The 56118-nt window shown below is 60.8% G+C and carries 53 protein-coding genes and 2 pseudogenes (2 of these 55 running past the window's edge); 30 read left to right on the forward strand and 25 right to left on the reverse strand.

Annotated features, from left to right (window positions below; genetic code table 11):
• Positions 1 to 126, reverse strand: the 5' portion of a protein-coding gene (locus tag QRN31_RS28510) for an aldehyde dehydrogenase family protein (RefSeq protein ID WP_285436035.1). 1365 nt of this gene lie to the left of the window's left edge; the window shows 126 of its 1491 coding nt (coding positions 1-126); its start codon is at positions 124 to 126; its stop codon lies off the left edge, out of view.
• Positions 127 to 176: 50 nt separating this feature from the next.
• Positions 177 to 566: a c-type cytochrome gene (locus QRN31_RS28515; protein ID WP_285436036.1), complete on the reverse strand. Its 390-nt coding sequence runs from the start codon at positions 564 to 566 to the stop codon at positions 177 to 179.
• A 241-nt stretch (positions 567 to 807) separates the two neighbouring features.
• Here QRN31_RS28515 and QRN31_RS28520 point away from each other — a divergent pair, with 241 nt between their 5' ends.
• The 3 genes and pseudogenes from QRN31_RS28520 to QRN31_RS31740 form a co-directional block, all read left to right on the forward strand.
• Positions 808 to 2130 (forward strand): alginate export family protein, encoded by a 1323-nt coding sequence (locus QRN31_RS28520; RefSeq protein ID WP_285436038.1) that lies wholly within the window; start codon positions 808 to 810, stop codon positions 2128 to 2130.
• A 273-nt stretch (positions 2131 to 2403) separates the two neighbouring features.
• Positions 2404 to 3453: pseudogene (locus tag QRN31_RS31735) on the forward strand (methyl-accepting chemotaxis protein); the annotation flags it as partial.
• 261 nt (positions 3454 to 3714) lie between these two features.
• A pseudogene (locus tag QRN31_RS31740) lies at positions 3715 to 4311 on the forward strand (methyl-accepting chemotaxis protein); the annotation flags it as partial.
• Between the two features lie 66 nt (positions 4312 to 4377).
• Here the strand turns inward: QRN31_RS31740 and QRN31_RS28530 are convergent.
• The 3 genes from QRN31_RS28530 to QRN31_RS28540 all read right to left on the reverse strand — a co-directional run bounded on the left by QRN31_RS28530 (position 4378) and on the right by QRN31_RS28540 (position 7769).
• Complete coding sequence (locus QRN31_RS28530) at positions 4378 to 5586, reverse strand: MFS transporter (RefSeq protein WP_285436041.1); 1209 nt, start codon at positions 5584 to 5586, stop codon at positions 4378 to 4380.
• 385 nt (positions 5587 to 5971) lie between these two features.
• Positions 5972 to 7123 (reverse strand): PheS-related mystery ligase SrmL, encoded by a 1152-nt coding sequence (gene srmL, locus QRN31_RS28535; RefSeq protein WP_285436042.1) that lies wholly within the window; start codon positions 7121 to 7123, stop codon positions 5972 to 5974.
• Positions 7124 to 7406: 283 nt separating this feature from the next.
• On the reverse strand, positions 7407 to 7769 hold the full coding sequence (locus tag QRN31_RS28540; RefSeq protein ID WP_285436044.1) for a DUF6124 family protein: 363 nt from the start codon (positions 7767 to 7769) through the stop codon (positions 7407 to 7409).
• 679 nt (positions 7770 to 8448) lie between these two features.
• Between QRN31_RS28540 and QRN31_RS28545 the strand changes: the two genes are divergently transcribed.
• Genes QRN31_RS28545 through QRN31_RS28555 form a run of 3 tightly spaced genes read left to right on the forward strand, consistent with a single transcriptional unit; the run spans position 8449 to position 12073 of the window.
• Positions 8449 to 9774, forward strand: coding sequence for an amino acid permease (locus tag QRN31_RS28545; RefSeq protein WP_285436046.1), 1326 nt, complete (start codon positions 8449 to 8451; stop codon positions 9772 to 9774).
• Positions 9767 to 11047, forward strand: a complete 1281-nt coding sequence (locus QRN31_RS28550; protein ID WP_285436048.1) for an aspartate aminotransferase family protein — start codon at positions 9767 to 9769, stop codon at positions 11045 to 11047. Before QRN31_RS28545 ends, QRN31_RS28550 begins: the two co-directional genes overlap by 8 nt.
• Before the next feature lie 9 nt (positions 11048 to 11056).
• On the forward strand, positions 11057 to 12073 hold the full coding sequence (locus tag QRN31_RS28555; protein ID WP_285436049.1) for a phosphotransferase enzyme family protein: 1017 nt from the start codon (positions 11057 to 11059) through the stop codon (positions 12071 to 12073).
• Between the two features lie 51 nt (positions 12074 to 12124).
• On the opposite strand, the gene hpaC is transcribed toward QRN31_RS28555, so the two are convergent.
• Positions 12125 to 12637 (reverse strand): 4-hydroxyphenylacetate 3-monooxygenase, reductase component, encoded by a 513-nt coding sequence (gene hpaC / locus QRN31_RS28560; protein WP_285436050.1) that lies wholly within the window; start codon positions 12635 to 12637, stop codon positions 12125 to 12127.
• A 260-nt stretch (positions 12638 to 12897) separates the two neighbouring features.
• Here hpaC and QRN31_RS28565 point away from each other — a divergent pair, with 260 nt between their 5' ends.
• Positions 12898 to 13527, forward strand: a complete 630-nt coding sequence (locus QRN31_RS28565) for a response regulator transcription factor (protein WP_285436051.1) — start codon at positions 12898 to 12900, stop codon at positions 13525 to 13527.
• A 2021-nt stretch (positions 13528 to 15548) separates the two neighbouring features.
• On the opposite strand, the gene feaR (QRN31_RS28570) is transcribed toward QRN31_RS28565, so the two are convergent.
• From feaR (QRN31_RS28570) to QRN31_RS28610, 9 genes are all read right to left on the reverse strand, one after another.
• Positions 15549 to 16466: a transcriptional regulator FeaR gene (gene feaR / locus QRN31_RS28570; RefSeq protein ID WP_285436053.1), complete on the reverse strand. Its 918-nt coding sequence runs from the start codon at positions 16464 to 16466 to the stop codon at positions 15549 to 15551.
• A 153-nt stretch (positions 16467 to 16619) separates the two neighbouring features.
• Positions 16620 to 17570 (reverse strand): PDR/VanB family oxidoreductase, encoded by a 951-nt coding sequence (locus QRN31_RS28575; protein ID WP_285436054.1) that lies wholly within the window; start codon positions 17568 to 17570, stop codon positions 16620 to 16622.
• Positions 17571 to 17628: 58 nt separating this feature from the next.
• Entirely contained in the window at positions 17629 to 18369 is a 741-nt protein-coding gene (locus QRN31_RS28580) for an SDR family NAD(P)-dependent oxidoreductase (protein ID WP_285436055.1), read from the reverse strand.
• Positions 18370 to 18380: 11 nt separating this feature from the next.
• Positions 18381 to 18881 carry an aromatic-ring-hydroxylating dioxygenase subunit beta gene (locus tag QRN31_RS28585; RefSeq protein ID WP_285436056.1) on the reverse strand — a complete coding sequence of 167 codons (501 nt, stop codon included), beginning with the start codon at positions 18879 to 18881 and terminating at the stop codon, positions 18381 to 18383.
• Complete coding sequence (locus QRN31_RS28590) at positions 18878 to 20161, reverse strand: aromatic ring-hydroxylating oxygenase subunit alpha (protein WP_285436058.1); 1284 nt, start codon at positions 20159 to 20161, stop codon at positions 18878 to 18880. The genes QRN31_RS28585 and QRN31_RS28590 overlap by 4 nt, the downstream gene beginning before the upstream one ends.
• Positions 20162 to 20182: 21 nt before the next feature.
• The gene (locus QRN31_RS28595; protein WP_285436059.1) at positions 20183 to 21331 is read right to left on the reverse strand and encodes an amidase; all 1149 of its coding nucleotides are present in this window, start codon (positions 21329 to 21331) and stop codon (positions 20183 to 20185) included.
• Positions 21328 to 21798, reverse strand: a complete 471-nt coding sequence (locus QRN31_RS28600; protein ID WP_285436060.1) for a nuclear transport factor 2 family protein — start codon at positions 21796 to 21798, stop codon at positions 21328 to 21330. The genes QRN31_RS28595 and QRN31_RS28600 overlap by 4 nt, the downstream gene beginning before the upstream one ends.
• Positions 21799 to 21801: 3 nt before the next feature.
• On the reverse strand, positions 21802 to 22173 hold the full coding sequence (locus tag QRN31_RS28605) for a hypothetical protein (protein ID WP_285436062.1): 372 nt from the start codon (positions 22171 to 22173) through the stop codon (positions 21802 to 21804).
• 25 nt (positions 22174 to 22198) lie between these two features.
• The gene (locus tag QRN31_RS28610; protein WP_285436063.1) at positions 22199 to 23362 is read right to left on the reverse strand and encodes an acyl-CoA dehydrogenase family protein; all 1164 of its coding nucleotides are present in this window, start codon (positions 23360 to 23362) and stop codon (positions 22199 to 22201) included.
• A gap of 226 nt (positions 23363 to 23588) precedes the next feature.
• Between QRN31_RS28610 and QRN31_RS28615 the strand changes: the two genes are divergently transcribed.
• The 6 genes from QRN31_RS28615 (at position 23589) to QRN31_RS28640 (ending at position 28901) form a co-directional block, all read left to right on the forward strand.
• Entirely contained in the window at positions 23589 to 25070 is a 1482-nt protein-coding gene (locus tag QRN31_RS28615) for a sensor histidine kinase (RefSeq protein ID WP_285436064.1), read from the forward strand.
• Positions 25071 to 25290: 220 nt separating this feature from the next.
• On the forward strand, positions 25291 to 26439 hold the full coding sequence (locus QRN31_RS28620; protein WP_285436065.1) for an amine dehydrogenase large subunit: 1149 nt from the start codon (positions 25291 to 25293) through the stop codon (positions 26437 to 26439).
• Between the two features lie 13 nt (positions 26440 to 26452).
• The gene (locus QRN31_RS28625; RefSeq protein ID WP_285436067.1) at positions 26453 to 26992 is read left to right on the forward strand and encodes a MauE/DoxX family redox-associated membrane protein; all 540 of its coding nucleotides are present in this window, start codon (positions 26453 to 26455) and stop codon (positions 26990 to 26992) included.
• A 3-nt stretch (positions 26993 to 26995) separates the two neighbouring features.
• Complete coding sequence (mauD, locus tag QRN31_RS28630; protein ID WP_285436068.1) at positions 26996 to 27616, forward strand: methylamine dehydrogenase accessory protein MauD; 621 nt, start codon at positions 26996 to 26998, stop codon at positions 27614 to 27616.
• A gap of 19 nt (positions 27617 to 27635) precedes the next feature.
• The gene (locus QRN31_RS28635; RefSeq protein WP_008079640.1) at positions 27636 to 28157 is read left to right on the forward strand and encodes a methylamine dehydrogenase light chain; all 522 of its coding nucleotides are present in this window, start codon (positions 27636 to 27638) and stop codon (positions 28155 to 28157) included.
• 222 nt (positions 28158 to 28379) lie between these two features.
• Positions 28380 to 28901 carry a cytochrome C gene (locus QRN31_RS28640; RefSeq protein ID WP_285436072.1) on the forward strand — a complete coding sequence of 174 codons (522 nt, stop codon included), beginning with the start codon at positions 28380 to 28382 and terminating at the stop codon, positions 28899 to 28901.
• Positions 28902 to 28917: 16 nt separating this feature from the next.
• Here the strand turns inward: QRN31_RS28640 and QRN31_RS28645 are convergent, their stop codons facing one another.
• A complete protein-coding gene (locus QRN31_RS28645) occupies positions 28918 to 29217 on the reverse strand; it encodes a hypothetical protein (protein ID WP_285436073.1) in 300 nt (99 codons plus the stop codon).
• Between the two features lie 91 nt (positions 29218 to 29308).
• Between QRN31_RS28645 and QRN31_RS28650 the strand changes: the two genes are divergently transcribed.
• Positions 29309 to 29869 (forward strand): hypothetical protein, encoded by a 561-nt coding sequence (locus QRN31_RS28650; RefSeq protein WP_285436074.1) that lies wholly within the window; start codon positions 29309 to 29311, stop codon positions 29867 to 29869.
• Between the two features lie 116 nt (positions 29870 to 29985).
• Positions 29986 to 32274: a primary-amine oxidase gene (tynA, locus tag QRN31_RS28655; RefSeq protein WP_285436076.1), complete on the forward strand. Its 2289-nt coding sequence runs from the start codon at positions 29986 to 29988 to the stop codon at positions 32272 to 32274.
• A gap of 56 nt (positions 32275 to 32330) precedes the next feature.
• Here the strand turns inward: tynA and QRN31_RS28660 are convergent, their stop codons facing one another.
• Both QRN31_RS28660 and QRN31_RS28665 read right to left on the reverse strand, forming a co-directional pair.
• The gene (locus tag QRN31_RS28660; protein WP_285436078.1) at positions 32331 to 32639 is read right to left on the reverse strand and encodes a cupredoxin domain-containing protein; all 309 of its coding nucleotides are present in this window, start codon (positions 32637 to 32639) and stop codon (positions 32331 to 32333) included.
• A gap of 14 nt (positions 32640 to 32653) precedes the next feature.
• The gene (locus QRN31_RS28665) at positions 32654 to 33622 is read right to left on the reverse strand and encodes a metallophosphoesterase family protein (RefSeq protein ID WP_285436080.1); all 969 of its coding nucleotides are present in this window, start codon (positions 33620 to 33622) and stop codon (positions 32654 to 32656) included.
• A gap of 153 nt (positions 33623 to 33775) precedes the next feature.
• Between QRN31_RS28665 and QRN31_RS28670 the strand changes: the two genes are divergently transcribed.
• The gene (locus QRN31_RS28670) at positions 33776 to 34288 is read left to right on the forward strand and encodes a sigma-70 family RNA polymerase sigma factor (RefSeq protein WP_285436081.1); all 513 of its coding nucleotides are present in this window, start codon (positions 33776 to 33778) and stop codon (positions 34286 to 34288) included.
• Positions 34281 to 35018, forward strand: coding sequence for an anti-sigma factor family protein (locus QRN31_RS28675; protein ID WP_285436082.1), 738 nt, complete (start codon positions 34281 to 34283; stop codon positions 35016 to 35018). The genes QRN31_RS28670 and QRN31_RS28675 overlap by 8 nt, the downstream gene beginning before the upstream one ends.
• 38 nt (positions 35019 to 35056) lie before the next feature.
• Here QRN31_RS28675 and feaR (QRN31_RS28680) read toward each other — a convergent pair whose 3' ends face one another.
• From feaR (QRN31_RS28680) to paaY, 3 genes are all read right to left on the reverse strand, one after another.
• Positions 35057 to 35971: a transcriptional regulator FeaR gene (gene feaR / locus QRN31_RS28680; RefSeq protein WP_285436083.1), complete on the reverse strand. Its 915-nt coding sequence runs from the start codon at positions 35969 to 35971 to the stop codon at positions 35057 to 35059.
• 85 nt (positions 35972 to 36056) lie between these two features.
• Positions 36057 to 36980: a phenylacetic acid degradation operon negative regulatory protein PaaX gene (gene paaX, locus QRN31_RS28685; protein ID WP_285436084.1), complete on the reverse strand. Its 924-nt coding sequence runs from the start codon at positions 36978 to 36980 to the stop codon at positions 36057 to 36059.
• A gap of 152 nt (positions 36981 to 37132) precedes the next feature.
• A complete protein-coding gene (gene paaY, locus QRN31_RS28690; RefSeq protein ID WP_285436085.1) occupies positions 37133 to 37729 on the reverse strand; it encodes a phenylacetic acid degradation protein PaaY in 597 nt (198 codons plus the stop codon).
• A gap of 361 nt (positions 37730 to 38090) precedes the next feature.
• Between paaY and paaF the strand changes: the two genes are divergently transcribed.
• The 6 genes from paaF to paaK all read left to right on the forward strand — a co-directional run bounded on the left by paaF (position 38091) and on the right by paaK (position 44297).
• Positions 38091 to 38864, forward strand: a complete 774-nt coding sequence (paaF, locus tag QRN31_RS28695; protein WP_285436086.1) for a 2,3-dehydroadipyl-CoA hydratase PaaF — start codon at positions 38091 to 38093, stop codon at positions 38862 to 38864.
• 51 nt (positions 38865 to 38915) lie between these two features.
• Positions 38916 to 39707 (forward strand): 2-(1,2-epoxy-1,2-dihydrophenyl)acetyl-CoA isomerase PaaG, encoded by a 792-nt coding sequence (gene paaG, locus QRN31_RS28700; protein ID WP_285436186.1) that lies wholly within the window; start codon positions 38916 to 38918, stop codon positions 39705 to 39707.
• A gap of 3 nt (positions 39708 to 39710) precedes the next feature.
• Entirely contained in the window at positions 39711 to 41228 is a 1518-nt protein-coding gene (gene paaH, locus QRN31_RS28705; protein ID WP_285436088.1) for a 3-hydroxyacyl-CoA dehydrogenase PaaH, read from the forward strand.
• Positions 41221 to 41670, forward strand: coding sequence for a hydroxyphenylacetyl-CoA thioesterase PaaI (gene paaI / locus QRN31_RS28710; RefSeq protein WP_285436090.1), 450 nt, complete (start codon positions 41221 to 41223; stop codon positions 41668 to 41670). The genes paaH and paaI overlap by 8 nt, the downstream gene beginning before the upstream one ends.
• On the forward strand, positions 41663 to 42874 hold the full coding sequence (gene pcaF, locus QRN31_RS28715; protein WP_285436091.1) for a 3-oxoadipyl-CoA thiolase: 1212 nt from the start codon (positions 41663 to 41665) through the stop codon (positions 42872 to 42874). The genes paaI and pcaF overlap by 8 nt, the downstream gene beginning before the upstream one ends.
• 97 nt (positions 42875 to 42971) lie before the next feature.
• Positions 42972 to 44297, forward strand: a complete 1326-nt coding sequence (gene paaK / locus QRN31_RS28720) for a phenylacetate--CoA ligase PaaK (protein ID WP_285436093.1) — start codon at positions 42972 to 42974, stop codon at positions 44295 to 44297.
• Positions 44298 to 44877: 580 nt separating this feature from the next.
• Here paaK and QRN31_RS28725 read toward each other — a convergent pair.
• A complete protein-coding gene (locus QRN31_RS28725; protein WP_285436095.1) occupies positions 44878 to 45612 on the reverse strand; it encodes a hypothetical protein in 735 nt (244 codons plus the stop codon).
• A gap of 633 nt (positions 45613 to 46245) precedes the next feature.
• Between QRN31_RS28725 and paaA the strand changes: the two genes are divergently transcribed.
• From paaA to paaZ, 6 genes are all read left to right on the forward strand, one after another.
• On the forward strand, positions 46246 to 47235 hold the full coding sequence (gene paaA / locus QRN31_RS28730; protein WP_266017490.1) for a 1,2-phenylacetyl-CoA epoxidase subunit PaaA: 990 nt from the start codon (positions 46246 to 46248) through the stop codon (positions 47233 to 47235).
• Between the two features lie 28 nt (positions 47236 to 47263).
• Complete coding sequence (gene paaB / locus QRN31_RS28735; protein WP_003208899.1) at positions 47264 to 47545, forward strand: 1,2-phenylacetyl-CoA epoxidase subunit PaaB; 282 nt, start codon at positions 47264 to 47266, stop codon at positions 47543 to 47545.
• Positions 47546 to 47553: 8 nt separating this feature from the next.
• Complete coding sequence (paaC, locus tag QRN31_RS28740; RefSeq protein WP_285436099.1) at positions 47554 to 48315, forward strand: 1,2-phenylacetyl-CoA epoxidase subunit PaaC; 762 nt, start codon at positions 47554 to 47556, stop codon at positions 48313 to 48315.
• Entirely contained in the window at positions 48302 to 48835 is a 534-nt protein-coding gene (paaD, locus tag QRN31_RS28745; RefSeq protein WP_285436101.1) for a 1,2-phenylacetyl-CoA epoxidase subunit PaaD, read from the forward strand. Before paaC ends, paaD begins: the two co-directional genes overlap by 14 nt.
• A 33-nt stretch (positions 48836 to 48868) precedes the next feature.
• Entirely contained in the window at positions 48869 to 49945 is a 1077-nt protein-coding gene (gene paaE / locus QRN31_RS28750; RefSeq protein WP_285436103.1) for a 1,2-phenylacetyl-CoA epoxidase subunit PaaE, read from the forward strand.
• 167 nt (positions 49946 to 50112) lie between these two features.
• On the forward strand, positions 50113 to 52164 hold the full coding sequence (gene paaZ / locus QRN31_RS28755; protein WP_285436105.1) for a phenylacetic acid degradation bifunctional protein PaaZ: 2052 nt from the start codon (positions 50113 to 50115) through the stop codon (positions 52162 to 52164).
• Positions 52165 to 52277: 113 nt separating this feature from the next.
• On the opposite strand, the gene QRN31_RS28760 is transcribed toward paaZ, so the two are convergent.
• The 3 genes from QRN31_RS28760 to QRN31_RS28770 are packed head-to-tail and all read right to left on the reverse strand — an operon-like array spanning position 52278 to position 55720.
• The gene (locus QRN31_RS28760) at positions 52278 to 53114 is read right to left on the reverse strand and encodes a helix-turn-helix transcriptional regulator (RefSeq protein WP_285436107.1); all 837 of its coding nucleotides are present in this window, start codon (positions 53112 to 53114) and stop codon (positions 52278 to 52280) included.
• A 53-nt stretch (positions 53115 to 53167) separates the two neighbouring features.
• Positions 53168 to 54586, reverse strand: a complete 1419-nt coding sequence (locus QRN31_RS28765; RefSeq protein WP_285436108.1) for an aminotransferase — start codon at positions 54584 to 54586, stop codon at positions 53168 to 53170.
• A gap of 30 nt (positions 54587 to 54616) precedes the next feature.
• Positions 54617 to 55720 carry a polyamine ABC transporter substrate-binding protein gene (locus QRN31_RS28770; RefSeq protein WP_285436110.1) on the reverse strand — a complete coding sequence of 368 codons (1104 nt, stop codon included), beginning with the start codon at positions 55718 to 55720 and terminating at the stop codon, positions 54617 to 54619.
• A gap of 229 nt (positions 55721 to 55949) precedes the next feature.
• On the opposite strand from QRN31_RS28770, the gene QRN31_RS28775 reads away from it, so the two are divergent.
• Positions 55950 to 56118 carry the 5' end (the start) of an enoyl-CoA hydratase gene (locus tag QRN31_RS28775; protein ID WP_285436112.1) on the forward strand. 614 nt of this gene lie beyond the right edge of the window, so 169 of the gene's 783 nt are visible here — the first part of the coding sequence; the start codon lies at positions 55950 to 55952; the stop codon falls past the right edge of the window.

Genomic DNA, 56118 nt, shown 5'->3' on the forward strand with positions numbered 1-56118 from the left:
CCCGGTGGCCGGGTTGACCACGGCAATGGTCGGGCCGTCGGCCAGTACCCATTGACCGTCAATGAAGCAGCCATGACGGCGGTCGAGGAAGGCAGCCACCTGCGGCAGAATTTCAACGTTGCTCATAATTCACCTGTCGTTCAAACGAGTGGTTCAGCCAGAAAAAATCCGGCTGATTAGCGTTGTTCTTTGAGGAAGCACACGACCGTCTGGCGATCATCTGCAGAAGCCAGCCCCATGTAGGGCATGTAAGTCCCGGGCACATAGGCCTGGGGTTGGGTGATCAGTTGGGTGATGGTTTCGGCCTGCCAGGTCACGTCTTTGCTGCGCATCGCCTGGGAGTAACTGAAGCCTTCCAGCGAGCCGGATTTGCGTCCAACCACGCCCGCCAGGTTCGGCCCCATCATGCCGGCCATGCCTTTGCTCACCGAGTGGCAAACCCCGCATTCATTGGCGAACACCTGGGCGCCGTGGCCCTGGTCCGGCGCGCAATCGGCGGCGACTACGGTTTGCGCCAGCACCAGCGACAGCAAACCGACGAGGGAGAATTTCTGCGAAGTGAACATAGGAAACGACCTTGAAAATCCGTAAGGGGAAGCATCAGCAGGGTTGATACCGATTGTCAGCGGTCAGTGCCACGCAGGTTTTGCCCTGCGTGCCAGTCGTATTGGCAAGGCTGCCAAACCACCCACTTTGGCAAGCACAGGCAACTCTTTGGCAACCACACAAAAGGGCAAAAAAGTTCCGGGCCGTAGTATCGAAAAAGACCTCAACCCTGTGGTCAAGAACAAGAATGGATGCCACACCATGCTCAAGTCCCCCTTGCTTCGTCTCTCGACGCTCGCGCTGATGATCGGCGCCACCCAGGCCAATGCCTACGAACTGTATGCCGATGGCGACAGTCACCTGAACGCCACGCTGGAAGCGGTATTCGGCATTTTCCACAGCCAGGAAAACTACGCGCTGTCCGGTCGCCTCAATGAAGGTTCTTCGTCGTGGCGCGAGGGCTACATCAAATACGGCCTGAGCTTCGACAAAGGCCTGGCCGGTGCCGGCACCGCGTATGGCGCGGCGAACATGCTCAGTTCCGGCACCTGGGGCGATGGCGATGCTGCCGGTTTCAGCGACGGTACGGAACGCACCACCAAGTTCGAAGACGCCTACCTTGGCTGGCGCTCGGGCAAGCTGTTCGAAGCGCTGGGGAACGACGGTGTCGACCTGTCCTTCGGACGCCAGAACATCGTGGTCGGCGACGGATTCCTGATCGACGGCGACGCCTTGAACATGGGCAAGGGCCTGGCCGACGGTGAGTTCAATCGCGGCGGCGCCTACTACCTCGCCGCCCGTAAAGCCTTCGACGAAACCGCCGTGCTGCGCCTCGGTGGCAAGCAAGGCTGGCGTGGCGACCTGATGTGGCTCAAATCGGATAACCGCGCCCAAGCGAAAACCGAAATGTACGTCGGCACCCTCGAACACGTGGCCGAAGAAGGCACCGTGGGCCTGACCTACATCGACACCACTGACGTCGACGAACAATTCGCCTCGCCATCGCAGCTGGAGCGCGACGGCATGAAGACCTACAGCCTGCGTGCGACGGGTAATGCCGGGGTGAAAAACCTGTTCCTGTCCGGCGAATACGCCAAGCAGGACAAACCACACGCCAGCAACGAAGACGCTTGGTATCTGGAAGCCGGCTGGACCTTTGCCGACGTGGCCTGGACGCCCTATGTCAGCTACCGCTACAGCCGTTTCTCGGAAGGTTACGACACGCTGTTCTACGGTTTCAGTCGCGGCTATGGCACCTGGTTCCAGGGCGAAGTCGCGGGCAACTATGCCGGCCCGTTCAACGCCAACTCACGCATCCAGAACGTCACGCTGAAGGTCTCGCCGCTGGAGAACCTCAACGTCGGCGCGATGTATTTCAACTTCGACACCATCGACCGCAACCTCGGCAACACCGATGGCCACGAAGTCGACCTGTATGCCGAATGGCACGTCAACGAACACCTGACCGTGATGCCATTGATCGGCCTCTACCAGCCGGACAAGAGCGCTGAACAGGGCGGCACGCAACTGGGCAACAACGACAAGAACCTCTACAGCCAAGTGGTGTTTGCTACCACGTTCTAAGTCAGACCGGGGCAGTGGCGCATCCGCTGCCCCCTATGGAAAAAGGCCTTTCCAATGCACTCAAGATTCCTGACGATCCAGAGCAAGATCGCCCTGCTCGCCGGCCTTTGCCTGTTGCTGGTGGTGGGTTTGCTGATGGGCTTGTCGCTGTATCAGACTCACCAAAGCAGCCAGCAAGTGGCACACGCCAGCAGTGAAATGCTCGCCAACGCCGCCAAGGAACACATGCAGGCGCTGGGCAATGTGCAGGCGATGCAGGTGCAACGCACCTTCATGCAGACCCACGAATATGGCCAAGGCTTGTCGCGCTATGTGTTGTACCTGCGGCAACTGCAGCAGCAGGGCAAATTGACCCGACCGCAATTACGCCAGGAACTGAGCGCCCAGCTGCACCAGGCCCTGATCGACAAGCCCGACCTGCTCGGGCTTTATGTCATTTTCGAACCCGATGCCCTCGACGGTGCCGACGCCGGTTTCATCGATCAGGCCGCCGTGGGCAGCAACGAAACCGGGCGCTTCTCCTTGTATTGGGTACAAAGCAAACCCGGCGAACTGCAAGCGGTGATCGGCGACGAAGCCCTGCTGGCCAACACCTCGCCCGGCCCCAGCGGCGCGCCGTACAACGCCTTCTATACCTGCGCCCGCGATACCCGTCAGGCCTGCGTGCTGGAGCCGTACTTCGACGAAGCCTCGGGCAGCCGCAAACTGGTGACCAGCATTGCGTTCCCGCTGATGGACAACGGCAAAGTCATCGCCGTGGTCGGCCTCGACATCAACCTCGCCGCCCTGCAACACAACAGCGAAGCCAGCGCCCATCAACTGTTCGATGGCCACGGGCAGATCAGCATCGTCAGCCCGCGCGGGGTAATCTCCGCCAACAGCCAGGACGTCAGCCGCCTCGGCCAGCCGCTGGACGATGTCCCGGTGATGGACGCCTTGCGTCAGGGCCAGGCGCAGGTGTTTGTCGACCAGCAGCAGATCAACGTCCTCGAACCGCTGGCGCCGATTGCCGGCGCTGCGCCGTGGGGCGTGTTGGTCGGTGTGCCGCAAGATGTGTTGCTGGCACCGGTGACCACGCTGCAAAACGAACTCGATGCCCAAGGTGTGCAAAGCACCGCGCTGGAATTGTTGTTGGGCGGCGGCTCGGCCCTGCTGGGTCTGGTCTTGATCTGGTATGCGGCGTTTCGCATCACCCGACCGCTGCAAGTGCTGACGCGGGTCATGGAAGACATTTCCCTCGGCGAGGGCGATTTGACCCGGCGCCTGGCGGTGCAATCACGGGATGAAATCGGCCAGTTGGCGACCGCGTTCAACCGCTTCGTCGAGCGCATCCATCACTCGATCCGTGAAGTGTCATCGGCGGCGCTCGGCGTCAACGAAGGCGCCAAGCGTGTGCTGCTGGCCTCGAACTCGTCGCTGAGCAACTTCGACGAACAATCGACCCGCACCAACAGCGTCGCCGCCGCGATCAACCAACTGGGCGCCGCCGCGCAGGAGATCGCGCATAACGCGTCCGATGCGTCGCAACAGGCTTCCGCCGCGCGGCAGCAAGCCGAAGATGGCCGCCAAGTGGTGGAGCGCACGATTCAGGTGATGAACGAACTGTCCGGCAAGATCAGCACTTCGTGCGTCAACATTGAAGTACTCAACACCAAAACCGTGAACATCGGACAGATCCTCGAAGTCATCAAAGGCATCTCGCAACAGACCAACTTGCTGGCGCTGAACGCCGCCATCGAAGCCGCCCGCGCGGGTGAAGCGGGCCGTGGTTTTGCGGTGGTCGCCGACGAAGTGCGCAGCCTCGCTGGGCGCACGCAAACCTCGGCAGCGGAGATCCAGCAGATGATTGAAGAGTTGCAAATCGGCGCACGCGAATCGGTCGTGACCATGACCGAGAGCCAGCAACACAGCGAAGAAAGCGTCAGCATCGCCAACCTGGCCGGCAAACGCTTGAGCAGCGTGACCCAGCGGATTGGCGAGATCGACAACGTCAACCAGTCGGTGGCGGCAGCAACTGAAGAACAGACATCGGTGGTTGAGGCGCTGAATGTCGACATTACCGAGATCAACACGCTGAACCAGCAAGGGGTGGAGAATTTGCAGTCGACGTTGCGGGCGTGTACGGAGCTGGAAAGGCAGGCGGATCGGTTGAATCAGCTTGTGGGTAGTTTCCGGATCTGAAGGGTGTGACCGTTTTTGTGGTGAGGGAGTTTTCTCCCCCGCCACAGGGTTTCAGTAGCTACCCAATTACTGGAAGGTTGGCTCGGCGCAAGTCGCTGATGTAGCACGAAGTGTACGCAGCCCCAAAAGAACGACCACCACCATTACAAGCCCCGCGCCAATGGCTACGCCGAACCCTGCCCGCGCACCATAAACATCGATAATCAAACCCGAAAGCACTCCACCGAGTGCTACGCCGATGCTGATGCCAGTCGTCATCCACGTCAGTCCTTCGGTGATCCTCGACGGTGGAACAATGATCGCACCGAGATTCATGACGATGACCATAGTCGGCGCGAATGACATTCCTGCCACAAAGAGCATTCCGGAAAGGATGTAGACGTCCGGTGAAAATATAGGCAGCACCGCTGTTACTGCTGTTACCAGTACCCCAATAAAGAACTGCTTTTCAATTGGCAAGGCAACCCTTAGCGCACCGAAAGTGAGGCCAGCGATCATGGAGCCGAGCGCATAGGCTGCCAGGATAAAGCTGGCGGATGTTGGCCAGCCTTGAGCGTTGGCGAAGGCAACAACCGCCACATCGATCGAACCGCCAATCACACCCATCGCTAGAAGCGCCAGAACAATGGTGCGAACACCGGGGATGAGCAAGGTCGAGCTTGCGTTCCGCCGGCTGCCCACAACCACTTTCGGCTCAGTCTGCCGCTGAAGAAGAAAAGCCGTTACGCCGATGACCAGAAGCACGACGGCAACAAGAGGCCCAGCTTCGGCGAAGTAGCTGGTGCTCAGACCAATGGCGAGTGGGGGGCCAATAATAAAGGCGAGTTCAGTCAGAACAGTGTCCAGGGAGAAGGCCGTGTGTAATTGCGGCTTGCCACGGAAAAGCTGCGTCCAGCGTGCTCTTATCATGGCGGGCATGCTCGGCATCGTGCCCGCCAGTGCCGCCAGAATAAAAAGCAGTAAGGTCGGAGCCCTCACGTAGACAGCCATTATCAGCGCCAGCAACATACCAATGCTGAACGCTGTAACAAAGGGCAGAACCCGACTCTGACCCCGTTGATCAACGAGTTTCGATATCTGCGGACCGATCAGCGCATTCGCTAATGTAAATGTGCCTGCGACCGAGCCAGCCAACCAATAAAGACCGGTCTGCTGCACCAACATGGTAATGATGCCGATGCCGATCATTGCCTGTGGAAGACGGGCGATGGAGCTCGCGATGACTAACCCCATGACGCCAGGGGTTGTCAGTAATTCGCGATAGGGATTAGCCATCATTTCTCCAGATTGTAATTTGCGCTGATGAGTAGCCCGCTGCACGCGTTCACCAGTCAGATTCCGACAACGCTTCAGCGAGAAGCTCAGGTACGGCATCCGGGGCAGTCGATTCTTTCTCTCGACAATAGGTCCTTGCTGACAAGGTACACGGCCGTTGGGTTTAAAGCCCTGGAGCGGAAAAATTCAGAAGGGGCTGACAGCAAGGTCTTACAGATAGGTTTGGTTCACTTTTGACCGAGGTGATGCCATCGCGGGCAAGCCCGGCTCCTACAGGTTTTGAGGTGTTCACAAAATGACTGAACACTGCAAAACCTGTGGGAGCCGGGCTTGCCCGCGATGAACGATGACGCGGAGTTTCAGTGGTTACCGGGGCAGCTCAATTTCAAACCTTAGGAAGATCCATCCTATAACCCGCCCCCGGCGCCCCTTCATGCATCGCCGCTTGAATGTCTGCATACAAAGCATTCGCCTCAGCGGTAGTGATCGATCGCGAACAATCACGCAGCACCACACGCAAAAGCACATTCTCCTGGCCCGGCAGCATCCCGAGTCGCTCAATGGCTTGCGAGGGTAAATCCAAGAAATCCCAACGACACTTGATCTGCATCTCTTCGATCCAGTCAGAACTGTCACCCGCAGCCAGCAACATCCTCTCGGTCAACACTTCTTCGCTTAACCCCGGTGTTACAGCCAACGAAATGTCGCGAGCAATCGACGGCAAACGAGATACCGCAGTCCATGGATTCAGATCATGCATCTGCGCCTGCACTCGCGTGTTCTGATCGCGTAACAAGCGAATATCCGGGATGCCTTTGCGCAACATGGTCAGGCGATCCAGTCCCATCCCGAGCGCCAGCCCTCCGTGACGCAAAGGGTCGATCTTCAAGCGTTCCAGCAAAGACTTCGCGATACGGCCGCACTCCAGCACCTCGACCGGCGTGTTGTCATTCAACACATTCACTTCAATTCCGCCCTCGGTGTAGTGATGCGGACTGTCGCTGTAGACCCAGGATTTTCCAGGAACGGCAGACTTGAGGATGTCGCCGACCAGACGCAACAGATGCTCATGCGTAGACAACTCCGGATCGCCCAGCACCCAGATATCCATCTGATGCGGCTCCGCGCAATGCCAGCGATCCCGACTATCACGACGGAAAGTAATACCCGGCGCCGCCAGCAAGATCGTTTGCACCGGTTGCCGCACCAGAGCCGCTTGCTGGAGCGCTGCCGGAATCTGGCTGGTGGTTTGTGTACGTAATAGTGAGCATTCGTCGACCCAGCGGGTGTGTTCACTCCCGAGCGTGACTTCTGCCGGGTCATAGCCGAGTAAACCGTAGTTTTCTTCGGCGGACACAATCCGCGGCCCTGTCTGCAATTGAGCTTGAGGCCAGCCTTTTTCCGCGAGCCCTTGGAGGATTTCAGTTAGCAGAAGCCGGAGGGCGTGATCGGGATTGTTTGATTCGGTTAGATCAACCAGTAACAGCGCCTGTTTAAGTACCGCGCCCGTAACGGTTTTCCTTGAAGTTGTGTCCATGCTGTTTCTCTCGACAATGGGTCCTTGCCGAAAAGGTACACAGCTATTGGTGCGTACAGCCGAAGAGCAGGAAAAATCAGATGGTGCTGACAGCACGGTCCTACTTTTTTTTTGGGGGGGGTTAACACGTGAAGGGGTTGATGCGTGGGAATGGGTTCAATGATGACCGAGGCGATGCCATCGCGAGCAGGCTCACTCCCACATTGGATCGCGTCCGACTGGAGAACGCGGTCAAATGTGGGAGTGAGCCTGCTCGCGATGAACGATGACGCGGTATCAGTGATTACTTGGGCAGTTCGATGTTATCCAGCATCCGATTCACCGCCAGCTCCGCCTGCATGATGATCTGCTGAATCCCCAGTGCCGTATGCCGGTGCGGGCCTTCGAGGTACGCGGCGAAGTCGGCCGTCATGACGCTGGCCGAGGCCAGGGATTCGCAGGTGTGTGCCAGCAGGTCTTCGTCCCGGATGTCCGGCGCGATCATGAACATGGTGCTGGGTTTGCGCACGAGCGGGGGCTTGAGGGCGGCGGGGTTGAGGTAGTGATCGAGGGCGCGGTCGGCGGCTTCGTGGAATTTCTTTGAATCGACTGATTCGTAGGGGGATGCCGGATCTGTGTCTGGCGGGTTTGGAGTTACCTTGAACATATTCATTCGTTCCTTACTGGGCAGCCACGCCTCGCTACTAATACGAGGGGTGGCGGCTGTACGCAGGTTAGTAGACCGGGGAACGAAGGCAAAGCCGGCGCGTCCGAGGACGCCCTGCGCACAACCACCATCAAATACAGGCATCGAAATACCTGTCTGACAGACGCTTGTGCAGCCTTCACATCCTCGGGCTACTAAACCCGATCACTGGGAATCAGTGACGGGGATCAAGTTACCGAGGGCGTCCAAAGCGCACAAGCCGGCCGATTCTGGCGTAGTCGTAGGCAATGGAGCAAGGCGTTGTAGCTTTCAGGAAGTAACCTTAAACACCCTTAAACAAGCACTCCGAATTGAGGCCGCCATCGCGGGCAAGCCCGCTCCCACAGTTGACCGAGTTGTCCAGACGAACGCGATCTAATGTGGGAGCAACTGTCTTGATGACTTTATTTTGAAGGTTTATCAAAAGACAGCTGAACGATCAAAATGTTGGCGATTGAGATGGCGCCGATGAACGACAACGCGATCCACCTGCGCTCCAAAAACCTGAATCTGGCACCCACAAACAACCACTTGGCATCCCCGCAAACAAGCCCCGCCGCCCGCCGCGCGTAGTATCAAAACCGATCCCCTTCTCTACCCCAAAAACAACAATTCGACCCTCGGGTCGCGGGAGACTTCTGTGCTTAAGAAAAGTGCGTTGGGCTGGCCAAAGATTGCCGGCCTTGGAATTGCGTTGGTGGTGGCCGGGCAGTTTTCCGGCTGGAATTTCGGGCTGATGGCCGGCGGCTGGATGAACATGCTGATCGCCACGGTGCTGATGGCGTTGCTGTGCGGTGGCCTGGCGTTGTGCGTGGCCGAGTTGTCGACCGCGCTGCCGAGTGCCGGTGGCGTATTCGTTTATGCGCAAAGCGCCTTCGGGCCGTTCGTGGGTTATCTGGTCGGTGTCGCCTGTGCGTTGGCGCTGACCATCGGCACCGGTGCGGCGGCGACGTTCATTTGCGCCTACACCGAATCGATGTTCGGGCTCGGTGGCTGGCCGGTGAAAATCGCCCTGTTCGCGGTGATCATTGGCATCCACATCCGGGGCGTCGGTGAGGCCATGGGCCTGACCATGGTCGCGGGCGCCATCGCGGTCGTTGCGCTGCTGATCTTTGGCGTGGCGATGGCGCCGCATGTCGAACTGGCGAACCTGTTGAAAATGCCGGCGGCCATTGGTGGTCCGTCCGTCAGCCTCGGCGGGATTTTCGCCTGTGTGCCGTTCGCCATCTGGCTGTTCATCACCGTCGAGCAAACCGGCTCGGCCGCTGAAGAAGCGCACAACCCCGGGCGCAGCATGCCGCGTGGCATCCTCGCCGCCATCGGCACGTTGCTGGTGACCGCGCTGGTGGTGTTGGTCTGCGCGCCGGGTGCCGGAGGTGTCGAGTTGGTGGGGTCGGCGGGCGATCCGCTGTATGCCGCGATGACCAGCACCAACGTCTACGGCGATGCGTCGTGGCTGGCCAAAGTGATTGGCTGCGGCGCGGTGTTCGGTCTGATCGCCACGTTCTTCTCGCTGATCTACGCCGCCTCGCGGCAATTGTTCGCCATGGCCCGCGACGGTTTGTTCCCGCAATGGCTGGGCAAAACCGGCAAGCGCGGCACGCCGTTCCCGGCCCTGCTGCTGATCGGCGCGATCGGCCTGCCGTTGTCCGCCATCGACCCGGCCACGGTGATGCTCGCAGTCGTGCTGCTGCTCAACGTTTGCTACCTGTTCATTTTCGGCGCCTACCTAAGAATCAAAAGCAGCCAGCCTGATTTGCCGCGTCCGTTCCGTCTGGCCGGCGGCACTGTGGTTGCCTGGCTGGGCCTGGCCTTGACGCTGGTGGTGATCGCCGCCTGCTTCCAACTCGACATGCTGATGCTGATCGCCCTCGCGGCGACCTTCGTCCTGTGCACGTTCAACTTCCTGCTGCGCGCCCACCTGCAAGGCCGCACCACTGCCATCGAGGTTCCCGACCATGCCTGAAGACACCCTCCTGCAACGCCGCCATCGCGTCCTCGGCAGCGCTTCACCGTTGTTCTACGACAACCCCCTGCACCTGGTGCGCGGCGAAGGCGTCTGGCTGTTTGACGTCGACGGCCGCCGTTATCTGGACGTCTACAACAACGTACCCTGCGTCGGCCATTGCAACCCGCACGTGGTGGAGGCGATGCACCGTCAGGCGATGACGCTGAATATTCACACTCGCTATCTGGACGAAAACGTCGTGCGTTACGCCGAGCGCCTGACCGCCACGTTCGCCGAACCGCTCGACACCGCAATGTTCACCTGCACCGGCAGCGAAGCGAATGAACTGGCGCTGCGCCTGGCGCGGTTTGCCAGCGGCGGCACCGGCATCATCGTCAGCGACTACAACTACCACGGCAACTCGTCGTCGCTGGCCGAAGTCACCACCGCGCTGCCTTCGCCCGAGCCATTCGCCGCACACGCTCGCGCGGTGCCGATCCCGTGTCTGTACCACACGCCGGCAGGCACCAGCGAGGCTGAGTTGACCGAGCAATATGCCGCCAACATCAAAGCCGCCATCGCCTCGATGCAGGCGCAAGGGATTCGCCCTGCCGCGCTGCTGATCGACACGCTGTTCGCCAACGAAGGTTTGCCACGGGTACCGGCCGGGTTTGTCGCCAAGGCCGCCGAACTGATTCGCGCGGCGGGCGGTTTGTTCATCGCCGATGAAGTGCAATCCGGGTTCGGCCGCACCGGCGATCATCTGTGGGGCCATCAGGCGCACGCCGTGGTCCCCGACATCGTTACCTTGGGGAAACCGATGGGCAACGGTTATCCGCTGGCCGGGCTGATCACCCGAAAATCGCTGGTCGAGGCGTTCGGGCGCAGCGCTATGTATTTCAACACCTTCGGCGGCTCGCCGGTCGCCGCAGCGGTGGGCATGGCGGTGCTTGATGTCATCGAAGACCAACAGTTGCTGAGTAACGCGCAATCCGTCGGCGCCTATGTGCAGCAACGTCTGCAATTGTTGGCCAGCAAGCATTCGATCATTGGCGATGTGCGCGGCAAAGGGTTGTTCTTCGCCATGGAACTGGTGCGCGACCACGCCAGCAAGGAGCCTGCCGGCCTCGAGGCGCGCAAGGTGGTGAATGACATGCGCGAGAACGGCGTGCTGATCAGCAAGATCGGCGCCGGCGACAACATTCTCAAACTACGGCCGCCGTTGGTGTTCAACCGCGATCACGCCGACCTCTTCGTTGACACACTGGACAGCGCCCTGAGCGCAATCTGAGGCCTTGCCATGACTGATTTCCACACCCTGACCCACGACCAGCAAGTCGCCAAACTGCACAACCTTGCCCGCCATGCCCTGCAACAGTGGGACGGCGTGTTTGGTGAGATCGAACTGGTGAAATTCCGCGAAAACGCGGTGTTCTCAGCGCGGCGCGAGGACGGCCAGCGCGTCGCCCTGCGCATCCATCGCAACGGCTATCATTGCGAGGCGGCGCTGCGTTCCGAGCTGCAATGGATGGAAGCGCTGGCCACGGCTGGCATCACCGTGCCGCAGATCATTCGGGCGCGGGACGAGCGGCACTTGGTCGAAGTCGTCCACGCCGACATCGGCGAACCGCGGCATGTCGACATGCTCGCCTGGCTGCCCGGCGCGACGGCGGGCACCTCCGAAGCCGGGGTACAGGCTGACACTGAAATTGATTTTCTGTTTGCCGAGGCCGGCGCAATTGCCGCGCGGATTCACTTGCACGCGGCGGATTGGCAGCAGCCGGACGAGTTTGTGCGCCATGCGTGGGATGAGGATGGATTGATCGGCGCCAATCCGTTCTGGGGACGGTTTTGGGAGCTGGAACAGCTCAGCAATGATCAACGGGCGCTGTTGCAGGAAGCCCGCCGCCGCGCACGCAGCGACCTGCGTCGATACGGCCGGCACCTGAAGAACTTCGGCATGATTCACGCCGATCTGGTGCCGGAGAACCTGCTGATCGAAGGGCCGCAACTGCGCCTGATCGACTTCGATGATGCGGGGTTTGGCTGGCACATGTTCGAACTGGCGACCGCGCTGTATTTCTGTTTGGATGATCCGCGTTATGAGCAGATCAAAGCATCACTGCTTGCGGGCTATGACGCGGTCAAACCGCTGACCGAGGCGGATCGCAGCACATTGGCGCTGTTTCTGATGCTGCGCGGCACAACGTATCTGGGCTGGATTCATACCCGCAAAGGCACGCCGACGGCGATTGAAATGGCGCCGATGTTGATCGAACGGGCGTGTCAGTTGGCTCGGGAATATCTGCAAGAGTAATCACCACAGATCGTTCCCAAGCTCTGCGTGGGAACGATCTAACGCGGTGTTTCAGCAAGTCGCCGCAGCATGCTCAACCCGATGAAACAACCGGTTGAAGTACACCAGGCTATCCCCTTCCCCGCGCACGCCCACCTTCGACAATTCCACAAACATCACAGAGTGCGACCCCACCTCCTTGCACTCGGTAATCCGCCCTTCCAGTTGCACCAGGGCATCGCGCAGCACCGGCACATCGGCCGCGCCGTCGTCCCACAGGTCCCAAGCGAATCGTTCGGCCATCGACACTTGGGTCATGCCGGCGAAGTGTCGGGCCAGTTCTTCCTGTTCGCTGCACAGCACGTTGACGCACAAGTGGCCGTTGGTGCGGAACACGTCGTGGGTGGCGCTGTTGCGGTTGACGCAGACCAGCACGGTCGGTGGCGAGTCGGTGACCGAGCACACCGCGCTGGCGGTGATCCCGCAGCGGCCGCCGGGGCCGTTGGTGGTGATGATGTTCACCGCAGCAGGCAGCTGCGCCATGGCGTTGCGAAAGTCGATTTGCTGCTGGCTCAGGTCGGCCATGTCGATGCCCCTTCCTTCAGGAGGACCGTCGTTGCGCGGCCCCAAGTGATGGAACAAGACTAAGGCCCGGCGTCGCCCGCAACCATTGCAACGATCCCCATGGCGAGGTGGGCTTTCCGCTAGTCGACTAGGTGGTTTCTTTATCGTCAGGGCCCGTCACAGTGAGTATTCTGCAGGGAGGCGCCAACATAGGCGTCGACGTCCGCCGCAGCGTGCTCGCGTGCGAAAACAATAATTAGAAATTCTCGTGGCAGTCCCTGATGGAAACCCGCAAACCGATTGTTTATATCGTCGATGACGACAAAGACCTGCGAACCTCGCTCGCCTGGTTGCTGGAGTCGGTCAGCGTGCAAGCGCAATGCTTTGCCGGCGCTGAAGAGTTCCTGAGCCAGTACGACCCCAAGCAACCGGCGTGCCTGGTGCTGGACGTACGCATGCCGGAAACCAGTGGTTTTCAGTTGCAGGAAATCCTCAACCAGCGGGGCAGCACCTTGCCGACGATTTTCGTCTCGGCCCATGGCGACATTCCGATGTCGGTCACGGCAATGAAAAACGGCGCACTGGATTTCGTCGAAAAGCCCTACAACCCGCAACAGATGATCGACCGCATACAAGCGGCGCTGAAGACCGCCGTGCACGCCCAGGCCGAGCAGCAGCAACGCCAGCACCTGCAAGGCAAGCTCGCGCTGCTGACCAGTCGGGAACGGGAAGTGTTGATGCTGGTGATCGATGGCAAGGCCAGCAAGGTCATCGCCCGAGAGCTGAACATCAGCGTGAAAACCGTTGATGTTCACCGCACCAAGATCAAGGAAAAGATGGGCGTGAGCAGCATTGCCATGCTAGTGCGTGAGGTGCTGCATTTGCCGGTGGATGAGCCTGCGCGGCATTGAGCCTGAATTTTCGGCGATCTTCGAACCGCCATCGCGAGCAGGCTCGCTCCCACAGTTGACCGAGTTGTCCGCAAGGGTGCAGTCCAATGTGGGAGTGAGCCTGCCCGCGATGAGGCCGGCACATTCAACATTGCGGCGTCTGACACTCCGCCATCGCGGGCAAGCTCGCTCCCACAGTTGATCGAGTAGCCCGCAAGGATGCAGTCCAATGTGGGAGTGAGCCTGCTCGCGATCGGGCCGGCACATTCAAGATTGCGGCGTCTGACACTCCGCCATCGCGAGCAAGCCCGCTCCCACAGTTGATCGAGTAGTCCGCAAGGATGCAGTCCAATGTGGGAGTGAGCTTGCTCGCGATGAGGCCGGCACATTCAAGATTGCGGCGTCTGACACTCCGCCATCGCGGGCAAGCCCGCTCCCACAGTTGATCGAGTTGTCCGGACGAATGCAGTCCAATGTGGGAGTGAGCCTGCTCGCGATGGGGCCGGCACATTCAATATTGCGGTGCCTGACACTCCGCCATCGCGAGCAAGCTCGCTCCCACAGTTGACCGAGTTGTCCGGACGGACGCAGTCCAATGTGGGAGTGAGCCTGCTCGCGATGGGGCCAGTACATTCAAGATTGCAGCGTCTGACACTCCGCCATCGCGAGCAGGCTCGCTCCCACAGTTGACCGAGTTGTCCGCAAGGATGCAGTCCAATGTGGGAGTGAGCCTGCTCGCAATGAGGCCGGCACATTCAAGATTGCGGCGTCTGACACTCCGCTATCGCGAGCAGGCTCGCTCCCACAGTTGACCGAGTGGTCCGGACGAATGCAGTCCAATGTGGGAGTGAGCCTGCTCGCGATGGGGACAGTAAATTCAAGATTGCGGCGCCTGACACTCCGCCATCGCGAGCAAGCTCGCTCCCACAGTTGATCGAGTTGTCCGCAAGGATGCAGTCCAATGTGGGAGTGAGCCTGCTCGCGATGGGGCCGGCACATTCAAGATTGCGGCGTCTGACACTCCGCTATCGCGAGCAGGCTCGCTCCCACAGTTGACCGAGTGGTCCGGACGAATGCAGTCCAATGTGGGAGTGAGCCTGCTCGCGATGAGGCCGGCACATTCAAGATTTCGGCGCCTGACACTCCGCCATCGCGAGCAAGCTCGCTCCCACAGTTGATCGAGTTGTCCGGACGGATGCAGTCCAATGTGGGAGTGAGCTTGCTCGCGATGGGGCCGGCACATTCAAGATTGCGGCGTCTGACACTCCGCCATTGCGGGCAAGCCCGCTCCCACAGTAGGCGGTAGTGGACACAAAATATGTGTACACCCTGAATCCCTGTGGGAGCGGGCTTGCCCGCGATGAGGCCAGCACATTCAAGATTGCGGCGTCTGACACTCCGCCATCGCGAGCAAGCTCGCTCCCACAGTTGACCGAGTTGTCCGGACGAATGCAGTCCAATGTGGGAGTGAGCCTGCTCGCGATGGGGCCGGCACATTCAATATCGCGGCGTCTGACACTCCGCTATCGCGGGCAAGCCCGCTCCCACAGGTGACCGAGTGGTCTGGACGGATGCAGTCCAATGTGGGAGTGAGCCTGCTCGCGATGGGGCCGGCACATTCAATATCGCGGCGTCTGATACTCCGCCATCGCGAGCAAGCTCGCTCCCACAGTTGATCGAGTTGTCCGCAAGGATGCAGTCCAATGTGGGAGTGAGCTTGCCCGCGATCGGGCCGGCACATTCAAGATTGCGGTGTCTGACACTCCGCCATCGCGGGCAAGCTCGCTCCCACAGTTGACCGAGTTGTCCGGACAAATGCAGTCCAATGTGGGAGTGAGCCTGCTCGCGATGGGGCCGGCACATTCAATATCGCGGCGTCTGACACTCCGCCATCGCGAGCAAGCTCGCTCCCACAGTTGATCGAGTTGTCCGCAAGGATGCAGTCCAATGTGGGAGCGGGCTTGCTCGCGATGAGGCCGGCACATTCAACATTGCGGCGCCTGACACAGCGCTATCGCGAGCAAGCTCGCTCCCACACGCTGTCAGTGGCTATAGCGCTTGCGGTATTCACCCGGCGACACGCCAAACCGCGACTTGAATGCCGACGAAAAGTAGCTCGAATCCGAGAAGCCCCACGCATAGCACAACGCCGAAAGCTTCTGTTCCACATCCGAGCGGCGCAGGTTTTCGGCGCAGAAGTCCAGGCGTCGATGCTTGATGTATTGCGCCACCACCAACCCGCGTTTGGAGAACATCCGGTACAGCCCGCGCACCGAAATCCCCACCTCACGCGCGATCAATTCAGGGCACAGTTCCTCGCTGCTGATGTGTTCGTCGATGTAGGCGATGGTTTTGCGAAACTGCCGCTCGTGCGCATCCACACCGTTGTCCCGGGCGCTGATGCCCGGCAGGAGCAGGCTGACCAGTGCGTCGAGCACCGCTTCGCTTTCCTGCATCTGCAGGCTGTGTTGTTGTCGGGCTTCCAGGACCATGCGGTTGGCCAGTGCGGCCAATGGCGTGTTGGCCGGGATGCGCGTGGCGCAGTTGACGGCGCTGAAGTGCGAGCCGCGCTCCACCACTTGGCGCGGCAGGATCAGTGACAACTGCCGGGAATCGTCGTTGTAGGTCATGTCGCTGGGGCGGCAGGCGTCGATCAGGGCGATGTCGCCACACCCCAGCTGAGCACGGTGTTCGCCCTGTTCGAGTTGCGAGCTGCCGCGCAGTTGGAACACGGCGTAGTAATGGCCGTCGCTGCTGGTGCTGACATCCTTGCTGGTGCGATACAAATGCACGTGGGCCATGTCCACCACGCTGAGGTTGATTGCGCCGCTGCGATATTCCGCCAGCTCACCGTAAAAATTCGCGTCCAGTGCGCGGGCATCGAAACGCCCACAGGCCTGATTGACCTGGCTTAACCAACTTTCAAATGCATCGTTGCGCACTGCCGAAGAAGTAATCATGACCGCAAGGCCTCACGTCAGTTTTATTGTTATTTTTCGACCGCTTCGCCGAGCGGTTCGATGAATGCCGTTTACGTGACCGTCTTCTCCCTTGACGGCCGTGGGGCGCCGATTTAATCGACTCCCACGCAATGTTTCCAGGGGTTTAGCGGGTTACAGGTCCAATACCAGACGAGCGGAAAGTGCTCGCGAAACGCAGGCACAGATCTGTTTATTGCCCGCCTTCTCCTTGTTCGACAAACAGTTGTCGCGATGCTCCGGCACCCCGTCCAGCACCTCGACAATACAGGTGCCGCAAATGCCTTCGCGGCACTCGGTGTCGATGTCACAGCCGTGGGCCTGCAACACGTCGACCAGGCTGGAATCGGCTGGCACGTGAAGCACCACGCCGGAGCTGGCCAGTTCCACTTCGAAGCTCCCGCTCGGGCCCGCATTGGCGGCCGGATCGGCCTGAAAGTGCTCCAGGTGGATGAAATCGTCACAACGGCTGCGCGCCGCTACTTCCACCACTTTGTTCATGAACGGCGCCGGGCCGCAGGTGTAGACGTGTGCAGTGCTGCCGGCCTGACTCAGGCTGTCAGTCAATGCCGCGTCCATGTCGGTGGGCTCGACGCCATAGTGGAACTGCACATTTGCGGCAAAGGTGCTGGCCAATAGCGTGGAAAAAGCCGCGTACTCCGGCGAACGGGCAAAGTAGTGCAGTCGATACGGCTGACCGCTTTCCGCCAGTCGATAGGCCATGCTCAGCAGCGGCGTGACACCAATCCCGGCAGCGAACAGCACGTGCTCGGTGGCCGTCGGGTCGAGGCGGAACAGGTTGCGCGGTGCGCCCATTTCCAGCTCCATGCCCTCTTCCACTTGCTCATGCAGCGCCAGCGAGCCGCCACGCGACTGCGCTTCTTTCTTCACCGCCACCAGGTACGCGCGGCGATCCTGCGGCGGGCTGCACAGCGAATACTGGCGGGTTACCCCGGTCGGTCCGGTCAGGTCGACATGCGCCCCCGGTTCATAACTGTCGAGCGGCTGGCCGTCACTGCGCACGAGGCGAAAGGAACGGATATCCAGCGCTTCGTCGACGATCCTTTCGATCCTCACTTTCATCATTGCATCACCTGAAATACGGTTGGTTTTGTGTATTGAGCAATCCCTGCCGCCGCGACGATCAGCGCATGAACAAGCCGCCGTTGATGTCCCAACATGCCCCCGTGACCGAGGCGGCGTGATCGGCGATCAGCAGCAACACGCTGTCGGCGATGTATCCGGGGTCGCCAAGCACACCGGCCGGGATTATTTTCAGGATCTGTTCCAGGCGCTCCGGCGCCACGGTTTCGCGCACCACCGGCAAATCCAGCGGCCCTGGCGAAATGCTGTTGACCGTCACCCCTTGCGGCGCCAGTTCGCGGGCGAAGACTTTGGTCAACGTCGCCACGCCCCCCTTGGCCGCCGCGTAATGCGCGCCGGTGGCGGTGCCGCCGTTTTGCCCGGCGAGCGAAGCGATGTTGACGATGCGACCAAAGCCACGCACGGCGAAGTGCGCGCCGAACACCTGACACGCGACAAAAGTGCCGCGCAGGTTGATCGCCATCGACTCGTCGAACTCCTCAGGCGTGATGTCCATCAGCGCGGCGACTTTCGACACGCCGGCGTTGTTCACCAGAATGTCGGTGCCGCCCCAGCGCTCGGCGAGCAGATCGCGGGCGCGGACGAAGTCGGCTTTGTTGCGCACATCCAGCTCGATGGCCACGGCACTCGCACCGCTGCCATCGAGTTCCGAAGCCAGGCGCTGCACGCCGTCGAGGCGCACATCCGCCAGCCCTACGCGATACCCCGCCGCGTGCAAGCGACGGGCGATGCATTCGCCAAGACCGCGCGAGGCGCCGGTCACCAGGGCGACCCGGTTCATGGTGTTGATCCTCATAGCAGGAAACCCAGCGCGCTCAGGCTGTCGGTGGAATTGATCAGGCGCACGACCTTGCGTTCGAGTTTCGCCACACCGTCGGTGAAACGAATGCGGTGGTTGAGGTCAGCCACGAAAGGCGTGTGCACGCCGCGTTTGTAGGCGTACAGCAGCTGCGCGGAATTGACTTCAACCAGGTCGCCCGCCGCTTCTACCAAGCGAAACCGCGAAATACTGCGCACGGTTTTCGCCGCGTCCACCGCCGACGGCGAGTAGCCGGCGGTCAGGCGTTCGATGCGCAAGCCGCGCATGCGCGCATCGTCGTAGGCGTAGTTGAGCGTGGCTTCAAAGTCTTCGGTGTCCGGGTCGATCGGCACAATGTACTTGCCGCTCTCGCTCCACAGGGTCGCCCACTCGGCGTAGTGCTTGTGGTCGAGCAGTTCGGCTTCGCGCCAGATGAATTCGATGGCCTGGGCCAACGGGCCGGAAAAACCGTTCAGGGTGTCGTGATTGCTCATTGGCTCATCATCCTTTTCCACATGTCATAGGCTCCGCGCATGCCGCCCTCGTCGGTGGCGTGGGAGACTTTGTCGCCGTTCTCGGCAATGATTTCGCGATTGAGGCCACGGTTGACCAAAATCGGCGCGTCGACGCCAGCGTACGAACCGCGCTGCACACGGTCCCAGGCCTCGGCGTCGTCCGGGCTGCCGAAGCCGAACGGGCCCTGGAAGTGTTCGTGAATGCGCATGCGTTCGCGGTTGGCGATCTCCGGGCCGCCGTCCATGCCCAGCGCAACGTGGCGGATCTCGGTTTCAGTGACCGAGACCGGACGCAGCACGCGGAAGAACGACATCGACATCGCGACGTTGGGGAACAGGTTCAGGTTGAAACCGGCGCCGTGCAGCGAACGCACAATGCGACGGACTTGCGCAGGCTCCATGGTTTTCGACAGTTCTTCGGTGACGTGAGCGAAGCGCTCCTGCAACTGTTCGCTGCCGTCGTCGTGATCCAGGTCGACGTGCTCCGGCACCATCACCATCACGCTGTGGCCGTTGCCCAGCGAGTGGGTGACGGCCTGTTCGTCGGTCATAAACGAAAGCATTTCAGAGGTTTCTTCATCCACCGATGACATGAACGACTTGTGCACGATCGGGAAGTGGTAACCGTCGGTGGTGTTTTCCAGCTGGATCTTCCAGTTGCCCTTGAAGCTGAACTTGTGTTCGCCCTGGGTCTTGATCGGGTAACCGGCGCCCTGCTTCATGAACAGGTCCATCCAGTGCTTCGCGCCGCCGAGGAAGTCTTCCAGCGACTCGATTTCGTCGTTGTAACTGGCGAAGACCATGCCCGCGTAGCTTTCGACGCGCAGGCTGGTGAGCGGCAACTCGGACTTTTCCAGAATGCCTTCGTAGCCATCCGGATACGGCAACGCGCGCAACTTGCCGTCCAGGCCATAGGACCAGCTGTGGTACGGGCAGGTGAAACCGGTGGCGTTGCCTTTGTGCTTCTCGCACACGGTGGCGCCCCGGTGCCGGCAGCGGTTTTCCAGAACGTTGATCTGGCCCTTTTTGTCACGCACCACAATCACCGGACGACGGCCGATGGTCGCGGTCTTGAAGTCGCCGCTGTTGCGCACTTCGCTTTCGTGGGCGACCCACACCCAGGTGCGGTAGAAAATCTTTTCCAGTTCCGCTTCGAACAGCGCCGGGTCGTTGTACAGCGAGACGTCGACGCGGTCATGCCGGACCAGTTCGTCGGGGCTTTTCGATGAAGCGATCAGCCGGTATTCATGAGTGCTCATGCGGTTCTCCTCATGGCTTTTTTATGATTTGTTTTTAGGGCTGGACCGTTCGCAGGCCATGCTCTGTTGCAGCTGCGCACCAAAGGCGCACACCTGTTCGTCCTGACCTTTACGACCCACGATCTGCAAACCGACTTTCAGCCCGCCGCAATCAAGCTCCACCGGCACCGTCAGCGCCGGATGGCCGCTGAGGTTGAACGGGCGCACCAGTGGCGTCATGCCGGCCACGGCCTTGCTCGCGCTGCGCGCTTCGATCAGCGTCGGAGGCAGGCTTGGCATCGTCGGCAACAGCAGCACCGCAAACTCTTCCAGCGCGGCGTCCACTTGCTGGCTGAACCGCGCGCGGACTTGTTCTGCTTGCGCCAAGTCAGCAGCGCTGGTGCGGCTGGCGGCCAACAGGCGCTGCTCGACGTCCGCGCCGATCAAGCCTTGGCCGGTGAGGTGGCCGAATGCAGCCCAGTTTTCGAAATTGATGACGGTGAGGCCGGCGGCGAACGCGGCGTCGAATTCGCTCAGTTGCAAGGTGCTGCGGCGCCAGCCTGCGCGGTCGGCGGCAGCGCCGAGGCTCGCTTGCAAATGCGGGTCGCAGGCGACGTCGAGGAAACCGACGGACGCGTTGCTCGATGGCAAGCCTTGCGCCTGAAAACCAGGGCAAATCACTTGCATCGCCGCAATCAAATCCGCCATGTCGGCAGCAAACGGCCCGACGCAATCGAGGCTGGACACCAACGGATGCGCGCCGACCCGACTGACTCGCCCATAGGTCGGTTTCAACCCGGCAATGCCGCAGCACGCCGCCGGCACCCGCACCGAACCACCGGTGTCGGTGCCGATGGCGATGTCCGCCAGACCGGCCGCGACCGCAGCCGCCGAACCGCTGGACGAACCGCCCGGCACCCGGTCCGGCGCTTGCGGGTTGATCGGCGTGCCGGTCCAGTCGTTGATGCCGGTGACGCCAAAGGCCAACTCGTGCAGGTTGGTTTTGCCAACAATCTGCCAGCCAGCGGCGAGGATTGCGTCCACCACTTCGGCGTTGCGGGCAGCGGGTTCAGCCTCGGCAAACGCGCGGCTACCCGAACGGGTCGGATAACCGGCAATGTCGATCGAGTCTTTGATCGCGACCCGCTTGCCACTGCCACCGAGTAAAAATTCGCTGATAAACGTGCTCATGCGCCCAGTCCTGTGTTGAACAAGCGTTGCGTACGGAAATGCGCGATCAGCCAGGCACCGTCGACGCAGTGGAAATCGATGTTCAGGCGCGTGCCGAACAGTTCACTGCGACCATCGGCGTAGGTGCAAATCTGCTGCATGATCCACTGCCCCTGGGCCGTGCTGCCGTCGACCACGATTGACTCGCTGGTGAGGTAATGCAGGTTCAGGCGAAAGTGCTCAGAGGGCGGCAAGTAACCGCCGACGAACGCTGCTATCGCTTCACGCCCCTGGTGCTGGCCAAAGGTCTGTGCGGTCTGGCTGCCGACGCCTTCCCAGATCGCGTCTTCACTGAACAACTCTGCCAGCTCACGAACCTGGGTCAGCGCCCGCGGCACATCGCACAGGTCCATGTAGCGCGCCATCAAGCGGCGCACCTGGCTCTCCCCTTCCAGCGTCGCGAGACGCTGCAACAAGGCCTCGTTCATGGCTTACACCTTGGCCGCATCGGGGATGGTCAATGGACGGCCGATACGCGCTTCGACCTTGGCGTAACGCCAAAGGCTGTATTCGTTCACCGGCGTGGTGCGGAACAGGTTGCAGGCCTCGATCACCGACTGGTGGCAATCGACGTCGGCCATGATGTAGACGGTCCACGGCGAGGTGGTCGACGGGCCGACCATCAGCCGGTCATCGTCCATTGCGCCGAGCACGGTGATGCCGGGCATGGCGCCGAGCGAGCCCATCATCTGGCTGAAACCCTTCCACACGCTCAGGCCTTCGCCGGTGGGCAGGTCGAAAAAGTTCTGGGTGATGCCGATGCAAAAGACAACGCGCAGGGGTTCTTGGGTGGTCTGGGACATGGGAATTGATCCTTGAAGAGTGGGTTCAGATGTAGCCAGGGAATGGCGGTACGCCGAGGAACACCGAACCGGCGCCGTCGTACAGGCCTTCGCTGAGGAATGCGTGTTGGGTCACCACCATCGAGTCGCGCAGGTAGCGCTGCAGCGGATGGCGCAGGTAAATCGCCGTGGTGCCGGCGAGGCTGTAAGCGCTTTGCACCACGGCCGCTCCGGCCTGGGCCACATGAATGGCGGACAAGCGCAGCAGGCTGGTTTGTTCGGCGGTGACCGGGTTGCCGGCAAGGATCGAGTTCCACACCTGCTCCGTCGCACCGTAGAAGAACCCCCGTGCGGCGGCCAGTTGCGCCTCGGCCTTGGCGATTTCGATGCGCACATAAGCGCGGTCGGCCATTTTCGGTGCACCGGTGATGCCGCTGCCGGCGGCCATGCGGCTGACCTCATCGAGGGCGGCGCGGGCCAGCCCGAGGTTGACCACCGCCAACACCTGCGCGGCGTAGGCAATCGACGGGTAACGGAACAGCGGCTCGTCGATGGTGGCGGCACCGCCACGGATGAAGGTCCAGCGCTCATCGATGTGTTTGTCGGTGACGCGCAGGTCGTGACTGCCGGTGCCTTTGAGACCGACCACGTCCCAGTTCTCGATGATGTCGACTTGATCGGCACGGAACACGGCGGTGCGCGGCTTGCCGCCGGCAGCACCGATGCCGACACCGATCAGGTCGGCGCCTTTGCAGCCGCTGGCGAATTTCCAGGTGCCGTTGACCTGCCAGCCGCCGTCGACCGCTTCAGCGGGTTGCAACGGGAACAGGCCTCCGGCGAACACCAGGTCGGGGCTGTCGGCGTAGATTTCAGCGAGGGTTTGCGGCGGTAAAGCCGCAAGGTAGACCCCAGCGCTGCCGAAGCTGGCGACCCAGCCGGCGGAGCCGTCGGCTTCGGAGATGCGCTCGATCATCTGCAGGAAAAGTGCCGGCGCCAGCGCATCGCCGCCGAAGCATTTCGGCGTGGCGGCACGGTAGATGCCCACTTCCTTGAAGCGCTCGATCATGTCCCGTGGCACGTGGGAGCCGGCGTCAAATTCTTCGCGACGCTGGCGCACTTCATCCAGCATCCGCTCGAAGGCCTGATTGTGGACGGTGGTGTCGTCGACGACTGGCAGAGGGTCTTGTTGCGCGGCGGCTGAACGCAGCATGGGCTTTCTCCGTTTGACTTGTTATTAGACGGAGCCTTGCTGGAGTGCCTGGCGACCGTTGATGGGTCCAGTGTAAAAACCGCATCCGCTCGCCACTATTGGGGCGTGTAGCCCCTGGGCTAAAGAAAACCCCTAGCCCGCCCCCGGTTACTTCTGAGCGCATCCCCACGCGCAAGCGGGTATAAAAAGCCATACTTCCCTTTCACCGGTTCCTCAGGACTGCGCGATGTACCTGCCTAAACCGAACGATTTCTACGCCCTCATCGAAGCCATGCCGCTGTGCATCATTCTTCACGACGCCCACAGCAAGGAGATCCTGTGGGCCAACGCCGCCGCCCTGGCGGCGCTGGGTTTTACCCTGGAAGAACTGACGCCGCTCAAAGCCCCGGACATGACCCGCGATGCACCGCAGTACCGTCGCTCGGTCGGTTTGCGCTGGCTGGAAGGCGCGGCGCGCACCGGCCAGCGCGCCATCGAGTGGTGTTACCGCTCCAAGCAAGGGGTGGAAATCCTCTCCGAAGCAGTCGCCACGCTGGTGCACCTGGACGGTCGCGATGTGCTGATGGTGCAGTTCCGCGACATCTCCAAGGAGGACAAGGTCAAGCGCGACCTCAAGCGTTTCGAAAGCCGGCTAAAGGCCTTTATGCAGGACCTGGAGGAAGGTGTGGCAGTGCTCGGGCCGCAGGGTGATATCCGCTTTATCAGTGAGTCGGCCGCGCAGTTGCTCAACAGCGAGGATCAGACGCTGATCGGTGAGAATTTCCTCGACTGGTGCGACGAGCCTTCACGCCAGCGCCTGCTGCAACAACTGTCCTGCGAGCAGCCGGAGCACGCGCCGTTCAGTGTTCATTACCACTTGCAGCGGCGTGACGGTGAATGGCGCTGGCACCACGCGACGTGCCGCTACATCGAAATCGAAGACGACCTGGTGGGCTTTCTGCTGTTGTTCCGCGATGTCACCGAACAGGTGCGCGCCGAAGAAGCGCGGCGGGTCAGCGAGCAAAAGCTCGAATACCTGGCACGCTACAACGCCATGGGCGAAATGGCGGTGGCGATTGCCCATGAACTGAGTCAGCCGCTGGCCGCCACGCGCAATTTCATCGAAGGTGCGGTGATTCGTCTGGGCAAGGACCAAACCCAGGACCAGGGCGTCGCCTGGGGTTTGCAGAACGCGGTGCGGCAAATCGAGCATGCGTCGCTGATCATCAAAAGCGTGCGCGAATACGTGGTCAAGCTGGAACAGTCCGAAGAGCTGATCGACCTCAACGACCTGCTGCGCGAAACCCAATACTTCATCCGCCTGCGCGCCGACCCCAGCCTGATCAAGGTCGAGATCGTCACCAGCCCCGAACCGCTGCTGATCAGCTGCGAAAAGGTCCTGATCGGCCAGGTCATCCTCAACCTGGCCTTTAATGCCATCGAAGAAATGAGCGACTTGCCGCTCGAACGGCGCGTGCTGCGCATTCATGCCAGTCGCGGTGAAAACGCTGCCTTGGTCCGGGTAGAGGATTGTGGTCGCGGCATTGCGGCGCTGGAGCAGAACAAGCTGTTCGATGGCTTCTTCTCTTCCAAGGTCAGCGGTAACGGCATTGGCCTGGCGCTGTGCAAAAACATCATCGGCCGCCATCGCGGGGATATCTGGGCGCAAAACCTGGAACCGTGTGGCGCGGTATTCACCTTCTCCCTCCCCCTCGCAACTCCCGCCTGACATTAACCCGCTGATCTGTAGCCGCTGCCAAAGGCGGCTACAGGTGCGTTATTGCCTGTGTTTACGGTGTTTTCGGCTTGTTTTCCGAGACTGGCACAGACACACAAACGGTTGGCAGCCACAGCAATTCTCCCGAATTCACGGCGAGGCAGAATCGAATTGTAAAAATCTGCCCAAGCACCCGCGATCTGCGTGAATAACAATTCAGGGAGTTCCCCTAATGCGAACCAACAGGATCAACGTACAGTCAGCGCTAGGTCTGAGCCTGCTTGTACTCGGCTTGACCAGCGCCCGTGCGGACCTGCCAGCCGACACCATCGGCCAGACCGTTTTGGCATTTCCGCCGGAAGTGCACCGTGCGTTTATCGTCGACGTCGAATTCGAAAGCTTCGTGGCGGGCCGCGTGACCGTGGTCGACCCCGACAAAAAACGCGTGCTCGGCATGGTGCCAACCGGTTTTGCCGCGCCGTCGACCCTAAGCCACGATCAGAAAACCCTCTACAGCGCCGACATCTTTTACTCGCGCGGCACCCGTGGCACCCGCACTGATGTGCTGACCGCCTGGGACAGCTCGACCCTGGCGCCGGCCTGGGAACTGTTGATTCCAACCAAACGCGCCGAGTCGCTGACCCAACGCTACGGCTTGAAGACCAGCGGCGATGACCGTTTCGTCTACGTCTACAACTTCACGCCATCGACTTCGGTGACCGTGGTCGACACCCAGGCCAAGGCCGTGACCGCTGAACTGGCGATTCCCGGTTGCGTGCTCAACTACCCGGTCGGCAACCGCCGTTTCGCCTCGCTGTGCGGCGACGGCAGCTTGCAGGTGATCACGCTGAACGACCAGGGCCAGGAAACCGCGCGCAGCCGCACGCCGTTCTTCGACCCGAATGCCGAGAAGCTCAACGAGCGCGCGGTGAACGTCGGCGACACCTATTACTTCACCACCACCACGGGCACCATTCGCCCGGTGGATTTCTCGGCCGACGCACCGAAAATCCTGCCGTCGTGGTCGCTGACCTCCGAGGAAGAAAAGAAAGCCGGCTGGGCGCCGGGGGGCTGGCAGCTGATGGCCATCGCGCCGAACCTCAACCGCTTGTATGTGCTGATGCACGACGCGCACGAACCGATGAAGTGGGAAGACCCAAGCCCGCTGATCTGGGCGTTTGATCTCAAAACCCATAAGAAAGTAGCGACGCTGCAAGCACCGGTTCCGGTGTGGAGCATGCAGGCCACCGGTGACGACAAGCCGTTGCTGCTGGGTGCCGACGTCGAGGGCGGTTTGCAGATTTTCGATCTGAAGACCAACACGCTCACCGGCAGCATGCCGAAAGTCGCCAAAACCGCGACTCAGGTCATGAGCTACTAAACGAGGCTCGGCCATGCACTTAGATCCGATCTTCATCATTGCCAGCGCCATCGCCATTGCGGTGTTGCTGGCCAGTGCCGCGACGCACAAGGTCCGCGCGCCGGCACGTTTTGCCAAACAGTTGGCGGATTACCAACTGTTGCCCGAGGCGCTTGTGCGCCCGGTCGCCCGTGTGATTCCAGCGGTAGAGCTGGTGATCGCATTTGCGCTGCTGGTGCCGGTCAGCCGGTATTGGGCAGCGTTGGTGGCGGCCGGCCTGATCACGCTGTACGCCGCCGCCATTGGTATCAACCTGTGGCGCGGTCGTCGCGACATCGACTGCGGCTGTGCCGGCCCGGACCAGGCGCAACCGCTGCGCCCGGTCCTGCTGCTGCGCAACAGCGCACTGGTGGGCCTGGCGCTGCTGGCCAGCGTCTCGCCGGTGGTTCGTGACCTGGGTTTTTTCGACGGCTTCGTCACCGTCGCCGCCAGCAGCGTAGCGCTGCTGATCTACGCCGCTGCCGATGGCTTGCTGGCGAACTCCCCTCTTCTGCTCAAACTGATTGGTAGGTGATCAATGGAAGGCTTAATTGTTTCCAACGTTTTGCTCTGGATTCTGCTCGCGGCCGTGGCGTTTGCCGTCATGGGCCTGGTGCGTCAGATTGGTGTTTTACATGGCCGCCTGGCCCCGGCCGGCGCGCTGATGATGGACAAAGGCGTGGCGGTCAACGAAGCCGCGCCGCAAGTCACCGCCTCCGACCGTCACGGTCGTCCGGTGAACTTCGGCTATGCCGGTGAAAAGAACCAGCTGCTGTTCTTCCTCTCGCCAACCTGCCCGATCTGCAAATCGCTGTTGCCGGCGATCAAGTCCATCGCCAAGGAACAGGCTGATCGCCTGGACGTGGTGTTCATCAGCGACGGCGACATGGACGCCCAACAAAAGCTGATCCGTGAACACAAACTGGAAGACGCGACCTATGTGGTCGGGCCGGAAGTCGGCATGACCTATCAGATCGGCAAGCTGCCGTACGCCGCCCTGATCGACAAGACCGGCACCCTGCGCGCCAAAGGCCTGGTCAATTCCCGTGAGCACCTGGACAGCCTGTTCGAAGTCGAGCACCTGAAAAAATCCACGCTGCAGGAATACCTCAACAGCCAGCCACACGCCCACGACCACAGCCACGGCCATAGCCACTGATTAAGGCAGGGAGACTTTTATGAAACTGCTGGATCTGTTGTTCGAGCGCTCGACACGTCGAGTCGCCGACACCACCTCACGCCGCAAACTGCTGGCCCGCATGGGTTCGCTGATGGTCGCTGGCGCCGCCCTGCCACTGCTGTTGCCGCTGGACCGCACCAGCAAAGCCCTGGCCGCCGACAACCCGAAGGCCGGTGACCCGGGTGATCCGAACAGTTGCGACTACTGGCGCTACTGCTCCATCGACGGCTTCCTGTGCAGCTGCTGCGGCGGTTCGGTGACGTCCTGCCCGCCCGGCACCGAAGCGTCGCAAGTGACCTGGATCGGCACCTGCCGCAACCCGGCCGATGGCAAGGATTACATCATTTCGTATAACGATTGCTGCGGTAAACAAAGCTGCGCCCAGTGTGCCTGCACCCGTAACGACAGTGAAGAACCGGCTTACCGCCCGTTCAACAACAACGATGTGAACTGGTGCCTGGCCGCCAAATCGCACATCTATCACTGCACCGTTTCGATCATCCGTGGCGTCGCCGTTTAACGCGCATTGGCCGTCGGTTGCTCAGGCAATCGGCGGTTTTTTTATGCCCCAGCACGATCCTTTGTAGCCCTTGGTAAAACCTGTGGGAGCGAGCCTGCTCGCGATGACGGTGTAACAGATACATAAATGTCGACTGACACTCCGTCATCGCGAGCAGGCTCGCTCCCACAGGTTTCGCTAGCGGCTACATAACAGTGTGTTTACCGTAGAGGTGCTTTTGTCATGCGTAAGTTGCTACTCCTCGGTCTTGTCTGCGCCCTGAGCGCACCGCTCGTGTATGCCCGAGCCATTCCCGACCCGGCACAGCGCCATGCACCGGGTAACGAAGCGCTGCAAAAACCGATTGCCCAGGCCGGTTACAGCGTCGGCGTGAATTACCAGTTGCAATGCGCCGGTTGCCACTTGGGCAATGGCATGGGTTCCGCCGCCAACGACACGCCTCGCCTGACCGGGTTTGTCGGTAACTTTCTCAAAGTGCCGGGCGGTCGTGAGTTTCTGGTGCGGGTGCCGGGCATGTCGCAGTCGGCGCTGAACAATGCGCAACTGGCGGATTTGCTCAACTGGCTGATGCGTGAAGACGGCCTGGCGGGCAAGAGCACCCCCGCGAACTATCAGCCTTACAGCAGCGATGAAGTGGCGCAGTTGCGCCAGAAGGCCATGCTCAACCTGCCGGGCACCCGGGCGGAGTTGATCAAGGCCATGCGTGCGCAAGGCATCGCGATTGAGGACGGAATGAGCTATTGAGTCAGCCCTCGAACCGCTACGTATCCGACTTCCCGTTTCCCCGGGGCGCCAAGGGGCTGTCCAGCACCCACTGCATTTTCTGAAAAGCTTTGCGCTCTCGTGCAACCGCCGCGTCCCATTCATCCCCGAACGCTTTGCCCGAACGGACCAGCTTCATGACCTGGGCCGTCGCGGCTGTCAGCTCCTCGCGCGCCTGGCGCAAGTCGTCGTTGAATTTTTCAATCGTCATCCAGACACTCTGAAGTGAATCGCCGGCCGCTCGCAGAGTCGAGAATCTTTTTTTGGCCATAATTGGCAATGATTCGACGCCGGTCATTGAGGTTCTACTAGAATTCTAGACTTCAACAGGCAGATTGGAGCCGAGCTCCAAAAAACAAAAGCCATTGAAAAACAAGGGACCTCCAACCTTGAAAATTTCAACATTCTGCGCTACCGGGAGCCTGTTGGTTTCGGCGGCGGCGTTTGCCAACGGGATTGTTCCTGTTTTGGATCTGGACTTCACACGGCCGGCGACCGAAACCCTGAAAAAACTGGGCATCAATGACGCGTGCATTATTACTGCCCCAAACCCCATCACGTTCACCTACTGCCGAGAAGGGTCGTCGACGCTCTGGAAATATCAAACCCTGGACCTGGAACAACAGGCGGCAATCCTCAAAGGCGAGAAAATGCCCTCCGCCGATTACGGGCGAATCACCGTCGTCGAAGCCGACAGCGCCGCGTGCCAGCAAGACAAAACGCCGCCATTGGCCAAGCCGGTCATGAGTCGCACCGTTGCCCTGGGCCTGATCATCCTGTTTCTGTTGATTGGCTTTCGCTATACCTACCGGGCAATGATGCGCGAGCGCTACGCCTTCGCACTGTCTACGCACTCGCCCATGCAGCGATTGAACGAATCCTTTCCGATCAAGGCGCTGGCCGCGTTTGGTCTCGCCGCTGCCGTGGCATTGGTTTATTGCGTTTGGTGAGCCAAGCCGATTCAGGCACAGAGCCAAAACGTTTTGGCAGAAATCACAAAGCACTTATCCGCTGGCTGTAGCAAAGTGCAGGTGTGCTATCCACCTGTTGTCCCAAGGAAACCAAGATGTTCAAGCCCATGACCCTGATAAAAAGAAAACCGCTGGCCCGCCTCGCGCTGGCCATCACCTTGGGCACCCTTGGTTTGCCGTGCTGGATGCCCAACGCCCAGGCCCATGGCGGGGCCGCCGAAATGGTGCCGCTGCAATCGACCCTCGAAGCGTTCGGGGCCACGGTCAAATGGGACGATTACGCCGACCTGTTCGTGATTGCCAAGGACGGTGTCTACCTCAAGGTCAAGCCCGGCAGCAAAGTCGCCGTGCTCAACGGCAAGCGCATGGAGCTGTCGGCGCCGGTGGTGTTCAAGGACAAGACCGCGTTCATGGGCAAAGACTTCATCAATCAGGTGTTCCAGTCCGGTCTGGACAAGACCTTCGTGGTCGAGACCCGCCCCAATCCGCTCAACCCGTTGAGCGCGGATGAAATCAAGACGGCGGTGGACATCGTCAAGCAATCGGAGCACTACGCGCCTGGTTTTCGCTTCACCGAAGTGTCGGTGAACGAACCGCCGAAGGATCAGGTGTGGAATTTCGTCTACACCGGCCAGAACGTCACCCAACCGCGCCAGGCCAGCATCGTCGTGCTCGATGGCAAACACGTGATCGAAGCGCTGGTTGATCTCGACAGCAAGAAGCTTATGTCGTGGAAGCCCATCGAAGGCGCCCACGGCATGGTGCTGCTGGATGACTTCGCCACCGTACAGTCCGCCGTTGAATCGAGCCCCGAATACGCACAGGCCCTGGCCAAGCGCGGCATCAATGATGTGAAAAAGGTCGTGGCCACGCCATTGACGGTGGGTTACTTCGACGGCAAGGACGGTTTGGCGCAGGACAAGCGCCTGCTGAAAATCGTCAGCTACCTCAATACCGGCGACGGCAACTACTGGGCGCACCCGATTGAGGGCCTGGTGGCGATTGTCGACCTGGAACAGAAAAAACTGATCAAGATCGAAGACGAAGCACTGATTCCGGTGCCGATGAAACCGACGCCCTATGACGGACGCGGGCGCACTGGCACGTCGGTCAAGCCGCTGGAGATCATTGAGCCAGACGGCAAAAACTACACCATCACCGGCAACAGCATTCATTGGCAGAACTGGGACTTCCACGTTCGCCTCGATTCGCGGGTCGGGCCGATCCTGTCCACGGTGACCTACGACGACAAGGGCAAGAAACGCAAAATCATGTACGAAGGCTCGCTGGGCGGGATGATCGTGCCCTACGGCGACCCGGACGTCGGCTGGTACTTCAAGGCCTACCTCGACTCGGGCGATTACGGCATGGGCACCTTGACCTCGCCGATCGCGCGCGGCAAAGACGCCCCGCAAAACGCCGTGCTGCTGGACGCCACGATTGCCGACTACACCGGCGCGCCGACCTCGATCCCCCACGCCATGGCGGTGTTCGAGCGTTACGCCGGCCCGGAATACAAACACCAGGAAATGGGCCAGCCCAACCTCAGCACCGAGCGTCGTGAACTGGTGGTGCGCTGGATCAGCACCGTCGGCAACTACGACTACATCTTCGATTGGGTCTTCCAGCAGAACGGCACCATCGGCATCGACGCCGGCGCCACCGGCATCGAAGCGGTCAAAGGCGTGAAATCGAAAACCATGCACGAAGACACCGCCAAGGAAGACACGCGCTACGGCACGCTGCTGGACCACAACATCGTAGGCACCACGCACCAGCACATCTACAACTTCCGCCTCGACATGGACGTGGACGGTGAAAGCAACTCGCTGGTGGAAGTGAACCCGGTGATTGCCCCGAACGACCGTGGCGGCCCGCGCACCAGCACCATGCAGACCGAGCACAAGGTGGTCGGCACCGAACAGCAAGCGGCGCAGAAATTCGACCCGTCGACCGTGCGCCTGCTGACCAACTTCAGCAAGGAAAACAAAGTCGGCAACCCGGTTTCGTATCAGCTGATTCCCTATGCCGGCGGCACGCACCCGGTGGCCAAGGGCGCCAACTTCGGCAAGGACGAATGGCTCTATCACCGCCTCAGCTTCATGGACAAACAACTCTGGGTGACGCGCTACAACCCGCAGGAGAAGTACCCGGAAGGCAAATACCCGAACCGCTCGGACAAAGACTCGGGCCTGGGCCAGTTCAGCCAGGACAACCAGTCGATTGAAAACAGCGACGATGTGGTGTGGTTGACCACGGGCACGACGCACATCGCGCGTGCTGAAGAGTGGCCGATCATGCCGACCGAGTGGGTGCATGTGCTGCTCAAGCCGTGGAATTTCTTTGACGAAACGCCGACACTGAACCTCAGCGTTCCCCAGTAAACACATACCCCCTTGTAGGAGTGAGCAGGCTCACGCCTACAAGGTGCCGGGTTTGTTCACTGGCGGACCACAATCTTCCCGATCATCTGCGGATGCAGGGCACAAAAATAGTCGTACTCCCCCGGTGTGTTGAATACCCAGGAAAAACTGTCATTGGTATCCAGTGCCGCGGAGCGGAACACCTTGTGGGTTTCCGCCACCGTGTGCGGGATCTGATCGTCGTTCACCCAGGTCACTTTGGTGCCCACCGCCACAGTCAAATCCTTGGGTTCGAACATGAACTCCCTGATGCCGATGTTCACGTCCTGAGCCCACACCGGCATCGACAGCATCAGGCTGACAACGGCCAACAGTCGTACTTTCATTTGCATGCCCTCCCCTAGACCAGTGTCGAATCGATCAGCGCTAGCGGATGCTCGCCCTGCGTCGCGCGCACATCGGTCACCCCCAGGTAATTGCGCAGTTGATCAGCCGCCACCGTCATCGGCCCAGGCGACGGCGCCGTACCCGGTGCAGGTTGTGGATAAGCCGTACCGCGCGCGGTGTGGAAGGTGATGTTGCCTTCGACCTTCTGGATAACCTGATGGATGTGTCCGTTCAACACCGTCACTGATCCGTACTTGCGCAGCATGGCAATCGCCTGATCGCCATCCTCGGTGCCCCAGCCCCACGGCTGATAAATCGTCCACAACGGAATATGGGTGAACACCACGATCGGTGTGCTGGTGGTGACGGCGCGCAAGTCATCGGCCAGCCAGGCCAGTTGATCGGCGCCGAGGGTCGCTTCATGGCCGGCCTGGAAGTTGAAGACATTGACCAGCGCAATGAAATGCACGCCGTGGTCATCGAAACTGTACCAACCGTTGCCTTTGGTGCCCTTGCCGTAACGCTCCAGGTAAAGCTTGCCGCCGCCCTCATCGAGGGTGTCGTGCTCGCCCGGCACATAGTGCACGGTGGACGGCAGACCTTTGAGCAGTTGCGCGGCGATGTCGAACTCTTCGGGCTTGGACAGGTGCGTGATGTCGCCGGTGTGCAGGATCAGCGACGGCCGTTTCGGCAGCGCGATAACCTTGTCGATGGCCACCTGCAAGGTCTTCGCTGGCTGCGGATTGGCCTCCTTGTTGAAGCCGATGTGCGAATCGCTGATCTGCACGAAGTGGAAGGTGCTGGCCAGCGCCTTGGGGTCGGAGACCGTGCCCGACTCATCCAGCGCAAAGGCCCGGGGGATACCGCCGCACAGCGCCCAGATTACCCCTGCCCCGGCCCAGGCCGAGCATTTGAGCAATGTTCGACGGTCAGGGCTCAGCGGGCCGTCGGTGCGTCGTGAGTGTTTTGCTTGAATGTCCATCGGAATTCCCTCGCTGGCGAACTACAGTGATGTAGCTGACATGAGGTAAACCAGGCAGGGCGGGACTTTATTCCGGGTCGAAACAAATATTTTTTCCCGGGAATAAAACCCGACGTATCACAGTTATATGGGTGGGACAGTGCGGGAAACACTATGAAGCGATTTGAGGAACTGTTTGCGCCCCATCTGGACGCAGCGTACAACCTCGCGCGCTGGCTCACGGGCAACGACAGCGCCGCGCGCGATGTCGTGCAGGAAAGCGCGCTGCGCGCCTTCAGGTTTTTGCACCGCTTCGCCGATGGCAACGCCAAGGCCTGGTTCCTGACCATCGTGCGCAATGAAAGTTACACCTGGCTCAAGGCCTCGGCCGGGCACCAATGGGTGTCCATCGGCGATGAACTGCCAGAAGACGACGCAGCGCTGAGCCATCGCGAGAGCCCGGAACTGCTGGCCATTCACACGGAAAATGCGGCGCTGATCCAGCACGCCTTGTGCGCCCTGCCGCCGGTGTTTCGGGAGGTGATTGTGCTGAAGGATCTTGAAGACATGCCCTACAAGGACATCGCCCTGGTGGTCGACATTCCCATCGGCACCGTGATGTCGAGGCTGGCCCGGGCTCGCGCCATGCTCAAGCTCGAACTACTGAAGTTGCATGACCATGAATGAACTCGATTGCAAGGTTTGCCAGACGTTGATGCATGGCTATCTGGACCGGGAACTCGATCCTGCGGCGGCCGCGAAGGTGGCCGGGCATTTGGCCGGGTGCGCGGCGTGCGCGCGGTTGCATGATCAGGCGAAGCTGCTGATGGTCAGTGTGAAACGTCAGGCGCCGTATTACCCGGCGCCGGCATCGCTGCTCGACGGAGTATTGGCCACCGTTGCGCCCCGGACAAGTGTCGTCGAGCGTTGGCGCCAATGGTTCGCACCGGCCTTTTCAGCGGCAGCGCTGGCTTTGGCAGCGGTACTTTTTGTAGCCATGCCCGGCGGTGAACAACCGTTGATGGATGAGGCGGTGTCGAGCCATGTTCGTTCGTTGATGGGTGAGCATTTGAACGATGTGGTGTCGTCTGACCGCCACACTGTGAAACCCTGGTTTACCGGCAAACTCGACTTCTCGCCGCCGGTGTTCGATTACTCGGCGCAGGGGTTTCCATTGTTGGGTGGCCGGCTGGATTATCTGCAGCACCAGAACACGGCGGCACTGACTTATGGTCGGGCCAAGCACATTATCAACGTGTTCATATTGCCAACCACCGAAGCGGACAAGCCACCGAAAACCCAGTCGATTCGTGGCTTCAACGTCGTGTCCTGGCAAGAAAATCACATGCGCTACGTGCTGGTCTCCGACGTCGAGAAAAGCGAGCTGGAGGCGTTCAGCCAGTTGCTCAAACCGTAAAACACTCCCACAGGGTTATGTGTTCATTCCGTGAGATGTCATGCGTGTTTTTTTCGGTACTCGCCGGGGGCGATGCCGAAGCGGGTTTTGAACGCCGTGGAGAAGTGGCTCGAATCGGAAAACCCCCACGAGTAACCCAGCACTGACAGCTTCTGCTCGGTGCCCGATTGGCGCAGTGATTCGGCGCACAAGTCGAGGCGGCGGTTCTTGATGTAGCGTGCGACCACCAGGCCTTTCTTGGCGAAAATCCGATAGAGGCCGCGAACCGACATCCCCACTTCCCGCGCCAGCCATTCGGGGCAGAGTTCTTCGGAGCGAATGTGTTCGTCGATGCAATCCAGGGTCTTGCGAAAGATCCGCTCATGCACATCCGTGCACTCTTCGGTCTGGCTGATGGCCGGGCGCAGCAGGCTGACAATCGCCTCCAGCGTGGCCTCGCTCTCTTGCAGGCTGAGGTTGTTTTGGCGCGTGGCGTCGAGGATCAGGCGCTGAGACAGCATCGCCAACGGGGACGTCGCGGCGATCCGGTGGCCGCACTTGACCTGATTGAAGCGCAGGGTTTGCTCCACCAGGTGCGAGGGCAGAATCAGCGACAACTGCCGGGAATTTTCGCTGTAGGTGAAGTCGCTGGGGCGTGAGGCGTCGATCAGCGTGATGTCCCCGGCCGACAGCAAGACCTTGTTATCGCCTTGCGCCATGCCGGCCATCCCGTCGAGCTGGAACACGGCAAAGTATTTACCGCCCTCGCCCGCCGCAACCTGTGCCGGTGTGCGGTACAGCCGCGCCTGGCAGGCGTCGACAAAACTGAGTTTGAGGGCGCCGCTCTGGTGCTCGCGGATCTGCCCGGAAAACCCGGCACCGAGGGTTTGCGCGTCGAAGGCGCCACAGATCTGGTTGATCTGATGAATCCACTGATCGAATCCATCACGGCGCTGTGCAATTGAAGAAATCATGTCAGGCCTCACGCAGGCTTATTTTTATTATCTACGCCAATCCAAAGGTTCTCCTGAACAGCCACGCTCCTTGAACGACGACGGGTTATTTCAACCCGCCAAACCGTCGATAAAAACTTTCGCCCACGTCCGGCAACGGTCCGTCGGCGGTTTCCAGTGCACTGTTCAGCCATTCCTCGGCCTTGGCGTAGATCAACCGGTAAATGTTGCGGCACAACTGGCGGGCGGCACGACCTTCCCAATCGCCAGGCAACAATTCGTCCGGCAATTGCGGGTCGCGCAACAGCAGTTTGCGGTACTCGTGAATAAGCAGGACCCGTGCCAGGAAGCAGTCCGACGGTTGCAGGTTCTCTTGCTCGCGAAGCGCTTGCCAGAGCGGTCGGAACAGCTGGATGAACTCGCTGTAATGGGTCGCCAGCTCTTCGATGTTCCAGCTCTCGCGCACCTGCAAACGCAGGGCCTTGGAGGCCAGTACGTCTTGCGCGGTAGTTTCAAAGACGATGGTGTCTTCCTGGGCGCCGAGGTCGAGCAAGGTCGCGTTGAGGTCGGCACGGTCACTGCGCGGACAGGCCAGCACCGCTGGCGAGATCGCACCAAAACCTTGCCACTCCAGTTCTTCGCGCACTTGTTTGCGCTTGTCCTGGGTCAGTTGCGTCAGCATCACCAGGCTCCAGGAACCGTCCCACGCCGGCACGGTGGAGCTGTAGACCCGCTTGAAGGCTTTGTCGAACCGCCGCCGGCCGGTGCCGGTCAGGCTGTAGTAGCTGCGGCGCCCGACTTTCTCGGCGGTCAGCCAGCCTTCCTTGGTCAGGCGGAAAATAGAGGTACGGATCAGCCGTTCGTTGATGCCGATGGGTTCGAGCAATTGAATCAGGCTGCCCAGCCACACCGTGCCGCCGTGGGGTTCGATGGCATCGCCATAGAGCGTGATGATCAAGGAGCTGGCGCGGATGGGCGTCTGTTCCTGGAATCGGGTGATCAGGTGGTTCAAGGGTGTCAGGGACGACATGGGCGTACCGGGTTGAAAAAAAGAAAAGGAATATACCGAAAGCGAGTTCCCCTGTGGGAGTGAGCCTGCTCGCGATAGCGGTCTGTCAGAAACACTGCTGTCGACTGACACACCGCTATCGCGAGCAGGCTCACTCCCACAGGGGATTGTGTTCACACGCTGTTGCCCTTGGGCCGCAACCCGCTGTCGCTGATGCGCGGGCGATTCGGCTCCGGTTCGCTCAGCGGTTCGCAGACTTGCATCTGTTCAAGGCAACGCTTGGCCAGTTGCTGATATTCGCGGGTGCCCGCCTGCTTCCATGACACCTCCTCGTCGCTGAGGCTGCGCTTGATGCTGGCCGGTGCGCCCATCACCAGTGACTGCTCGGCGCATTCGAACCCGGCCTTGACGAACGCCGCCGCCGAGACGAATGAGCGCGGGCCGATGCGCGCGTTGTCCATCACCACGGCATTCATCCCCACCAACGCATCGGCGCCAATGCGGCAACCGTGCAGCACCGCGCCATGCCCGATGTGACCGTTGCGCTCGACCACGGTGTCGCTGTCCGGGAAACCGTGCATCACGCAGGTGTCCTGCAGGTTGGCGCCTTCTTCCAGCACGATCCGGCCAAAGTCCCCGCGCAGACTGGCCAGCGGCCCGACATAGCAATGGGGGCCGATGATCACATCGCCGATCAGCACGGCGGACGGATGAACATAGGCCGTGGGATCAACCACCGGGGTCAGGCCATCGAGGCTGTAGCAGGTCATGGGACGTTCCCTTCATGGGGCATTCACAAAGCGATGCCAATACAGGCTCATTTTGTATCACATCGCTTTTATTAGCACAAAGCACAAAAAGCGTATCACTTATTAAACCGGTCGAAGGCGCCGCCCATTTAGGGCGCCTCACGCTGACATAACCCAATGAAATAGCCAGATCAAGCCCTTTACGAGGACGATGAAGGTCAGGTCCCAAAAATCAAACACCCACCAATAAGACACATTAATTCAATTTTACTATTGTATTTGCGTATCACGTTGTAGGTATACTCCGGCAAAACCGGCCCACCGCGCCGATCCAATAATGAGCCGGCATCACCGCCGAGCGTGCACCGTGAGGGCATCCGCCATGCCTCTAACCCTTGCTGTCGAGATCATCGAGCCGGGCGTTCGCCTGATTACCCTGCAGCGCCCGCAAGCGCTGAATGCCCTGACCACCCAATTGCTCGGCGAACTGGCGGATGAACTGAACGCCGCGCAAGCCGATCCCGCCACCCGCGTGGTGGTCCTGACCGGCAGCCGCAAAGCCTTCGCCGCTGGCGCCGACATCAAGGAAATGGCCGAACGCAACCTGGTCGGCATCCTCGACGACCCGCGTCAGGCGTCGTGGCAAACCATCACCCGCTTCAGCAAACCACTGATCGCCGCCGTCAACGGCTTCGCCCTCGGCGGTGGCTGCGAGTTGGCGATGCACGCCGACATCATCATCGCCGGTGCAGACGCCCGTTTCGGCCAACCGGAAATTAACCTGGGAATCATGCCCGGCGCCGGTGGCACCCAACGGTTGCTGCGTGCCGTCGGTAAATCCATGGCCATGCAAATGGTCCTGACCGGCGAGCCTATCGATGCCCGCCAGGCCCAGCGTGCCGGCCTGGTCAGCGAAGTGACGCAACCGGAATTCACCGTCGAACGCGCCATGCAGATCGCCCGCAGCATTGCCGGCAAAGCGCCGCTGGCGGTGCGCCTGGCCAAGGAAGCGCTGCTCAAGGCGATGGACACCGACCTGGCGAGCGGCCTGCGTTTCGAACGCCATGCCTTCACCGTACTGGCCGGCACCCGCGACCGCGATGAAGGGATTCAGGCCTTTCAGGAAAAACGCACGCCGGCCTTCACCGGCCAGTAACTCGCCGATCAGTCACCGAATTCGAACGACCTCCAAGAGAGCGCCATGACCATGAATTTCGAACACATCCTGTTTTCCATCGAGGCCGGCGTCGCCCTGCTCAGCCTCAACCGGCCGGACCAGCTCAACAGCTTCAATGCGCAAATGCATGGTGAAGTGAAGGAAGCACTGAAACAGGTCCGGCAGAACCCCGATGTGCGTGTGTTGCTGTTGACTGGTGAAGGTCGCGGCTTCTGCGCCGGGCAAGACCTCAGCGACCGCAATGTCGCGCCGGGCAGCGCCGTGCCAGACCTGGGCGAGTCGATCGAGAAGTTCTACAACCCGCTGATCCGCCAGCTGCGCGACTTGCCGCTGCCGGTGATTTGCGCGGTCAACGGCGTGGCCGCTGGCGCCGGTGCCAACATTCCGCTGGCCTGCGACCTGGTGCTGGCGGCGCGTTCAGCGAGCTTCATTCAGGCCTTCTGCAAAATCGGTTTGATCCCCGATTCGGGCGGCACCTGGACTTTGCCGCGCCTGGTCGGCATGGCCCGCGCCAAAGCCCTCGCCTTGCTGGGCAATCGCCTCACTGCGGAGCAAGCCGAGCAATGGGGCTTGATCTACCGCGTGGTCGACGATGCCGAACTGCGCACCGAAGCCCTGACACTCGCCCGTCATCTGGCCACGCAACCGACCTACGGCCTGGCGCTGATCAAGCGCAGCCTGAACGCCAGCCTGAGCAACACCTTCGACGAGCAGCTTGAGTTAGAGAAAGACCTGCAACGCCTGGCCGGGCGCAGCGAGGATTACCGTGAGGGCGTCAGCGCCTTCATGGAAAAACGCAGCCCAAGCTTCAAGGGGCGCTGAATCATGACGGCACTGAGTTCTAACGCACGCGTCGCGGTGATCGGCGCCGGGGCCATGGGCGCCGGCATTGCGCAAGTGGCCGCGCAGGCCGGCCACCCGGTGTTACTGCTGGACAACCGTCCGGGCGCCGCCGCGCAAGCCATCGACGGCATTGACCGGCAATTGGGCAAGCGTGTCGAAAAAGGCAAGCTGTCGCCTGAAGCCCGGGCGGCCACCATTGCCCGCCTGCAGGCGGTGGAAGCCATCGAAGCACTGGCCGATTGCGAGCTGATCGTCGAAGCCATCGTCGAGAACCTGGAGGTCAAGCGCGCCCTCTTCCGTCAGCTGGAAGGCATCTGCGGCGAGCGCTGCATTCTGGCGAGCAACACCTCGTCGCTGTCGATCACCAGCATCGCCGCGCAGCTGAATCATCCGCAACGCTTGCTCGGCCTGCACTTCTTCAACCCGGCACCGATCATGGCGCTGGTGGAGATCGTCTCGGGCCTGGCCAGCGATCCGGCCTTGGCCGAGTGCCTGTACGACACCGCGAAGGCCTGGGGTAAAAAACCGGTGCACACCCGTTCGACACCGGGTTTTATCGTCAACCGCGTCGCCCGCCCGTTCTACGCCGAAAGCCTGCGCCTGTTGCAGGAAGGCGCGGCGGATTGCCCGACGCTGGATGCGTTGATGCGTGATGCCGGTGGGTTTGCGATGGGCGCCTTCGAGCTGACCGACCTGATTGGCCACGACGTCAACTACGCCGTGACCTGCTCGGTGTTCGACGCCTATTACGGCGACACCCGCTTCCTGCCTTCGCTGATCCAGAAAGAACTGGTGGACGCCGGGCGCCTGGGGCGTAAAAGCGCGCATGGCTTTTATAGCTACGCCGAAGGTGCCGAGCGTGCGCTGCCGACCACCATCAGCAGCGAACACACTATCGAAACCTGCGTTATAGAAGGAGATCTGGGCATCGCCAATGCGCTGATCCCGCGTCTGCGCGAGCACGGCATGAAGGTCATCCAGCGCGACGGCCAAGGTCTGTTGCGGGTCGGTGACGCAGTGCTGGCATTGAGCGACGGGCGCATGGCCTGTCAGCGCGCCAGGGAAGACGGTTTGCGCAACCTGATCCTGCTCGACCTCGCATTCGACTATGGCAAGGCCAGCCGCCTCGCCATCAGCTACGCGGCGGGCATCGACCCTGTCGCCCTCGAACACGGCGTCGCGCTGCTGCAACGGGCCGGATTCACCGTCAGCCCGCTCAGCGACAGCCCGGCGCTCGCGGTCTTGCGCACGGTGGCAATGCTGGCCAACGAAGCCGCAGACGCTGTTTTACAAGGCGTGGCGTCGGCCGCCGACGTCGATCTGGCGATGCGCGCCGGGGTCAATTACCCGCAAGGCCCGCTGGCCTGGGCCGATGCCATCGGCCTCTCGCACCTCCTCAAGGTGCTGGAAAACCTGCAAGCCAGTTATGGCGAAGAACGTTATCGCCCCTCGCTGCTGTTGCGCCGTCGGGTCGCCGAAGGGAGAACGCTGCATGACTAACCATGAAGCCATGAACCTGGCCAGCGCCTGCACACAAGCGTTGTTCAAGCGCGACACCGCCAGCCAGGCGATGGGCATGCGCTTGCTTTCCGCCGCGCCAGGCTGCGCACGCGTTGGCATGAGCGTGCGTGCCGACATGATTCAGGGCCACGGCACCTGCCACGGCGGCTACCTGTTTGCCCTCGCCGACTCCGCATTCGCCCTGGCCTGCAACAGCTACAACGAAGCCACGGTGGCGATCGGTTGCAGCATCGACTACATCGCCCCGGCACGTTTGGGCGACACCTTGACCGCTGACTGCACAGAGCAAAGCCGCTCCGGTCGTACCGGCAACTACGACGTACGCATTGAAAACCAACTGGGCCAGCTCATCGCGCTGTTCCATGGCAAATCCTACAAAGTGCGCGGCGCTGTGCTGACGCAGGAGACTCCGAATGAATGACGCCTTGATCATCGACGCGGTGCGGACCCCGATTGGCCGCTACGCCGGCGCCTTGAGCAGCGTGCGTGCCGACGACCTCGGCGCGGTGCCGCTGCGCGAACTGTTGCGCCGTCACCCGCAAGTCGACTGGAACACCGTGGACGACGTGATCTACGGCTGCGCCAACCAGGCCGGCGAAGACAACCGCAACGTCGCGCGCATGTCGGCGCTGCTGGCCGGTTTGCCGGTCAGCGTGCCCGGCACCACGCTCAACCGCTTGTGCGGCTCCGGGCTGGATGCCATCGGCACCGCAGCGCGTGCGATTCGTTGCGGTGAAGCCGGGTTGATGCTGGTCGGTGGCGTGGAATCGATGTCCCGCGCACCGCTGGTGATGGGCAAGGCCGAACAGGCGTTTTCCCGTGATGCGCAGCTCTACGACACCACCATCGGCTGGCGTTTCGTCAATCCGTTGATGAAAAAGGCCTACGGCATCGATTCCATGCCGGAGACCGCCGAGAACGTCGCCGAGCAGTTCAATATCTCCCGCGCCGACCAGGATGCCTTTGCCCTGCGCAGCCAACAGCGCGCCGGTGCGGCCCAGGCCAGCGGTCGCCTGGCCAAGGAAATCGTCGCGGTGGAAATCCCACAGCGCAAAGGCCCGGCCAAAGTCGTCGAGCAGGACGAACACCCGCGCGGCGACACCACGCTTGAGCAGTTGCAGAAGCTCGGCACGCCGTTTCGCGAAGGCGGCAGCATCACCGCCGGCAACGCGTCCGGGGTCAACGACGGTGCGTGCGCATTGCTGCTGGCCAGCCCGGAAGTCGCCAAACGCCACGGCCTGAAGGCGCGCGGACGAGTGGTGGCAATGGCCACTGCCGGCGTCGAGCCACGGATCATGGGCATCGGCCCGGTGCCGGCGACACGCAAGGTGTTGGAACTGGCCAACCTGAGCCTCGCCGACATGGACGTGATCGAACTCAACGAAGCCTTCGCCGCACAAGGTCTGGCAGTGCTACGCGAGTTGGGCCTGAGCGACACCGATCCACGGGTCAACCCGAACGGCGGCGCGATTGCCCTCGGTCATCCGCTGGGGATGAGCGGCGCGCGCCTGGTGACCACCGCCCTGCATGAACTGGAAGAACGCCAGGGTCGCTACGCCTTGTGCACCATGTGCATCGGCGTAGGCCAGGGCATCGCGCTGATCATCGAGCGTTTGTCCGACTAAAGAATCGCGATTCCCGAGGAGCCGAGAGGTATCCTTGGGGCATGCACTCAAAGCCCTTTTGCGAGGGCCGAAACACAAAAATAATTCGAGTGAAGTTATGAACATGCCAATTGCCAAAGCTGTGCTTGATCCCGTGCTGGACCCGCTGGAAACCGCCAGCATCGACCAATTGCGCCAGCATCAGCTGGATCGCCTGCGCTGGAGCCTGAACCACGCCTACAACAATGTGCCGCTGTACCGTCAGCGCTTCGATGCGCTGGGCGTGCACCCGGATGACATTAAATGCCTGGAAGACCTGGCGAAGTTTCCGTTCACCACCAAAACCGACCTGCGTGACAACTACCCCTACGGCATGTTCGCCGTACCGATGCACGACGTGGTGCGCCTGCACGCCTCCAGCGGCACCACCGGCAAGCCGACGGTCGTGGGTTACACCCAGAACGACATCGACACCTGGGCCAACGTGGTCGCACGCTCGATCCGCGCGGCGGGCGGCCGGCGTGGCGACAAGGTGCATATTTCCTATGGCTACGGCCTGTTCACCGGGGGGCTTGGCGCCCACTACGGCGCAGAACGCCTGGGGTGCACGGTGATTCCGATGTCGGGCGGGCAGACTGAGAAACAGGTGCAACTGATCAAGGATTTCCAGCCGGACATCATCATGGTCACGCCGTCGTACATGCTCAACATCGCCGATGAGATCGAGCGCCAGGGCATCGATCCGCACAAACTGGCCCTGCGCCTGGGCATCTTCGGTGCCGAGCCGTGGACGGCCGAATTGCGCAGCGCCATCGAGAATCGCCTGGGCATTACTGCGCTGGATATTTACGGGCTCTCGGAAATCATGGGGCCGGGCGTGGCGATGGAATGCGCGGAAACCAAGGACGGGCCGACGATCTGGGAAGACCATTTCTATCCGGAAATCATTGACCCGGTCACCGGTGAAGTGTTGCCGGACGGACAGATGGGCGAGTTGGTGTTTACCTCGCTGAGCAAGGAAGCGCTGCCGATGATTCGTTATCGCACTCGGGATTTGACGCGCCTGCTGCCGGGAACGGCGCGGCCGATGCGGCGGATCGACAAGATCACTGGGCGCAGCGATGACATGTTGATCATTCGTGGGGTCAACGTGTTTCCGACGCAGATTGAGGAGCAGGTGCTGAAGATCAAACAGCTGGCGGAGTGTTATGAGATTCATCTGTATCGCAATGGGAATCTGGACAGCGTTGATGTGCATGTGGAGTTGAAGGCTGAGCATCAGCATTTGGGGGATGATCAGCAGAAGGCCGTCTGTGGTGAGTTGAGTCGGCATATCAAGACGTATATCGGGATCAGTTCGCGGATTGTTTTGCAGCCTATGCATTCGATCAAGCGCTCTGAGGGGAAGGCTTGTCATGTGATGGACAAGCGTCCCAAAGGATGACTGCTGCACCCTTTTTGGCCCCGCTTTTTGCGGGGCTTTTTTTTTTGGCCAGCGCAATGACTTTGTGGGAGCGAGCCTGCTCGCGATGGCGGTCTGACAGCCGACCATTCTCTTTCAGGTGTACATATCCATTGCTGCGGTAACGTCCGCTATTGGTTCCGCTTTTACAGCGGGTCACTTGGAAGAGCGCCAAGTAACCAAGCGCTTTTGCCCCTGACGTTCGGTGCCTCGCCTAGGCTCGGCATGCCCTCGCTCCGGTCCTGCTCCGTGGGCCCGCCGCCATCGGCCATCCATGGCCGGGGGCGGCTAACCCGGCATCCATGCCGGGTTGCCCACTGCGCAGAACTTACGCTCGGCCTCTCGAGGGAGCGGGTGCATCAAGATCAAGAACAGAAGGCGAGCTAACGCTCGACCTGATGAGTGGTGAGGGGCAAAAGCGTTGCGATCGGCTTTTTTGTGGGAGCGAGCCTGCTCGCGATTGATCGTCCCCACGCTCTGCGTGGGAATGCCGCCGGGGACGCTCCGCGTTCCGCTGTCGATGCAAACGCTGGTTTGTGCAGAGGCTCTCAGGGCATGACTTTCAGACCTTGCGCGACAGCGCCCGGCGCACGCTGTCGCGGTTCAGCGCAGGGCTTTCAGGTTCGGCAGCGCTTTGCTCGGGTGCAGCGCTATCGAGTTCAAAAGAGAGTTCGGCCTCGACCGGGCGTTCAACTTGAACATGGCTTGGCGCCTGGCCGCGACTGGCGACCAGGGTGTCCAGCTTCTCGAGGTAGGCGTTGAGGTCGCTGAACAGCAGTTTCTTGCGTTGAGAACCCTGATACAACGCGTAGCAAAGGTAACCGCCCGCCGCCAGAAGACCGAGCCCGGCGGTGGCAAAACCGGCAACACACAAGCCGGACACGATCAGCACAGTCTTCCAGTTGAAGGGCGTCAACTCCAACTCGGTATTCAACGCACTCGCGTCGCGCAGTACCCAGCGCTTGGACGCCGAGTGGTTCAGCAGGATTGTGTGCAGGGGCGAACCGTCCTTTTTCACGGCGCTGATCAACGAGATGTCCTGACCCGTGCGCAAAGGAATATCCACGCCACGCAACTTCACATCGTGCTCGACACCGTCCGCGGTCTTGACCCAGAACTCATGATTGATGATCGACACCGAACTGACCCGAACCGGCGTCAGATCCCCGTCCTTACCGTTCACAGGAACGCCGCCCGTGGTCGTCACACGCGTCTCACTGAGCTTCTCGCTGCCCACCACTTCACCGCTCAAGACATTGAAAACAACAGTTTTATCGCCATGGGTGAATGTGTGCATTTCGATTCCTTGATAGGCCCACGTCAGTCGACGTACAGGAAAATCCGTATGCCGCGGATGCTACTAACTAGCCACTACCCTGTCCAGAATTCGCCACCGCGTGTGACGCAGAGCGTCACCGAATGCATTCCCACGCGGAGCGTGGGAACGATCAACTTCGCGAGCAGACTCACTCCCACAAAAAAGCAGATAACAACGCTTCTGCCCCTCACCACTCAACAAGCCGAGCGGTAGCTCGCTTGCAGCTCTTGATCTTGATGCACCGCCCCCTTGAGAGGCCGAGCGCAGGTTCTGCGCAGTGGGCAACCCGGCATGGATGCCGGGTTAGCCGCCCCCGGCCATGGATGGCCGATGGCGGCGGGCCCACGGAGCAGGACCGGAGCGAGGGCATGCCGAGCCATAGCGAGGCACCGAACGTCAGGGGCAAAAGCCCTTGGTTACTTGGGGCTTTTCCAAGTGACCCGCTGTAAAAGCGGAACCAATAGCCGCCACGACCGAGAAAACGGATATACCCCCCTCCCCAAAGCGATACAAAAAAACAATACGACACGTTATTTTCTGTTTGATATTAATTTCTGTATCGCTTATAAAGTTCTCCATGCCCTCGATCAGATTCAAGGCGGGAGACCCCACATGTACGCACAGCTAGTAGAAACAGGCGTAAAGCGCATCAAAGACCTCTCGGAAATGTCCGACCAGGAACGCGCCTTCCAGGAAAAAATCGATTCAGAAATCAAGATCGAAGCGAAAAACTGGATGCCCGACGCCTACCGCCAAACCCTCATCCGGCAGATTTCCCAACACGCCCACTCCGAAATCGTCGGCATGCTGCCCGAAGGCAACTGGGTCACCCGCGCCCCCTCGCTCAAACGCAAACTGCAACTGATGGCCAAAATCCAGGACGAAGCCGGCCACGGTCTCTACCTCTACAGCGCCATGGAAACCCTCGGCGCCGACCGCGACGAAGAAATCGCCAAGCTCCATAGCGGCAAGGCCAAATACTCAAGCATCTTCAATTACCCGACCCTGAACTGGGCCGACATGGGCGCCGTGGGCTGGCTGGTCGATGGCGCCGCCATCGTCAACCAGGTGGTGTTGCAACGCACTTCTTACGGCCCCTACTCCCGAGCCATGGTGCGCATCTGCAAGGAAGAAAGCTTTCACCAGCGCCAGGGCTACGAAATCCTCCTGACCATGATGCGCCACGGCAATCAGGCGCAAAAAGACATGGTCCAGGACGCCATCAACCGCCTGTGGTGGCCGTCGCTGATGATGTTCGGCCCAAGCGACGAACACTCCCCCAACAGCGCCCAATCCATGGCCTGGAAAATCAAACGCCAGAGCAACGACGAACTGCGCCAGCGCTTCATCGACCAGACCATCCCGCAGCTGGAGCTGCTGGGCTGCACCTGCCCCGATCCGGACCTGAAGTGGAACGCCGAACGCGGCCACTACGACTTCGGCGAAATCCAGTGGAGCGAGTTCTATGAAGTGCTCAAGGGCAATGGCCCGTGCAACCAGGAGCGCGTTGCCACCCGCCGCAAAGCCATTGAAGACGGCGCTTGGGTGCGCGAAGCCGCAGTTGCCCACGCCCGTAAAAAACACAACAAGAACGCCGCCTGATTCGGCCACCTGATCTGGAGACACCGCCATGTCCGAATGGACCCTTTTTGAAGTCTTCGTGCGTAGCAAGCACGGCCTCAACCACAAGCACGTCGGCAGCGTGCATGCCGCCGACACCACCATGGCCATCGAGAACGCGCGCGAGTTGTACACCCGCCGCAGCGAAGGCGTGAGCCTGTGGGTCGTACCTTCGGCGCTGATCACCGCGTCGTCGCCGGATGAAAAAGACCCGCTGTTCGATCCGGCGGACGACAAGGTTTATCGCCACGCCAGCTTCTACGAGTTGCCGGCCGAAGTCGGGCACATGTGAGGTCGACCATGAACAACCAGACTGATCTGATCGAATACCTGCTGCGCCTCGGCGACAGCGCCCTGATCCAGGGCCAGCGCCTGTGCCAATGGTGCGGCAAGGCCCCGGCGCTGGAAGAAGAACTGGCGTTGATGAACGTCGGCCTCGACCTCGTCGGCCAGGCGCGCAACTGGCTGGAATACGCCGCCGAACTGCTGAACGACGGTCGTGACGCCGATCACCTGGCGTTCCGCCGTGATGAGCGCGCCTATCGCAATCTGCTGCTGGTGGAACAACCCAACGGCGATTACGCGGTCACCATCCTCAAGCAATTTCTCTATGACGCCTGGCACTTGCAGGTGCTCAGCGGCCTGAGCCAGTCCAGCGACGAACGCATCGCCGGGATCGCCGCCAAAGCGGTGAAGGAAGTCACCTATCACCTGCGCCGCTCCGGCGAGTGGGTCGAGCGTCTGGGTGACGGCACGGAGGAAAGCCACCAGCGCATGCTCGCGGCGATCCCCGAGGTCTGGCGTTTTACCGTCGAATTGACCAGTGCCGATGACAGCGAACAACGCCTGTGCGAGGCCGGCGTCACCCCGGACGCCGCGCAAGTCGCCGCCGCGTGGCAAGCCAAGGTCAACGAAATCTTCGCCAGCGCCACCCTGCCCGTGCCCGCCGCGCCGAGCTATTTCTACCTCAATGCACGCAAAGGCCTGCACACCGAACACCTGGGCATTCTGTTGGCCGAGATGCAATTCCTGCCCCGAGCGTACCCCGATGCGACCTGGTGAGCTGATCGCCAGCGACCTCGGCGCCCGGCCGGCTCAACCGACCGACCTGGCCGCTGCGTGGGCGACCCTGGCACAGGTCATGGACCCGGAAGTGCCGGTGGTCAGCGTGGTTGATCTGGGCATCGTGCGCGATCTCGACTGGCAGGCCGGGCACTTGCACGTGGTGGTGACGCCGACCTACTCCGGCTGCCCCGCCACGGAAGTGATCGAGAGCGATATCCGCGCTGCGCTGGAATCGGCCGGTTTCAACGCGCCGCAGCTGGAGCGCAAGTTGACCCCGGCCTGGACCACCGACTGGATCACCGAGAGTGGCCGCGAACGCCTGCGTGCCTACGGCATCGCGCCGCCCGAGGGCAGTACCAGCAAGCGCAGCCTGCTCGGCGAAAGCCCACGGGTTGTGTGCCCGCAATGCGGCAGTGCGCACACCGAAGTGCTCAGCGAGTTCGGTTCAACCGCCTGCAAGGCGTTGTACCGCTGCATCGAGTGCCGCGAACCGTTCGACTATTTCAAGTGCATCTGAGCGGCAATCGGCCGTCCCAGCTGGAGAACAATAATGAGTAAATTTCACAGCCTGACCATCAAGGATGTGCGCGCCGAGACCCGTGATGCGGTGTCCATCGCCTTCGAAATTCCGCAGCACCTGCAAGACAGTTTTCACTTCACCCAGGGCCAGCACCTGGTGATGCGCACCCAGATGGACGGCGAAGAAGTCCGTCGCTCTTACTCGATCTGCACGGGTGTAAACGACGGTGAACTGCGCGTTGCCATCAAACGTGTGGCCGGCGGGCGTTTCTCGGCGTTCGCCAATGAGCAGCTAAAGGCTGGGCACAGCCTGGACGTCATGCCACCGGCCGGGCACTTTCACGTGGAGTTGGACCCGGCTCGTCATGGCAACTACCTGGCGGTTGCGGCCGGCAGCGGCATCACGCCGATCCTGTCGATCATCAAGACCACCCTGCAAACCGAGCCGCACAGCCGCGTCACCCTGCTGTACGGCAACCGTTCGAGCTCCGGCGCGCTGTTTCGCGAACAGCTCGAAGACCTGAAAAACCGCTATTTGCAGCGCTTGAACCTGATCTTTGTGTTCAGTCGCGAACAGCAGGATGTCGACCTGTACAACGGCCGCATCAACGCCGAGAAATGCGAGCAACTGTTCTCCCGCTGGCTCGACGTCAAGGCCCTCGACGCCGCGTTCATCTGCGGCCCGCAAGAGATGACCGAAACCGTGCGCGACAGCCTCAAGGCCAAAGGCATGCCGGCCGAGCGCATCCACTTCGAACTGTTTGCCGCTGCCGGCAGCACGCAAAAACGCCAGGCCCGCGAGGCAGCCCGGCAAGTGGACGCCGCCGTCAGCCAGATCACCGTCATCAGCGACGGCCGCGCCCTGGCCTTCGACCTGCCGCGCAACAGCATAAGCATCCTCGACGCCGGCAACGCCCAGGGCGCCGAACTGCCTTACTCGTGCAAGGCCGGCGTGTGCTCGACCTGCAAATGCAAAGTCATCGAAGGCGAAGTCGACATGGACAGCAACCACGCCCTGGAAGACTACGAAGTGGCCGCCGGCTATGTGCTGTCGTGCCAGGCGTTTCCGGTGAGCGACAAGGTTGTGCTGGATTTCGATCAGCTCTGAAACATCTTTTTCACTGCTGCCACACCAAACCTGTGGGAGCGAGCCTGCTCGCGATGAGGGCGTCAGATTCAACATTGAGTCGCCTGACAGACAGTCATCGCGAGCAGGCTCACTCCCACAAAGGCCTGCGCAGCATTCCTCTATTTAGTCTGACTCCGGAGTTCGACATGTCTACCCCTACCCTGCAAAGTTTCATCGCCGGTCGCTGGATCGGCCAACACGGCGCCCAAGTCCTGCGCAGCGCCATCGACGGCCATGAAATCGCGCGCACCCACGAGGAGCGCCCGGACTTCGCCGAAGCCGTCGAACATGGCCGTCGCCAAGGCATCAGCGGCCTCATGGCGCTGGACTTCCAGCAACGGGCCCAGCGCCTCAAGGCCCTGGCCTTGTACCTGAGCGAGCGCAAGGAGCAGCTCTACGCCATTTCGCACCACAGCGGCGCGACCCGCGCTGACAGCTGGATCGACATCGAAGGCGGCAACAGCACGCTGTTCACCTACGCCAGCCTCGGCTCGCGGGAATTGCCGTCGGGCAACATCGTCCACGAAGGCCCGGCGATGCAGCTGAGCAAACTGGGCACCTTCGCCGGCACGCATATCCTGGTGCCGCGTGGCGGCCTGGCGGTGCACATCAACGCCTTCAACTTCCCGATCTGGGGCATGCTGGAAAAATTCGCACCGAGCTTTCTCGCCGGCATGCCGTGCATCGTCAAACCGGCCAGCGCCACCAGCTACCTGACCGAAGCCGTGGTACGGCTGATGGATGAATCCGGCTTGCTACCAGCCGGCAGCCTGCAATTGATCATCGGCGGCACCGGCGACCTGCTCGACCGTTTGCAAGGCCAGGACGTGGTGACCTTTACCGGCTCGGCCGACACCGCCGCCAAGCTGCGGGTCAACCCGAACCTGATCCGCAACTCGGTGCCATTCAACGCCGAAGCCGACTCGCTGAACTGCGCGATCCTCGCCCCGGACGTGACCCCGGACGATGAAGAATTCGAGCTGTTCATCAAGGAAGTCGCTCGGGAAATGACCACCAAGGCCGGGCAGAAATGCACCGCCATTCGCCGCGCCATTGTTCCGGCCAAACACATCGACGCCGTCGCGACCCGTTTGCGTGACCGACTGAAGAAAGTCGTGGTCGGCGACCCGTCGGTCGAAGGTGTGCGCATGGGGGCGCTGGCCTCCCACGATCAACAAAAAGACGTCGCTGAGCGTCTGGAAAGCCTGCTGCAGAGCAGCGACCTGCTGTTCGGTGCCCGCGACGGTTTCGAACCGCGCGGCGAGAACGTCAGCCAGGGTGCGTTCTTTGCACCGACCTTGCTGCAAGCCCGTGACCCGCACGCCGAAGGTGGCGCTCACGATATCGAGGCGTTCGGCCCGGTCAGCACACTGATGGCCTACGACGATCTGGATGAAGCGCTGGCCTTGGCCGCTCGCGGCAAAGGCAGCCTGGTGGCGAGCCTGATCACCAAGGATGCGCAAATTGCCGCCAAGGCAATCCCGGTTGCCGCCGCCTGGCACGGTCGTTTGCTGGTGCTGGACCGTGAGTCCGCTGGCGAATCCACCGGCCACGGTTCGCCCCTGCCGCAACTCAAACACGGCGGCCCGGGACGTGCCGGCGGCGGTGAAGAACTCGGCGGACTGCGCGCAGTGAAACACTACCTGCAACGTGCCGCGGTGCAAGGCTCGCCGAGCATGCTGGCAGCCGTCACCGGGGAATACGTGCGCGGCGCCAAGGTCATCGAAACCGACGTGCATCCGTTCCGCCGTTTCTTCCAGGATCTGCAGATTGGCGAATCGTTGCTGACTCATCGTCGCACCGTGACCGAGGCCGACCTGGTGAACTTTGGATGCCTGTCTGGCGATCACTTCTACATGCACTTCGACGACATCGCCGCCAAGGAATCGCAATTCGGCAAACGCATCGCCCACGGTTACTTCGTGTTGTCGGCGGCGGCCGGTCTGTTTGTCTCGCCCGCGCCGGGGCCGGTGTTGGCCAACTATGGCCTGGACACGCTGCGCTTCATTACCCCGGTCGGGATCGGCGACACGATCCAGGCGCGCCTGACGTGCAAACGCAAGATCGATCAAGGGAAGAAGAGCCCGCAGGGAATACCACAAGGCGTGGTGGCGTGGGATGTGGAAGTGACCAACCAATTGGGCGAGTTGGTGGCCAGTTACGACATTCTGACGTTGGTCGTTAAGCGCGAGGATTGACCCTCACTGATCGTTCCCACGCTCTGCGTGGGAATGCAGCCCGTGACGCTCCGCGTCACAGTGGACGCAGAGCGTCCATGGAGGCGTTCCCACGCAGAGCGTGGGAACGATCATCAGTGCTTGCGCAGCCACTCGATAAACAGCGCAAACAATTCCGACTGCGAACCGATTTCCAGCTTCAAATAAAGATTCTTGCGGTGCATGCGCACCGTCTCCGGTGAGATGCTCATCTGGCTGGCCGTGGACTTCACCGAGTGCCCACGCAGCACCATATGCGCCACTTCCCGCTCGCGCTCGGTCAGCAAGTCGCAGCCAAAGTGTTCGAATGCAGACTGCACGCGATGCTTGAGATCGTCGCGCCCACCTTCACTGACGGCACTGTGCTGCAAGCCCCGACGCCCAAACTCGCTGATGAATTCGCGCACCAGCGGCTCGACCGCCCGTAACAGATTCAACTGTTCAGCCCGCAGACTTTCCCCGCCAAATCCTTGAAACAGGCTCACCGACACCTTGGTGTCATGGCCGGTATCGACAATATAAAAACTGTCTTCAGAACTCCCCGCCTTCAAGTAGTAAGTCTTGTAATACTCACTGTCGAAGAAGTTGTCCGGGGCGATTTCCTCCAGGTGATAAAACCCTTCCGCCAGCCCCTGCTCGACGGCCAGGCAAAACGGGTCGAGCAAGTAGCCGCCGGAAAAGTAGCGGTCGATGATCGACTCCCGGTATTTTTCCGGTATGCCGCGCTGATAAAGCAACTGTGGCGGCCGGTCCCTGTGTTCCAGGCTGATCATCACCGACTCGATGGACACCAGGTGCCCGAAGGCCGACGCCAGGTGGCGCAGCGCATCGGGCTCATCGATGTGGGCGAACGCCTGGCGCATGTCGCCATGCCACTTATGCAAGGCACCGAAGGGCAAGGCGATCAACGTGTCGTCGTTTGGTTTGCTCATGCCCCGCAGTCTAGCGGGTGAACCGGCCCGTGGTAACCGCAGCGTTGGCGCACTCATTGGCCGAAATACTGGCCGTTCTGCTCAAGCTCGGCCGCCACTTCAAGAATGCACACCCGCAGGATCTCGACGATTTCATCGACTTGCGTGCATGACAGGATCAGCGGCGGCGACATCACATTGAGGTGCATGATCGGCCGCACCAGCAGCCCGCGAGCCTGCGCCCGAGAATGAATCATCTCGCCGATGTTGATCTCGTCGGCAAACAACGCCTTGGTGCGTTTATCGGCGACAAATTCGACGCAGGCCATGAGCTTCTGGCAGCGCACATCACCCACCAACGGCAAGTCGCGTAGCGTCGCCAGGCGCTGTTCCAGGTACGCGCCGACCACGTCGACGTGTGCCAACAGGTTTTCACGTTCGATGATCTCGATGTTCTTCAGCGCCGCCGTGCAGCACACCGGATGACCGCTGTAGGTGAAACCGTGGGTAAAGCAGCGGCCCGTGCCGGGCTCGGCGATCACCTTCCAGATCCGCTCGGAAAAGATGCAGGCGCCCAACGGCAGATAGGCCGACGTCAGGCCTTTGGCCGTGGTGATGATGTCCGGCTGCACATCGAACACCTCCAGGGAAGAGAAGAACTTGCCCAGGCGCCCGAACGAGGTGACCACCTCATCGGCGACGAACAGAATGTCGTAGCGCTGGCAGACTTCCCACATGCGTTTCAGATAGCCCTTGGGCGGGATGATCACGCCACCGGAGCCCATGATCGGCTCGGCAAAAAAGCCCGCGACCTTGTCCGCGCCGATGGACAGGATCTTGTCTTCGAACTCCTTGATCAGAAACTCGAGAAACTGCGCCTCATCCATGCCGTCCGGTGCCCGGTAAGGATTGGGGTTGGAAACGTGGTGAATCTTGTCGTTGGCGTAATCGAATTCCGGCACCCGGTCGGCGGCCTTGTTGCCGATCGACATCGTCAGCGTGGTGGAGCCGTGATACGCGTTGAAACGGGCAATCACGTGCTTCTTTTCGGGTTTGCCCCGGCAGTTCTGATAGTACTGAATCAGCCGGTACGCAGTGTCCACGGCGGTGGAGCCACCGGTGGTCAGGAACACATGATCGAGATCGCCCGGGGCCAGGCTGGCGAGTTTTTCGCACAACTGGATAGCGACGTTGTTGGACATGTCGGAAAACGGATTGGAGTACGCCAGTTGACGCACCTGGTCGGCAATGGCCAACGCCATTTCCTCGCGACCCAGACCGATATTCGTGCACCACATGCCACCAACGGCGTCGAGAAAACGGTTGCCCTGCGCATCGAAAATATAGGCGCCGTCACCGGCCACTATGTTCAGCGAACCTTGCTCGGCGTGTTCGTCGAACATGTGATAGCCGTGCATATAGTGGGCTTTATCGGCTTTGACCAACTGCGCGTTATCGACGCTCGACAGCACTTTCTGAGTAGGAGTAGCCATACACAAACCTCAAACCAAAGGGGTAAACGATCAAATTCCGCTCTTCACCGTGCTCCAGACCCGGGTCATGGCGCGCATCTCTTTCGCGTCCTGAGTCTTTTGCGGAAACAGCCGCTGGCGGGTTTCTTCATCGGGGTAGATCGCCGGGTTGTTGCGCACATCGGTCTGCACTAACGGCGTAGCGGCCGCGTTGCTGTTGGCGTAGTGAATGAAGTCCGTCACGTCCGCCATGACTTGTGGCTGCATCAAGTAATCGAGGAACTTGTGTGCGTTGCTCACGTGCGGCGCATCGGCGGGGATGTACATGTTGTCGAACCAGATCAGCGAACCTTCCTTGGGAATGAAATAGGCCAGCTTGATCTTCAACTTGGCTTCTTCGGCGCGGGCCATGGCCGTCGCGTAATCGCCGGACCAGGTCATCGCCATGCACACATCGCCGTTGGGCAGGCTGGTCAAGTAGTTGACCGAATCGAACTTGCGAATGAAGGGCCGCACTGACAGCAGCAAGTCCTGGGCGGCCTTGAGGTCATCCGGGGCGGCACTTCTCGGGTCGCGTCCCAGGTATTTCAGGGCCAGAGGAATGACTTCGGTGGGCGCATCGACCAGGGTCACGCCGCAATCGGCAAAACGCGAGACGATTTTCGGATCGAAGATCATCGCCAAAGAGCCAATCGGCGCGTCCGGCATGCGTTCCTTGATCTTGTCGACGTTGTAGGTGATGCCGTTGCTGCCCCAGGTATAAGGCGCGGAATACAGCGTGCCGGCATCAAAACCCTGCAAGTCCTGCAAGACTTTCGGGTCGAGGTTTGTCCAGCCGGGCAGCAACTTTTTATCGAGTGGCTGGAACACTTTGGCTTTGATCAGCGGTGGCGCCAGGGAGGCATTCAACACCACCAGGTCATAGCCGGAATGACCGGTGAGCAACTTCGCCTGTACCGTTTCATAGGCATCGAACGTGTCGTAAATCACCTTGATGCCCGTGGCTTTCTGAAAGTCGGCAATGGTTTTTTCGCCGATGTAGTCAGCCCAGTTGTAAAGCCGCAGCGTATTGCCGTCGTCCACTTCGGCGGCGTGGACGCCCACCGACAGCGGCACAAGTAACGCACCAAACATCACCAAGAAGGCCTTGCGCATAGCAAATTCACCTTATCAAGCGAGTTCCGTTCTGGATGAGCGGATGAATCAACTATCGAGCGGTTCGGCAAACGGCACCATACCCCGAATGGGTGTGTGCAGCGGTTCGCGCCGCCGGTGATGGCCAGACATGGCAAAAAGCAGCAGTTTCGTTGACTCGTTTTGTCATAGATCCGGCACGGGTCGCGCGCTTAGAGTGCCCTTCGCACCGTTTATCCAGGGCAAGCACATGAACGACCTGATCAAACAAGAACGACACGAAGGCGTACTGACGCTCACCTTTGACCGCCCCGACAAACTCAATGCACTGACCAACAGCATGTATACGCAGCTGGCCGACCTGTTGCTGGCCGCTGACGAAGACGACCAGACCGGTGTGATCATCCTCACTGGTGGCG

It is taken from the genome of Pseudomonas sp. fls2-241-R2A-110 (genome assembly GCF_030209165.1).
Classification (GTDB): Bacteria; Pseudomonadota; Gammaproteobacteria; order Pseudomonadales; family Pseudomonadaceae; genus Aquipseudomonas.

Excerpts from the sequence above, each read along its gene's own strand:
- paaE (WP_285436103.1), top strand. The coding sequence starts at position 48,869 with ATGAGTAAATTTCACAGCCTGACCATCAAGGATGTGCGCGCCGAGACC.
- QRN31_RS28725 (WP_285436095.1), bottom strand. The coding sequence starts at position 45,612 with ATGCACACATTCACCCATGGCGATAAAACTGTTGTTTTCAATGTCTTG.
- paaG (WP_285436186.1), top strand. The coding sequence starts at position 38,916 with ATGAATTTCGAACACATCCTGTTTTCCATCGAGGCCGGCGTCGCCCTG.
- QRN31_RS28765 (WP_285436108.1), bottom strand. The coding sequence starts at position 54,586 with ATGGCTACTCCTACTCAGAAAGTGCTGTCGAGCGTCGATAACGCGCAG.
- QRN31_RS28530 (WP_285436041.1), bottom strand. The coding sequence starts at position 5,586 with ATGGCTAATCCCTATCGCGAATTACTGACAACCCCTGGCGTCATGGGG.
- QRN31_RS28760 (WP_285436107.1), bottom strand. The coding sequence starts at position 53,114 with ATGAGCAAACCAAACGACGACACGTTGATCGCCTTGCCCTTCGGTGCC.
- hpaC (WP_285436050.1), bottom strand. The coding sequence starts at position 12,637 with ATGGCCGACCTGAGCCAGCAGCAAATCGACTTTCGCAACGCCATGGCG.
- QRN31_RS28625 (WP_285436067.1), top strand. The coding sequence starts at position 26,453 with ATGCACTTAGATCCGATCTTCATCATTGCCAGCGCCATCGCCATTGCG.
- paaX (WP_285436084.1), bottom strand. The coding sequence starts at position 36,980 with ATGTCGTCCCTGACACCCTTGAACCACCTGATCACCCGATTCCAGGAA.
- paaA (WP_266017490.1), top strand. The coding sequence starts at position 46,246 with ATGTACGCACAGCTAGTAGAAACAGGCGTAAAGCGCATCAAAGACCTC.
- paaB (WP_003208899.1), top strand. The coding sequence starts at position 47,264 with ATGTCCGAATGGACCCTTTTTGAAGTCTTCGTGCGTAGCAAGCACGGC.
- QRN31_RS28585 (WP_285436056.1), bottom strand. The coding sequence starts at position 18,881 with ATGAGCAATCACGACACCCTGAACGGTTTTTCCGGCCCGTTGGCCCAG.
- paaI (WP_285436090.1), top strand. The coding sequence starts at position 41,221 with ATGACTAACCATGAAGCCATGAACCTGGCCAGCGCCTGCACACAAGCG.
- QRN31_RS28600 (WP_285436060.1), bottom strand. The coding sequence starts at position 21,798 with ATGAACGAGGCCTTGTTGCAGCGTCTCGCGACGCTGGAAGGGGAGAGC.
- pcaF (WP_285436091.1), top strand. The coding sequence starts at position 41,663 with ATGAATGACGCCTTGATCATCGACGCGGTGCGGACCCCGATTGGCCGC.
- paaK (WP_285436093.1), top strand. The coding sequence starts at position 42,972 with ATGAACATGCCAATTGCCAAAGCTGTGCTTGATCCCGTGCTGGACCCG.
- QRN31_RS28580 (WP_285436055.1), bottom strand. The coding sequence starts at position 18,369 with ATGAACCGGGTCGCCCTGGTGACCGGCGCCTCGCGCGGTCTTGGCGAA.
- QRN31_RS28615 (WP_285436064.1), top strand. The coding sequence starts at position 23,589 with ATGTACCTGCCTAAACCGAACGATTTCTACGCCCTCATCGAAGCCATG.
- QRN31_RS28555 (WP_285436049.1), top strand. The coding sequence starts at position 11,057 with ATGACTGATTTCCACACCCTGACCCACGACCAGCAAGTCGCCAAACTG.
- QRN31_RS28520 (WP_285436038.1), top strand. The coding sequence starts at position 808 with ATGCTCAAGTCCCCCTTGCTTCGTCTCTCGACGCTCGCGCTGATGATC.
- QRN31_RS28640 (WP_285436072.1), top strand. The coding sequence starts at position 28,380 with ATGCGTAAGTTGCTACTCCTCGGTCTTGTCTGCGCCCTGAGCGCACCG.
- mauD (WP_285436068.1), top strand. The coding sequence starts at position 26,996 with ATGGAAGGCTTAATTGTTTCCAACGTTTTGCTCTGGATTCTGCTCGCG.
- paaZ (WP_285436105.1), top strand. The coding sequence starts at position 50,113 with ATGTCTACCCCTACCCTGCAAAGTTTCATCGCCGGTCGCTGGATCGGC.
- paaD (WP_285436101.1), top strand. The coding sequence starts at position 48,302 with ATGCGACCTGGTGAGCTGATCGCCAGCGACCTCGGCGCCCGGCCGGCT.
- QRN31_RS28645 (WP_285436073.1), bottom strand. The coding sequence starts at position 29,217 with ATGACCGGCGTCGAATCATTGCCAATTATGGCCAAAAAAAGATTCTCG.
- QRN31_RS28660 (WP_285436078.1), bottom strand. The coding sequence starts at position 32,639 with ATGAAAGTACGACTGTTGGCCGTTGTCAGCCTGATGCTGTCGATGCCG.
- QRN31_RS28665 (WP_285436080.1), bottom strand. The coding sequence starts at position 33,622 with ATGGACATTCAAGCAAAACACTCACGACGCACCGACGGCCCGCTGAGC.
- QRN31_RS28565 (WP_285436051.1), top strand. The coding sequence starts at position 12,898 with ATGGAAACCCGCAAACCGATTGTTTATATCGTCGATGACGACAAAGAC.
- paaC (WP_285436099.1), top strand. The coding sequence starts at position 47,554 with ATGAACAACCAGACTGATCTGATCGAATACCTGCTGCGCCTCGGCGAC.
- QRN31_RS28610 (WP_285436063.1), bottom strand. The coding sequence starts at position 23,362 with ATGCTGCGTTCAGCCGCCGCGCAACAAGACCCTCTGCCAGTCGTCGAC.
- feaR (WP_285436083.1), bottom strand. The coding sequence starts at position 35,971 with ATGATTTCTTCAATTGCACAGCGCCGTGATGGATTCGATCAGTGGATT.
- QRN31_RS28595 (WP_285436059.1), bottom strand. The coding sequence starts at position 21,331 with ATGAGCACGTTTATCAGCGAATTTTTACTCGGTGGCAGTGGCAAGCGG.
- QRN31_RS28605 (WP_285436062.1), bottom strand. The coding sequence starts at position 22,173 with ATGTCCCAGACCACCCAAGAACCCCTGCGCGTTGTCTTTTGCATCGGC.
- QRN31_RS28620 (WP_285436065.1), top strand. The coding sequence starts at position 25,291 with ATGCGAACCAACAGGATCAACGTACAGTCAGCGCTAGGTCTGAGCCTG.
- QRN31_RS28550 (WP_285436048.1), top strand. The coding sequence starts at position 9,767 with ATGCCTGAAGACACCCTCCTGCAACGCCGCCATCGCGTCCTCGGCAGC.
- QRN31_RS28635 (WP_008079640.1), top strand. The coding sequence starts at position 27,636 with ATGAAACTGCTGGATCTGTTGTTCGAGCGCTCGACACGTCGAGTCGCC.
- paaF (WP_285436086.1), top strand. The coding sequence starts at position 38,091 with ATGCCTCTAACCCTTGCTGTCGAGATCATCGAGCCGGGCGTTCGCCTG.
- srmL (WP_285436042.1), bottom strand. The coding sequence starts at position 7,123 with ATGGACACAACTTCAAGGAAAACCGTTACGGGCGCGGTACTTAAACAG.
- feaR (WP_285436053.1), bottom strand. The coding sequence starts at position 16,466 with ATGATTACTTCTTCGGCAGTGCGCAACGATGCATTTGAAAGTTGGTTA.
- paaY (WP_285436085.1), bottom strand. The coding sequence starts at position 37,729 with ATGACCTGCTACAGCCTCGATGGCCTGACCCCGGTGGTTGATCCCACG.
- tynA (WP_285436076.1), top strand. The coding sequence starts at position 29,986 with ATGTTCAAGCCCATGACCCTGATAAAAAGAAAACCGCTGGCCCGCCTC.
- paaH (WP_285436088.1), top strand. The coding sequence starts at position 39,711 with ATGACGGCACTGAGTTCTAACGCACGCGTCGCGGTGATCGGCGCCGGG.
- QRN31_RS28675 (WP_285436082.1), top strand. The coding sequence starts at position 34,281 with ATGAATGAACTCGATTGCAAGGTTTGCCAGACGTTGATGCATGGCTAT.
- QRN31_RS28590 (WP_285436058.1), bottom strand. The coding sequence starts at position 20,161 with ATGAGCACTCATGAATACCGGCTGATCGCTTCATCGAAAAGCCCCGAC.
- QRN31_RS28515 (WP_285436036.1), bottom strand. The coding sequence starts at position 566 with ATGTTCACTTCGCAGAAATTCTCCCTCGTCGGTTTGCTGTCGCTGGTG.
- QRN31_RS28540 (WP_285436044.1), bottom strand. The coding sequence starts at position 7,769 with ATGTTCAAGGTAACTCCAAACCCGCCAGACACAGATCCGGCATCCCCC.
- QRN31_RS28770 (WP_285436110.1), bottom strand. The coding sequence starts at position 55,720 with ATGCGCAAGGCCTTCTTGGTGATGTTTGGTGCGTTACTTGTGCCGCTG.
- QRN31_RS28575 (WP_285436054.1), bottom strand. The coding sequence starts at position 17,570 with ATGATGAAAGTGAGGATCGAAAGGATCGTCGACGAAGCGCTGGATATC.
- QRN31_RS28670 (WP_285436081.1), top strand. The coding sequence starts at position 33,776 with ATGAAGCGATTTGAGGAACTGTTTGCGCCCCATCTGGACGCAGCGTAC.